Source organism: Nocardioides sp. (assembly GCF_036493135.1).
Classification (GTDB): Bacteria; Actinomycetota; Actinomycetes; order Propionibacteriales; family Nocardioidaceae; genus Nocardioides.
Window position 1 is genome coordinate 54,566 of the sequence record NZ_DASXQG010000046.1, and the last position, 45,928, is coordinate 100,493.

Annotated in this window: 60 protein-coding genes and 1 other RNA gene (1 of these 61 only partly in view); 21 read left to right on the top strand and 40 right to left on the bottom strand. The window is 69.6% G+C overall.

Annotated features, from left to right (window positions below; genetic code table 11):
- A protein-coding gene (locus VGJ24_RS07680; RefSeq protein WP_331499932.1) for an ABC transporter ATP-binding protein crosses the window boundary here: on the bottom strand, positions 1 to 267 show its 5' portion. It extends 669 nt beyond the left edge of the window; 267 of the gene's 936 nt are visible here — the first part of the coding sequence; the start codon lies at positions 265 to 267; the stop codon falls past the left edge of the window.
- A 129-nt stretch (positions 268 to 396) separates the two neighbouring features.
- Here VGJ24_RS07680 and VGJ24_RS07685 point away from each other — a divergent pair, with 129 nt between their 5' ends.
- Both VGJ24_RS07685 and VGJ24_RS07690 read left to right on the top strand, forming a co-directional pair.
- A complete protein-coding gene (locus tag VGJ24_RS07685; protein WP_331499933.1) occupies positions 397 to 1,563 on the top strand; it encodes a sensor histidine kinase in 1,167 nt (388 codons plus the stop codon).
- Positions 1,564 to 1,570: 7 nt separating this feature from the next.
- Positions 1,571 to 2,218: a response regulator transcription factor gene (locus VGJ24_RS07690; RefSeq protein ID WP_331499934.1), complete on the top strand. Its 648-nt coding sequence runs from the start codon at positions 1,571 to 1,573 to the stop codon at positions 2,216 to 2,218.
- 4 nt (positions 2,219 to 2,222) lie between these two features.
- On the opposite strand, the gene VGJ24_RS07695 is transcribed toward VGJ24_RS07690, so the two are convergent.
- The 11 genes from VGJ24_RS07695 to clpS form a co-directional block, all read right to left on the bottom strand.
- Positions 2,223 to 2,978 (bottom strand): MBL fold metallo-hydrolase, encoded by a 756-nt coding sequence (locus VGJ24_RS07695; RefSeq protein WP_331499991.1) that lies wholly within the window; start codon positions 2,976 to 2,978, stop codon positions 2,223 to 2,225.
- A 5-nt stretch (positions 2,979 to 2,983) separates the two neighbouring features.
- A complete protein-coding gene (murI, locus tag VGJ24_RS07700) occupies positions 2,984 to 3,796 on the bottom strand; it encodes a glutamate racemase (protein WP_331499935.1) in 813 nt (270 codons plus the stop codon).
- A 63-nt stretch (positions 3,797 to 3,859) separates the two neighbouring features.
- Positions 3,860 to 4,843, bottom strand: coding sequence for a ribose-phosphate diphosphokinase (locus tag VGJ24_RS07705; protein ID WP_331499936.1), 984 nt, complete (start codon positions 4,841 to 4,843; stop codon positions 3,860 to 3,862).
- 80 nt (positions 4,844 to 4,923) lie between these two features.
- The gene (locus tag VGJ24_RS07710) at positions 4,924 to 5,871 is read right to left on the bottom strand and encodes a PLP-dependent cysteine synthase family protein (protein WP_331499937.1); all 948 of its coding nucleotides are present in this window, start codon (positions 5,869 to 5,871) and stop codon (positions 4,924 to 4,926) included.
- An 11-nt stretch (positions 5,872 to 5,882) separates the two neighbouring features.
- Positions 5,883 to 6,167, bottom strand: coding sequence for a MoaD/ThiS family protein (locus tag VGJ24_RS07715; RefSeq protein ID WP_331499938.1), 285 nt, complete (start codon positions 6,165 to 6,167; stop codon positions 5,883 to 5,885).
- Positions 6,157 to 6,621 (bottom strand): M67 family metallopeptidase, encoded by a 465-nt coding sequence (locus VGJ24_RS07720; protein ID WP_331499939.1) that lies wholly within the window; start codon positions 6,619 to 6,621, stop codon positions 6,157 to 6,159. The genes VGJ24_RS07715 and VGJ24_RS07720 overlap by 11 nt, the downstream gene beginning before the upstream one ends.
- A 19-nt stretch (positions 6,622 to 6,640) precedes the next feature.
- Entirely contained in the window at positions 6,641 to 7,021 is a 381-nt protein-coding gene (locus VGJ24_RS07725; RefSeq protein ID WP_331499940.1) for a hypothetical protein, read from the bottom strand.
- Between the two features lie 179 nt (positions 7,022 to 7,200).
- Entirely contained in the window at positions 7,201 to 7,674 is a 474-nt protein-coding gene (locus VGJ24_RS07730; protein ID WP_331499941.1) for an NUDIX hydrolase, read from the bottom strand.
- Between the two features lie 67 nt (positions 7,675 to 7,741).
- Positions 7,742 to 8,659, bottom strand: a complete 918-nt coding sequence (locus tag VGJ24_RS07735; RefSeq protein ID WP_331499942.1) for an HAD family acid phosphatase — start codon at positions 8,657 to 8,659, stop codon at positions 7,742 to 7,744.
- A 112-nt stretch (positions 8,660 to 8,771) separates the two neighbouring features.
- Complete coding sequence (locus VGJ24_RS07740; RefSeq protein ID WP_331499943.1) at positions 8,772 to 9,353, bottom strand: DUF2017 domain-containing protein; 582 nt, start codon at positions 9,351 to 9,353, stop codon at positions 8,772 to 8,774.
- Positions 9,354 to 9,647, bottom strand: coding sequence for an ATP-dependent Clp protease adapter ClpS (gene clpS, locus VGJ24_RS07745; protein ID WP_331499944.1), 294 nt, complete (start codon positions 9,645 to 9,647; stop codon positions 9,354 to 9,356).
- Positions 9,648 to 9,653: 6 nt separating this feature from the next.
- Between clpS and VGJ24_RS07750 the strand changes: the two genes are divergently transcribed.
- Together VGJ24_RS07750 and VGJ24_RS07755 are read left to right on the top strand one after the other, a co-directional pair.
- Positions 9,654 to 11,006: a nicotinate phosphoribosyltransferase gene (locus tag VGJ24_RS07750; protein ID WP_414691049.1), complete on the top strand. Its 1,353-nt coding sequence runs from the start codon at positions 9,654 to 9,656 to the stop codon at positions 11,004 to 11,006.
- A 108-nt stretch (positions 11,007 to 11,114) separates the two neighbouring features.
- A complete protein-coding gene (locus tag VGJ24_RS07755) occupies positions 11,115 to 11,690 on the top strand; it encodes an isochorismatase family protein (RefSeq protein ID WP_331499946.1) in 576 nt (191 codons plus the stop codon).
- Positions 11,691 to 11,704: 14 nt separating this feature from the next.
- Here the strand turns inward: VGJ24_RS07755 and VGJ24_RS07760 are convergent, their stop codons facing one another.
- Positions 11,705 to 12,238, bottom strand: coding sequence for a DUF1697 domain-containing protein (locus tag VGJ24_RS07760; protein WP_331499947.1), 534 nt, complete (start codon positions 12,236 to 12,238; stop codon positions 11,705 to 11,707).
- Between the two features lie 73 nt (positions 12,239 to 12,311).
- Between VGJ24_RS07760 and VGJ24_RS07765 the strand changes: the two genes are divergently transcribed.
- Positions 12,312 to 12,728, top strand: coding sequence for a MarR family winged helix-turn-helix transcriptional regulator (locus tag VGJ24_RS07765; RefSeq protein ID WP_331499948.1), 417 nt, complete (start codon positions 12,312 to 12,314; stop codon positions 12,726 to 12,728).
- Between the two features lie 3 nt (positions 12,729 to 12,731).
- On the opposite strand, the gene VGJ24_RS07770 is transcribed toward VGJ24_RS07765, so the two are convergent.
- Positions 12,732 to 14,558: a bifunctional metallophosphatase/5'-nucleotidase gene (locus VGJ24_RS07770; protein WP_331499949.1), complete on the bottom strand. Its 1,827-nt coding sequence runs from the start codon at positions 14,556 to 14,558 to the stop codon at positions 12,732 to 12,734.
- A gap of 138 nt (positions 14,559 to 14,696) precedes the next feature.
- On the opposite strand from VGJ24_RS07770, the gene VGJ24_RS07775 reads away from it, so the two are divergent.
- Positions 14,697 to 15,965, top strand: a complete 1,269-nt coding sequence (locus VGJ24_RS07775) for an MFS transporter (RefSeq protein ID WP_331499950.1) — start codon at positions 14,697 to 14,699, stop codon at positions 15,963 to 15,965.
- Positions 15,966 to 15,969: 4 nt separating this feature from the next.
- On the opposite strand, the gene VGJ24_RS07780 is transcribed toward VGJ24_RS07775, so the two are convergent.
- Complete coding sequence (locus VGJ24_RS07780) at positions 15,970 to 16,269, bottom strand: DUF3303 domain-containing protein (protein ID WP_331499951.1); 300 nt, start codon at positions 16,267 to 16,269, stop codon at positions 15,970 to 15,972.
- A 277-nt stretch (positions 16,270 to 16,546) separates the two neighbouring features.
- Between VGJ24_RS07780 and VGJ24_RS07785 the strand changes: the two genes are divergently transcribed.
- On the top strand, positions 16,547 to 17,794 hold the full coding sequence (locus VGJ24_RS07785) for an amidohydrolase family protein (protein ID WP_331499952.1): 1,248 nt from the start codon (positions 16,547 to 16,549) through the stop codon (positions 17,792 to 17,794).
- A 70-nt stretch (positions 17,795 to 17,864) separates the two neighbouring features.
- Here VGJ24_RS07785 and hppD read toward each other — a convergent pair whose 3' ends face one another.
- A complete protein-coding gene (hppD, locus tag VGJ24_RS07790) occupies positions 17,865 to 19,091 on the bottom strand; it encodes a 4-hydroxyphenylpyruvate dioxygenase (RefSeq protein ID WP_331499953.1) in 1,227 nt (408 codons plus the stop codon).
- An 81-nt stretch (positions 19,092 to 19,172) separates the two neighbouring features.
- Between hppD and VGJ24_RS07795 the strand changes: the two genes are divergently transcribed.
- Positions 19,173 to 19,649 carry an Lrp/AsnC family transcriptional regulator gene (locus tag VGJ24_RS07795; RefSeq protein WP_331499954.1) on the top strand — a complete coding sequence of 159 codons (477 nt, stop codon included), beginning with the start codon at positions 19,173 to 19,175 and terminating at the stop codon, positions 19,647 to 19,649.
- A gap of 48 nt (positions 19,650 to 19,697) precedes the next feature.
- Here the strand turns inward: VGJ24_RS07795 and VGJ24_RS07800 are convergent, their stop codons facing one another.
- Positions 19,698 to 20,156 carry a PaaI family thioesterase gene (locus VGJ24_RS07800; RefSeq protein ID WP_331499955.1) on the bottom strand — a complete coding sequence of 153 codons (459 nt, stop codon included), beginning with the start codon at positions 20,154 to 20,156 and terminating at the stop codon, positions 19,698 to 19,700.
- A 55-nt stretch (positions 20,157 to 20,211) separates the two neighbouring features.
- On the opposite strand from VGJ24_RS07800, the gene VGJ24_RS07805 reads away from it, so the two are divergent.
- Entirely contained in the window at positions 20,212 to 20,706 is a 495-nt protein-coding gene (locus VGJ24_RS07805; RefSeq protein ID WP_331499956.1) for a helix-turn-helix domain-containing protein, read from the top strand.
- On the opposite strand, the gene VGJ24_RS07810 is transcribed toward VGJ24_RS07805, so the two are convergent.
- From VGJ24_RS07810 to modA, 7 genes are all read right to left on the bottom strand, one after another.
- Entirely contained in the window at positions 20,690 to 21,577 is an 888-nt protein-coding gene (locus VGJ24_RS07810; protein WP_331499957.1) for a helix-turn-helix domain-containing GNAT family N-acetyltransferase, read from the bottom strand. The genes VGJ24_RS07805 and VGJ24_RS07810 overlap by 17 nt on opposite strands.
- A 113-nt stretch (positions 21,578 to 21,690) precedes the next feature.
- A complete protein-coding gene (locus VGJ24_RS07815) occupies positions 21,691 to 23,481 on the bottom strand; it encodes a DEAD/DEAH box helicase (protein WP_414691050.1) in 1,791 nt (596 codons plus the stop codon).
- A complete protein-coding gene (locus VGJ24_RS07820) occupies positions 23,478 to 23,759 on the bottom strand; it encodes a DUF3039 domain-containing protein (protein WP_331499958.1) in 282 nt (93 codons plus the stop codon). Before VGJ24_RS07820 ends, VGJ24_RS07815 begins: the two co-directional genes overlap by 4 nt.
- A 14-nt stretch (positions 23,760 to 23,773) precedes the next feature.
- Complete coding sequence (locus VGJ24_RS07825; protein WP_331499959.1) at positions 23,774 to 24,331, bottom strand: YqgE/AlgH family protein; 558 nt, start codon at positions 24,329 to 24,331, stop codon at positions 23,774 to 23,776.
- 46 nt (positions 24,332 to 24,377) lie between these two features.
- Positions 24,378 to 24,836, bottom strand: a complete 459-nt coding sequence (locus tag VGJ24_RS07830) for a hypothetical protein (protein WP_331499960.1) — start codon at positions 24,834 to 24,836, stop codon at positions 24,378 to 24,380.
- 178 nt (positions 24,837 to 25,014) lie between these two features.
- Entirely contained in the window at positions 25,015 to 25,395 is a 381-nt protein-coding gene (locus VGJ24_RS07835; protein WP_331499961.1) for a TOBE domain-containing protein, read from the bottom strand.
- A 27-nt stretch (positions 25,396 to 25,422) separates the two neighbouring features.
- Positions 25,423 to 26,178: a molybdate ABC transporter substrate-binding protein gene (modA, locus tag VGJ24_RS07840; RefSeq protein WP_331499962.1), complete on the bottom strand. Its 756-nt coding sequence runs from the start codon at positions 26,176 to 26,178 to the stop codon at positions 25,423 to 25,425.
- A gap of 102 nt (positions 26,179 to 26,280) precedes the next feature.
- Between modA and VGJ24_RS07845 the strand changes: the two genes are divergently transcribed.
- Complete coding sequence (locus VGJ24_RS07845; RefSeq protein WP_331499963.1) at positions 26,281 to 26,964, top strand: TetR/AcrR family transcriptional regulator; 684 nt, start codon at positions 26,281 to 26,283, stop codon at positions 26,962 to 26,964.
- On the opposite strand, the gene VGJ24_RS07850 is transcribed toward VGJ24_RS07845, so the two are convergent.
- The 6 genes from VGJ24_RS07850 to VGJ24_RS07875 all read right to left on the bottom strand — a co-directional run bounded on the left by VGJ24_RS07850 (position 26,954) and on the right by VGJ24_RS07875 (position 30,761).
- Positions 26,954 to 27,964, bottom strand: coding sequence for a DUF3048 domain-containing protein (locus tag VGJ24_RS07850; RefSeq protein WP_331499964.1), 1,011 nt, complete (start codon positions 27,962 to 27,964; stop codon positions 26,954 to 26,956). The two genes, VGJ24_RS07845 and VGJ24_RS07850, sit on opposite strands and share 11 nt — an antisense overlap.
- Before the next feature lie 103 nt (positions 27,965 to 28,067).
- Positions 28,068 to 28,550: a hypothetical protein gene (locus tag VGJ24_RS07855; RefSeq protein WP_331499965.1), complete on the bottom strand. Its 483-nt coding sequence runs from the start codon at positions 28,548 to 28,550 to the stop codon at positions 28,068 to 28,070.
- Complete coding sequence (gene fabG, locus VGJ24_RS07860) at positions 28,540 to 29,310, bottom strand: 3-oxoacyl-ACP reductase FabG (RefSeq protein ID WP_331499966.1); 771 nt, start codon at positions 29,308 to 29,310, stop codon at positions 28,540 to 28,542. The genes VGJ24_RS07855 and fabG overlap by 11 nt, the downstream gene beginning before the upstream one ends.
- Before the next feature lie 149 nt (positions 29,311 to 29,459).
- Positions 29,460 to 29,723, bottom strand: coding sequence for a hypothetical protein (locus tag VGJ24_RS07865; RefSeq protein WP_331499967.1), 264 nt, complete (start codon positions 29,721 to 29,723; stop codon positions 29,460 to 29,462).
- A 50-nt stretch (positions 29,724 to 29,773) separates the two neighbouring features.
- On the bottom strand, positions 29,774 to 30,514 hold the full coding sequence (locus VGJ24_RS07870) for a Clp protease N-terminal domain-containing protein (protein WP_331499968.1): 741 nt from the start codon (positions 30,512 to 30,514) through the stop codon (positions 29,774 to 29,776).
- 37 nt (positions 30,515 to 30,551) lie between these two features.
- On the bottom strand, positions 30,552 to 30,761 hold the full coding sequence (locus VGJ24_RS07875) for an RNA polymerase subunit sigma-70 (RefSeq protein WP_331499969.1): 210 nt from the start codon (positions 30,759 to 30,761) through the stop codon (positions 30,552 to 30,554).
- A gap of 112 nt (positions 30,762 to 30,873) precedes the next feature.
- On the opposite strand from VGJ24_RS07875, the gene VGJ24_RS07880 reads away from it, so the two are divergent.
- From VGJ24_RS07880 to VGJ24_RS07895, 4 genes are read left to right on the top strand one after another with little or no spacing between them, the layout of a single operon-like run.
- The gene (locus VGJ24_RS07880) at positions 30,874 to 31,395 is read left to right on the top strand and encodes a sigma-70 family RNA polymerase sigma factor (RefSeq protein WP_331499970.1); all 522 of its coding nucleotides are present in this window, start codon (positions 30,874 to 30,876) and stop codon (positions 31,393 to 31,395) included.
- Positions 31,396 to 31,403: 8 nt separating this feature from the next.
- Complete coding sequence (locus VGJ24_RS07885) at positions 31,404 to 32,018, top strand: zf-HC2 domain-containing protein (RefSeq protein ID WP_331499971.1); 615 nt, start codon at positions 31,404 to 31,406, stop codon at positions 32,016 to 32,018.
- A 29-nt stretch (positions 32,019 to 32,047) separates the two neighbouring features.
- Positions 32,048 to 32,620 carry a hypothetical protein gene (locus tag VGJ24_RS07890; RefSeq protein ID WP_331499972.1) on the top strand — a complete coding sequence of 191 codons (573 nt, stop codon included), beginning with the start codon at positions 32,048 to 32,050 and terminating at the stop codon, positions 32,618 to 32,620.
- A 6-nt stretch (positions 32,621 to 32,626) separates the two neighbouring features.
- On the top strand, positions 32,627 to 33,094 hold the full coding sequence (locus VGJ24_RS07895; RefSeq protein WP_331499973.1) for a hypothetical protein: 468 nt from the start codon (positions 32,627 to 32,629) through the stop codon (positions 33,092 to 33,094).
- 12 nt (positions 33,095 to 33,106) lie between these two features.
- Here the strand turns inward: VGJ24_RS07895 and VGJ24_RS07900 are convergent, their stop codons facing one another.
- The 3 genes from VGJ24_RS07900 to VGJ24_RS07910 form a co-directional block, all read right to left on the bottom strand.
- Complete coding sequence (locus VGJ24_RS07900; RefSeq protein ID WP_331499974.1) at positions 33,107 to 33,523, bottom strand: HIT family protein; 417 nt, start codon at positions 33,521 to 33,523, stop codon at positions 33,107 to 33,109.
- A gap of 30 nt (positions 33,524 to 33,553) precedes the next feature.
- Entirely contained in the window at positions 33,554 to 33,739 is a 186-nt protein-coding gene (locus VGJ24_RS07905) for a hypothetical protein (RefSeq protein ID WP_331499975.1), read from the bottom strand.
- 90 nt (positions 33,740 to 33,829) lie between these two features.
- Positions 33,830 to 34,591: an AfsR/SARP family transcriptional regulator gene (locus VGJ24_RS07910; RefSeq protein ID WP_331499976.1), complete on the bottom strand. Its 762-nt coding sequence runs from the start codon at positions 34,589 to 34,591 to the stop codon at positions 33,830 to 33,832.
- A 613-nt stretch (positions 34,592 to 35,204) separates the two neighbouring features.
- On the opposite strand from VGJ24_RS07910, the gene VGJ24_RS07915 reads away from it, so the two are divergent.
- The 6 genes from VGJ24_RS07915 to VGJ24_RS07940 all read left to right on the top strand — a co-directional run bounded on the left by VGJ24_RS07915 (position 35,205) and on the right by VGJ24_RS07940 (position 40,352).
- Complete coding sequence (locus VGJ24_RS07915) at positions 35,205 to 35,402, top strand: hypothetical protein (protein ID WP_331499977.1); 198 nt, start codon at positions 35,205 to 35,207, stop codon at positions 35,400 to 35,402.
- A 91-nt stretch (positions 35,403 to 35,493) separates the two neighbouring features.
- Positions 35,494 to 35,682, top strand: a complete 189-nt coding sequence (locus VGJ24_RS07920) for a hypothetical protein (RefSeq protein ID WP_331499978.1) — start codon at positions 35,494 to 35,496, stop codon at positions 35,680 to 35,682.
- A gap of 132 nt (positions 35,683 to 35,814) precedes the next feature.
- Positions 35,815 to 38,190 (top strand): MinD/ParA family protein, encoded by a 2,376-nt coding sequence (locus tag VGJ24_RS07925; RefSeq protein ID WP_331499979.1) that lies wholly within the window; start codon positions 35,815 to 35,817, stop codon positions 38,188 to 38,190.
- Positions 38,187 to 38,879: a hypothetical protein gene (locus tag VGJ24_RS07930; RefSeq protein WP_331499980.1), complete on the top strand. Its 693-nt coding sequence runs from the start codon at positions 38,187 to 38,189 to the stop codon at positions 38,877 to 38,879. Before VGJ24_RS07925 ends, VGJ24_RS07930 begins: the two co-directional genes overlap by 4 nt.
- A gap of 85 nt (positions 38,880 to 38,964) precedes the next feature.
- Complete coding sequence (locus VGJ24_RS07935; protein WP_331499981.1) at positions 38,965 to 39,816, top strand: DUF389 domain-containing protein; 852 nt, start codon at positions 38,965 to 38,967, stop codon at positions 39,814 to 39,816.
- 122 nt (positions 39,817 to 39,938) lie between these two features.
- Positions 39,939 to 40,352 carry an SHOCT domain-containing protein gene (locus VGJ24_RS07940; protein WP_331499982.1) on the top strand — a complete coding sequence of 138 codons (414 nt, stop codon included), beginning with the start codon at positions 39,939 to 39,941 and terminating at the stop codon, positions 40,350 to 40,352.
- Positions 40,353 to 40,378: 26 nt separating this feature from the next.
- On the opposite strand, the gene ssrA is transcribed toward VGJ24_RS07940, so the two are convergent.
- The 7 genes from ssrA to ftsE all read right to left on the bottom strand — a co-directional run bounded on the left by ssrA (position 40,379) and on the right by ftsE (position 45,492).
- Positions 40,379 to 40,748, bottom strand: a transfer-messenger RNA (tmRNA) gene (gene ssrA / locus VGJ24_RS07945).
- 23 nt (positions 40,749 to 40,771) lie between these two features.
- Complete coding sequence (locus tag VGJ24_RS07950; RefSeq protein WP_331499983.1) at positions 40,772 to 41,671, bottom strand: amidohydrolase family protein; 900 nt, start codon at positions 41,669 to 41,671, stop codon at positions 40,772 to 40,774.
- Entirely contained in the window at positions 41,668 to 41,922 is a 255-nt protein-coding gene (locus tag VGJ24_RS07955) for a hypothetical protein (RefSeq protein WP_331499984.1), read from the bottom strand. The genes VGJ24_RS07950 and VGJ24_RS07955 overlap by 4 nt, the downstream gene beginning before the upstream one ends.
- Positions 41,922 to 42,401, bottom strand: coding sequence for an SsrA-binding protein SmpB (smpB, locus tag VGJ24_RS07960; RefSeq protein ID WP_331499985.1), 480 nt, complete (start codon positions 42,399 to 42,401; stop codon positions 41,922 to 41,924). The genes VGJ24_RS07955 and smpB overlap by 1 nt, the downstream gene beginning before the upstream one ends.
- 92 nt (positions 42,402 to 42,493) lie before the next feature.
- Positions 42,494 to 43,774: a peptidoglycan DD-metalloendopeptidase family protein gene (locus VGJ24_RS07965; RefSeq protein WP_331499986.1), complete on the bottom strand. Its 1,281-nt coding sequence runs from the start codon at positions 43,772 to 43,774 to the stop codon at positions 42,494 to 42,496.
- A 54-nt stretch (positions 43,775 to 43,828) separates the two neighbouring features.
- Positions 43,829 to 44,737: a permease-like cell division protein FtsX gene (gene ftsX / locus VGJ24_RS07970; protein WP_331499987.1), complete on the bottom strand. Its 909-nt coding sequence runs from the start codon at positions 44,735 to 44,737 to the stop codon at positions 43,829 to 43,831.
- Positions 44,738 to 44,802: 65 nt separating this feature from the next.
- A complete protein-coding gene (gene ftsE / locus VGJ24_RS07975) occupies positions 44,803 to 45,492 on the bottom strand; it encodes a cell division ATP-binding protein FtsE (protein WP_331499988.1) in 690 nt (229 codons plus the stop codon).
- 144 nt (positions 45,493 to 45,636) lie between these two features.
- Between ftsE and VGJ24_RS07980 the strand changes: the two genes are divergently transcribed.
- The coding region (locus tag VGJ24_RS07980; RefSeq protein ID WP_331499989.1) for a sigma factor at positions 45,637 to 45,928 on the top strand (292 nt) is incomplete at its 3' end.

The window sequence follows — 45,928 nt, forward strand, 5'->3', positions numbered from 1 at the left end:
GGTGCGACCCGCGTGCTGGGCGGACGCGTCGAGCAGGACGCCGACGTGCCGGCCGGGGTTGGGGATGTTCTTGTAATGAAGCCCTCCGATCGTCACGTCACCGTGGGTCGGAGGGGTGAGCCCGACCATGACCCGCATGGTCGTGGTCTTGCCCGCCCCGTTCGGGCCGAGGAAGCCGGTGACCGTACCCGGCCTGCACTCGAAGCTGATGTCGTCGACGGCGATGAAACTCCCGTAGGCCCGAGTGAGCCCTTCCACCTTGATCATGGGCACCACCCTGCCACCTCGCACCACCCGTGACATGCATCGGCAGGCTGGCTCCGGGAAACCAAAGTAGGGGTCGGCCGCCTCCCGACGGCCGCTGCCCGGACCGACCGCGGCTCCTACGATCATCTCGTGGAGCACGCCTCGCCCGACCTCTACCAGCCGCCTCTGACGCGGTGGGGTCATGTCTGGCGTACGGCGGTCATGCTCCTGGTCTCGATCATCACCTCCATCAGCCCGCTGCCGGTCGCCTGGCGGAAGGACCACTGGCTGGTGGTCGCGGACCTCCTGCTGGGGCTGACCGGGTTCGTCCTGGTCTGGTTCCGTCGTCGCTACCCGATGCCCGTCGCGACCGTGATCACGGTCTTCGGGTTCATCAGCTCGACCGCCTCTGGGCCAGGCGTGCTGGCCGCGGTCTCACTCGCGACGAGACGCGTCTGGTGGCAGCTGGTCGTGATCGCCGCGATCAACATGGCCGCGTCGTACACCTACAACATGATTGTGCCCACGCCGGACAACGGCCCGTGGTGGGTGAACCTGCTGGTGGTCGTCGTGGTCTCGGTCGCGATCCTCGGCTGGGGCGCCTACATCGGCTCGCGGCGGGAGCTGCTCTGGACACTGAAGAACCGCGCCGAGCGTGCCGAGGCGGAGCAGGAGCTCCGCACGTCGCAGGCGCGGGCGAACGAGAGGGCGAGCATCGCTCGGGAGATGCACGACGTACTGGCCCACCGGATCTCCCAGGTCTCGATGCACGCCAGCGCCCTGGCGTTCCGCACGGACCTCGATGCCGACGAGATGCGCGCGAGCGCGACGATCATCCAGGACACCGCCCACGAGGCTCTGGCGGACCTGCGCAGCGTGCTCGGCGTACTGCGTGACCCGGAGACCGGCAAGCCGCTCGAGCCGCCCCAACCGACGTACCGCGACCTCGAGCCACTGATCGAGGCGGTGCGGTCGGCGGGACTCAAGGTCAGCTACGACGACCGACTCGGCGGCGCGGCTTCCGAGCTGCCGGACGTGATCGGCCGTACCGTCTATCGGATCGTCCAGGAGGGCATGACGAACGCCGCGAAGCATGCCCCGGGCACGTCCCTCCTGATCGTCGTCAGCGGGTCGCCCGACGAAGGTGTGACCGTCGAGCTCCGCAACCCGCTGGGGCTCCGCGCCGGGTCGACGCCGGGGGCCGGCCTCGGTCTGGTCGGGTTGACCGAGCGGGCCGAGCTCAGAGGCGGACGGCTCGAGGGGCGCCGCGAGGACGGCGCCTGGGTGCTGCGCGGCTGGATCCCGTGGGCGGCGTGACCGGCTCATGATCGATGTCCTCGTCGTAGACGACGACCCGTTGGTGCGGTCCGCGCTCGGGCTGATGCTCGGCGGGCAGCCCGACGTCCGCGTGGTCGGTGAGGCGGCCGACGGACGAGCGGGCATCGACGCCGCGCAGGAGCTGCGTCCCGACGTTGTCCTGATGGACATCCGGATGCCGGTGCTCGACGGCCTGGCCGCGACCATCGAGCTGCGCACGCACCCCGACCCACCGCACGTGATCGTGCTGACCACGTTCGACGCCGACGACTACGTCCTTCGGGCGCTCGCCGCCGGCGCGGACGGCTTCCTGCTCAAGGACACGCCGCCCACGGAGATCCTGCAGGCCATCCGGCGGGTCGCGGACGGCGATCCGATGCTGTCCCCCTCGGTCACCCGCAGCCTGATCAAGCAGGTGGCGCCCCCGGACAGCTCACGCGCGAACCGGGCGCAGGAGCGGCTGTCGTGCCTGACCGAGCGAGAGCGCGACGTGGCCCTCGCGGTCGGGCGCGGGCTCAGCAACGCCGAGATCGCCGCCGAGCTCTACCTGTCGGTCCCGACCGTGAAGGCGCACGTGTCCCGGCTGTTCGAGAAGCTCGACGTGACCAACCGGGTGCAGATCGCGATCGTGGTCCACGACGCCGGGATGATCTGACGCCTCAGACGTCGAAGACCGCGCCGGGCTCGGCTGCGAGGAGCTCGCCGTGGTACGCCGCGGCCGCCTCGGCGACCATGTCGGCGATCCGGTACCACGGGGGCACGTGTGTCAGCACCAACCGGGGTACGCCGTTGCGGGCGCCGATCTCACCCGCCTCACGCCCGGTCAGGTGCAGGTCGTCCGGGTTGGTCTCGCCGTGCCGGAACGACGCCTCGACCAGCAGCAGGTCGGCCCCGGTGGCGAGCTCGTCCAGGGCAGCGCACATCCCGGTGTCTCCGGAGTAGGCCAGCGTGCGACCGTGCGCGGTCACCCGCAAGGCGTAGGCGGGCACCGGGTGGGCCACGCGTAAGGGCTCGACCAGGAACGGGCCGAGCTCGACCGGTCCGGCGTACTCACGGAAGTCGAACTCCCTGCTCATGCCGGGATCGGGCAGGTCGTAGGCGTCGGCCATCCGCTGGGCGACGCCGACCGGGCCCCAGACCGGGATGCGCGACAGGGCGCCGCCGGGGTGGTACTTGCGCAGCACGTAGTAGCCGCACAGGTCCAGGCAGTGGTCGGGGTGCAGGTGGCTGAAGAACACACCGCGCACGTCCTCGGCTGCGGCGTACTTCTGCAGGGGGCCGAGCGAGCCGCTGCCCATGTCCAGGAGGATCCGCCAGGTCGCGCCGTCGGCGTCCTCGGCCTCCAGCAGGTAGCAGCTGGCAGCTGAGTCCGGGCCGGCGAACGAGCCGGAGCAGCCGATCACGACGAGCCGCATCCCGGTCACGCCAGGCCCCCGGCGAACTGGGCGGCCATCGCGAGCTCGGGGCCAAGGAAGCGTCGCCCGATGTGCTCGAACTCGTCGGGCGTCCCCGTCGTGAGGAAGCGGTACGACGCGTCGCCGCCGGCCCGCATCAGGTCGCTCGACGCGAGGAGCTTGTAGACGTCCTTCGCGCACTCCTCGGCACTGCTCACGAGGGTGACCGCGTCGCCCATCACGAAGGAGATGATCCCGGTCAGCAGCGGGTAGTGGGTGCAGCCCAGGATCAACGTGTCCACGTCGGCCTCGACCAGCGGGTCGAGGTACTCGTGGGCCACGGCGCGGAGCTCCTCGCCACCGGTCACTCCGGCCTCGACGAACTCGACGAACCGTGGGCAGGCCCGCGTGGAGAGCTCGACGTGCGGGGCGGCGGCGAACGCGTCGTCGTACGCCAGCGACTCGGCGGTCGCGCGGGTGCAGATGACGCCGATCCGGCCGTTGTGGGTCGCGGCGACCGCGCGGCGGGTGGCCGGCAGGATCACCTCGACGACGGGTACGTCGTACCGCTCGCGCGCGTCGCGGAGCATGGCCGCGCTCGCGGAGTTGCAGGCGATCACCAGCGCCTTCACGCCCTCGGCGACAAGGTGGTCGAGGCACTCCAGTGCGTACTCGCGCACCTCGCCGATGGGTTTGGGGCCGTACGGCTGGCGCGCGGTGTCGCCGAGGTAGACCAGGGACTCGTGTGGCAGCTGGTCGATCACGGACCGGGCCACGGTGAGCCCGCCGAAACCGGAGTCGAAGATGCCGATCGGCGCATCGAGCGGCGGGCGGGGCACAGTCGCACAGGTTAGGTGGTCAGCACCCGTGCGCGCAGTAGGACGCGACTCACGTCACGCGGCTCAGCCGAAGAGCTTGCCCTGCGGCGGGCCGAACTGCGGGTCGACCCCGTCGAACAGGCTGCTCACGGACTCGCCCGCGTGGACCCGGGCGATCGCCTCGGCGAACAGGCCGGCCACGCTGCGGACCTCGAGCTCCGGCCAGTCGATGGGAGCCGGGACGGTGTTGGTCGCGACGACCTCGGTGATCATCGGGTGGTGGCGGAGCCGGTCGACGGCCTTGCCGACGAACAACCCGTGCGTGCACGCGACGGCGGCGCCGGTGCACCCCTCCTCGGCCAGCCGGTCGAGGAGCTCGACGATCGAGCCACCGGTGGCGATCTCGTCGTCGAGCACGATCGCGCGCTTGCCCGCCACGTCGCCGACGATGGAGTCGATCACGACGCGGTCGTCGGCGAGGCGCTGCTTCGAGCCCGCCGCGACACCGACGCCGAGGAGCCGCGAGAACTGCGTGGCGGTCTTGGCATTGCCGAAGTCCGGGGACACGACGATCGCGTCGCTGAGGTCCTGGGCCAAGAAGTGCTCGGCGAGGATGCCGATGGCGGTCAGCTGGTCGACGGGGACGGAGAAGAAGCCGTGCACCTGCGGGGCGTGGAGCGTCATCGTCATGACCCGGTGGACACCGGCGGTCGCCAGCATGTCGGCGACGAGCCGGCCACCGATGGAGATGCGCGATGCGTCCTTCTTGTCCGACCGGGCGTAGGAGTAGAAGGGGATCACTGCGGTGATCGAGGCCGCGCTGGCGCCTCGGGCCGCGTCGATCATCAGCAGCAGCTCCATCAGGTGCTCCTGCGTCGGCGGCACGAGCGGCTGGACGATGTAGACGTCGCGCTGCCGGCAGTTCGCCTGGAGCTGGGCCTGGAGGCAGTCGTTGCTGAAGCGGGTCATCTCGACCGAGGACAGCGGGACCTCGAGGTCGTCGCAGATGGCCTGGGCCAGCGGGCGGTGGGCGGAACCACTGAAGACGACGACGGGGGTGTCGGGCACGGGCACTCCAGAGCTGGGCCGGTCAGTCGGGGCCAGCGTAGCCCGGCACACGCGGCCAGGGACAGGGTGGACTCTCGAGCTCACGCCCAGAGCTGACCCTCGAGCCGCGCCTCGGCCTCGTCGATGGTGCCCTCGTAGGCACCGGTCGACAGGTACTTCCACCCACCGTCGGCCACCACGAACGCGATGTCGGCGCGCTCACCGGCCCGGACCGACTTCGCGGCCTGGGCGAGGGCGGCGTGCAGGATCGCCCCGGTGGAGATGCCGGCGAAGATCCCCTCGCCGTCGAGCAGCTCGCGCACCCGGCGCACGGCGTCGCGCGGACCGACCGAGAACCGCGCGTCGATGAGGGTCTCGTCGTACAGCTCCGGCACGAAGCCCTCGTCGAGGTTCCGCAGCCCGTAGACCAGCTCGCCGTACCGGGGCTCGGCCGCGATGATGCGGACCTCCGGCTTGTGCTCGCGGAAGAACCGGCCGACGCCCATCAGGGTCCCGGTCGTGCCGAGGCCGCCGACGAAGTGGGTGACAGTCGGCAGGTCGGCGAGGACCTCGGGGCCGGTGGCCTCGTAGTGCGCGAGCGCGTTGGCGGGGTTGCCGTACTGATAGAGCATCACCCAGTCGGGGTGCTCGGCGGCGATGCCCTTGGCAACCCGGACGGCCTCGTTCGAGCCGCCGGCCGCCGGCGAGGAGACGACCTCGGCACCCCACATCCGCAGGAGCAGGCGGCGCTCCTCGGAGGTGTTCTCGGGCATCACGCAGACGAGCCGGTAGCCGCGCAGCCTCGCGACCATGGCCAGCGAGATCCCGGTGTTGCCGCTGGTCGGCTCGAGGATCGTGCAGCCGGGGCGGAGCCGACCGTCCTTCTCGGCGTGCTCGACCATCGCAAGAGCCGCCCGGTCCTTGATCGAACCCGTCGGGTTGCGGTCCTCGAGCTTGGCCCACAGACGAACGTCGGGGCTCGGCGACAACGTCGGCAGGCCGATCAGCGGGGTCCCGCCGACGGTGCTGAGGAGGTCGTCGTACCGCATGACGAGCGCGGTCAGCCGCCGGCGACGGCCGGGAGTACGACGACCTGGTCGCCGTCGGTGACCGGGGCGTCGAGGCCGCCGATGAACCGGACGTCCTCGTCGTTGACGTAGACGTTGACGAAGCGGCGCAGGTCCACCGATCCGTCCTTGGCCTCGACCAGGCGATCCTTGATGCCGGGGTGGTTCGACTCGAGGTCGTCGATGAGGGCGCTCAGGCTGGCGCCGTTCGCCTCGACCGCCTTCTGGTCGCCGGTGTATGTGCGCAGGATGGTGGGGATCCGGACCTCAACGGCCATCGGGGACTCCTTGACTGGTGGGTGCTGGGGGCAGTGCGTCCACGACCGAGACCTCTTCCTCGCTCACCTCGCCGTCGACGATCCGATACGACCTGAACTCCACCGGACCCTCGTTATTCCCGTGCTCGCGGGTGCCGACCAGCACGTAGTGGGCACCGGGCTCGTTGGCCAGACCGATGTCGGTGCGACTGGGGTAGGCCTCGGTGGCGGTGTGTGAGTGGTAGACCACGACCGGCTCCTCGTCGCGGGCCCAGAGGTCCTTGTAGAGCGCGAGCAGCGCGGTCGAGTCGAACTCGTAGAACGTGGGGCTGCCGGCCGCGTTCACCATCTCGACGAGGCGCTCGGGGCGCTCGCTTCCCTCTGGGCCGGCGACGATGCCGCAGGCCTCGTCGGGGTGGTCGCGCTTGGCGTGCGCGACGATCCCGTCGTACGTCGCGCGGTCGATGGTGAGCACGTGGCCAGGGTACGGGCGGCTAGAGCTCCGCCCGGCGCCGGACCAGCTCCTTGGGAACGCCACCGAGGCCGAGCCGGTAGCAGGTGTGGTCGGCGTGCTCGGCGAGCGTGTCCCACAACGACTTGTGCGCGGCCCACGGCAACGGATCGGCACCGCGGTACCAGCTGTCGCCGAAGGAGATCCACACCGCTGCCCAGTCCGCAGCACAGTCCCACGCTCCCCGACTGGCCTCGACCAGGCGCCGACGGATCTGGAACGCCATCCGCGGCCCGTCGGGGCAGTTCGGCGTGGTGGCGATCGGCCAGACCCACAGGTCGAGCCCGGCCAGCTCGAGCTCGAGCTCACGCAGGATCCGCGGATCGACCAGGACGGTCGCCACGTTCACGTGTGGCCGGCGCATCCCCACACGCTAGCGACGGACCCCCATAGAGGGCAGCGGTGTCGCTGGATGGGCGGGGGCCCGATCGCGGCACATCGGTGGGGTCGGTCGCGTCGGAGTCGACCGCACCCACGAAGCGACCTCCTCGACCGACGGCACACCTGTATTGACGGCATCCGCCACGGACGGGCCAGCCTCTCTCAGCGGAGGAACCGGGCGGCCAGCTCGTCGGAGAGCGCTGCGTCGATCCGGCGCCACATCTCCGCGCCCACCCCGTGGGCGGCCAGGTCGTCGCGGCGTACCCAGGCGACAGCGCTCGACTCGTCGTCCGCGACGTAGGGCTCACCAGCCACCCAGGTGCAGGCGAAGGTGAGGTCGAGGTACGTCGCGAGGTCGCCGTTGGCGTGCGTGATCGGGCCATGGGCCCAGGACGAGGCGAGCCGGTCGACCCGGGCCGTCACCCCGGTCTCCTCGAGCACCTCGCGCTCGGCCGCTGCCGCGGGCTCCTCGCCCGGATCGGGGATTCCTGTGACCGGCGTCCAGGCACCGTTGTCCGCACGCTGCACGAGCAGGATCTCCTCGCCGCGCCGCACGACCGCGGTCACGCCGGGCAGCCACAGGTGTCGATGCCCGACGATCTCGCGCAGCTCGACGATGAAGTCAGGTATCGGCATGCACCGAACCCTAGAAGCACGGCGCCCCGGGACCGTGGGTCCCGGGGCGTCGTGAGGTTGCAGTGGATCAGGGCAGGAAGTACATCGGGTTCGGGATCTTGTACGTCGTGTCCGCGAACCCACCCTTCAGGTCGCTGAACTGGTCGCCGAAGTTGGCCACGATGTTGTAGCCGAGCGACTCGATGTGCTGCCGGGTCATCGACTTGTACTGGATGGTCGTGCAAATGAACTTGGTCGCGTTCGGGTCGGTAGGCGTCGGGGCGGGCACCACGCAGCTGCTCAGCCACGGCTCGGTCTGGGCCGTCGCGTCCTTGAGGTACACGTGGGTGGGGTCGATCGTGTAGCCGGCGTCGGTCAGGTTGTCGAGCGTGCCCTGGACCTGCGAGATCGGACGACCGGTCAGGAAGAACACCGAGTAGCCGTGCGCGATCGCCTTCTTCTCGAGTGCCACCATGCCCGGGACCGCCGGGAAGATGCTGGCCAAGCCGGCGTTGACGAAGTAGGCGTTCGTGCCGGGGTTGTAGACGAAGTTGCTGTAGATCTCGTAGCTGTAGGTGTTCAGCGTCGTGTCGTCGATGTCGAACAGGATCGCCTTGTGCGCGTCCTTCTTGTGGTGGTGGACCAGGGCCTTGCCGGCGCGGTTCGCGATCCGCTCGACCTCGTGCGCGTAGGCGCTGTCCGGGCTGAACTGGTGGAGCTGCGTGGTCGCCTTGTCTCCCAGGACGGCGGCATCCTGGCCGTCGGGGACCGGGTCGTTCACGGTCGTGAGCGTGTCGCCGTAGTAGGCCTTGATCGCGGTCTTGACCTGGTCGATGTTCTGGATCTGGTTCGCGCTGGTCGGGTTGGCCGGCGGCGCAGGCACGGAATGGTGTCCGTGGTCGGCGATGGCGAGACCCGGCACGGCGAGGGCCATGCCGGCTGCGGCAGACGCGATCGCGATGGTGGCGGTTCGCGCCGGCCGAGAATGACGCAGGGAGAGCTTCACGGGTGTGTCCTCCGATGTGTGAATGGTCGGAGGTCATCGGAACATGGAGGGGTGGCCCTCGACAAGAGTGTCGACCGGGTCAATGCCGCTCAAATGCCCGCTCAATACCCGCTCAATGCAGGGCGTCGACCAGGGTCTCCTGGAGCGCGCCGATCCACTCGTAGATGTCGTGCGCCTGGGAGCGCGGGTCGTCGTCCGGGAGAGCCCGCCAGAACGCCTCGTCGTCCTGCTCGACCTCGAGGCGCGTCGCCAGCGCGAGCCGCAGGTCGGTGAGGGACTTCAGCCAGAGCAACGCGGCCGGCTCGTCGAGCTCGACGTCGATGACGACCTTCTGGTCACCGAGCTCCGGTGGCAGGCCGGCCTCCTCCAAGGTGTCGATGATCGTCGCCGCTCCGGCCGCCTTGCCGTCGCGCAGGCTCCCCTCGGTGAAGCGCCGGAACTCCGCTGCCGCCTCCGCGTTCTCGACGTACGCCGTGGGGAAGAGGCGGGCGAGCACCGGGTCCTCGGGCTCCGTGGTCGGTCCGTCGAAGCTCAGCATCGCCTCCAAGGGGTCGGCATGCTCGCGCGGGACGGCGGCCTCGTTGCGCAGCAGCTCGACCAGCTGCGAGGCCAGCGAGCGCAGCAGGTCGGCCTCGAACCCGGAGAAGGTCGCGATGATCCGCCCGCTGCGCCGGTGTCGGGTGAAGCCGCTCATCTACTGCTTCTCCAAGGTGGCCCAGAGCCCGTACTCGTGCATCGCCTGGACGTCGCGCTCCATCTCCTCGCGCGTGCCGTTGCTGACGGCGGACTTCCCGTCGTGGTGCACCTCGAGCATCAGCTTCTCGGCCTTCTTCTGGTCATACCCGAAGTACGTGCGGAAGACGTAGGTCACGTAGCTCATCAGGTTGACCGGGTCGTTCCACACGATGGTGACCCAAGGCTTCGCGGTGAGCGTGATCTCGTCCGGCGTGAGGTCCGGCTCGACCTCGACCGGGCTCGTGGTCGCCATTCGCCCATGGTGGCACAGCGCGGGGGTCCGACCGGGTCCTACGCTGGCCTCGTGCGCGCGTCGACGGCCCTGCTGACCGACCACTACGAGCTCACCATGCTGCAGGCCGCGCTGGGGTCGGGCACCGCGCACCGACGCTCGGTCTTCGAGCTGTTCCCGCGGCGCCTCCCGGAAGGGCGGCGGTACGGCGTGGTCGCCGGCGTCGGCCGGGCACTGGACGCGCTCGAGGACTTCCGGTTCGACGACGAGGTGCTCGCGGTGCTCGAGAATGTCGTCGACGAGCCCACGCGCAGCTGGCTCTCGACGTACCGCTTCACAGGCGACGTCTGGGGGTACGCCGAGGGCGAGACGTACTTCCCCTACTCGCCCCTCCTGATCGTCGAGGGCAGCTTCGCCGAGGCGGTGCTCCTCGAGACGCTGCTGCTGTCGGTCTACAACCACGACTCGGCGATCGCATCGGCCGCCTCGCGGATGACCCAGGTCGCCGGTGACCGGCCGTGCATCGAGATGGGGTCACGACGTACGCACGAGGAAGCAGCGGTCGCCAGTGCCCGCGCGGCGTACGTCGCGGGGTTCGCGACCACCTCGAACCTGGCCGCCCGCGAGCGGTACGGCGTCCCGTCGGCCGGCACGAGTGCGCACAGCTTCACGCTGCTGCACGACACCGAGGCCGACGCGTTCCGGGCACAGGTGACCTCCCTCGGCACCGGGACGACTCTCCTGGTCGACACCTACGACATCCGCGAAGCGGTCGCGTTGGGAGTCGAGATCGCCGGCACCGGGCTCGGCGCCGTACGCATCGACTCCGGCGACCTCGGCGTGCTCGCCGGCGAGGTGCGCGCCCAGCTCGACTCGCTGGGCGCGACCGGGACCCGGATCGTCGTGACCAGCGACCTCGACGAGTTCGCGATCGCCGCGCTCGCGAACGCGCCCGTCGACGCGTACGGCGTCGGCACCCAGCTGGTCATCGGGTCCGGGCATCCGACCTGCGGCTTCGTGTACAAGCTCGTCGCGCGCGAGGCCGACGACGGCGACCTGGTGTCGGTGGCGAAGAAGAGCACCGACAAGATCTCGATCGGGGGCCGCAAGTACGCGTTGCGCCGCCGGTCGCCCGGGGGCGTGGCCGAGGCCGAGGTGATCGGCATCGGGGAGGCGCCGACCGACGACGGGGACGACCGAGCTCTGCTGGTGCCGCTGGTGCGCAACGGGGAGGTCGTGGGCCGGGAGGCGCTCGACGAGGCTCGCACCCGGCACCAGGCATCGCGTGCCGAGCTGCCGCGGGCCGCCCAGCAGATGTCGCGCGGCGAGCCCGTCATCCCGACGATCCACGAGGGGCCACGTGGCACACCTGACCTGTGACTTCTTCTCCGAGGTTCTCGAGGCGGGGCCTCTGGGACGCCATGATCGCCGACGTGATCGCCTGGCTCCCGCTGCCGCGTGACTGACGTGCCTCGATAGCCTGAGCACATGACCCGGGCGCTGATCGTGGTGGACGTCCAGAACGACTTCTGTGAGGGCGGTTCGCTGGCGGTCGAGGGTGGGGCCCGGGTTGCCAGCGACATCGGTGAGCTGCTGCACCACTGGGCCCGCGGCGACGACCAGGCTCCGGCGTACGACGTCGTGGTGGCGAGCAAGGACCACCACATCGACCCCGGTCACCACTGGTCCGCCGACCCCGACTTCGTCGACTCCTGGCCGGTCCACTGCAGGGTCGGTACCGACGGCGAGGCGTTCCATCCCAACCTCGACCCGCAGCCGTTCGACGCGATCTTCCTCAAGGGCACCCACGAGGCGGCGTACTCCGCGTTCGAGGGCAGGACCGTGGACGGCGCCGTGCTGGCGGACTGGCTACGGGCCAAGCACGTCGACGAGCTCGACGTCTGCGGCATCGCCACCGACTACTGCGTGCGCTCCACCGCGCTGGATGCGCGCCACGAGGGCTTCGCGACCCGCGTCCTCGGCTTCCTCTGCGCGGGCGTGGCTCCCGAGTCGACGGAGAAGGCGCTGGTGGAGATGGAGCGGGCCGGCGTCACCCTCGCCTGAGCCCCGGCGAGCGCTCAGCCACCCCACTTCTCGGCCAGCGTCCGGATCACGTTGAGGTTGCGGTTGGTCGCGACCCCCAGGTGCTTCTCGACGACGGCGTTGCCGAGCGTGGCCGTGTGGTACTCCTGCCCGAGCAACAGGTGGGCACCGCGACCACGGATGACCGCCCGCTCCCCGGCCTTCCCGGCCTCGTCGAGCCTCGTCGCCGCCGCTGCGCTCGGCGCCTTCTTCAGCAGCGAGACGTAGTACCGCCCGTCGTGCCCCTCTCCCAGCTCGACGGCGTCGGCGGCGATGTCGCGAAGCTCCTTCTGGGTCAGGGCGATCGTCGGCACCTCGAAGCCGGCCTCCTCGACGAACGCCTTCTCGAGAGCCGCCTCCACCTTCGTGGGGCTCCGCATCGACGTGGTCACGCGGACGTTGCCGCTGTTGATGTAGGTCTCGACGTCGGTGAAACCGGCCGACTCGCACGCCCGGACGATGGCCGCCCTGGAGAACTTGCGCGTCGCGCCCAGGTTGATCGCCCTCAGGAACGCGATGTACGTCGGCATCCCGTCATCCTGCCCGAGCCGCGCCGCACGAGGAACGCGCCCGAGCAACGCGGCCTCTGGGTATCCTGCGCCAATGCCGACCGACCTCGAGGTGCAGAGCAGTGAGCTCGTCGTGCAGGCCGCCCGCCTCGTGCGCGCCGTACGCCGTCGGGTCGGCCACCCCGCGGGCATCCGGATCCTGGCCCTGCTCGAGGAGCTCGGACCGCTCGGGGTGACCGCGCTGGCCGAGGCCGACCGCTCGTCACAGCCGACCGTGTCCGGTGCCGTGAGCCAGCTGGTCGACGAGGGGTGGGTGGCCAAGGACTCGGACTCCAGCGACGCCCGGCGATCCGTCGTCCGGCTCACCCCGCGGGGAAGCCAGCGGCTGGCCGACGCGCGCCGCGAGAACGGCGCCGCCGTCGCCGAGCGGCTGGCCCGGACCGGGCACTCCGTCGACGACGTGGCGCACGCCGTGGCGGTCCTCCGCGACGTGATGGACGAACAGCTCTGACTGCTAGGTGACGGTGATCGGCATCCCGTTCGACACCAACCTCCAGTCGACCGAGGCGAACTGCGACGGGTCGATCGTCTGGTGGGCGGTCACCCAGTCGATGAGCAGCTGCCGGATGTCGATCTGCCGGTTGTAGACGACCGGCGCGGTGCTCACCGCGGGGAACCCGCCACCTCCCGACTGGCGGTAGTTGTTGACCGCCAGGGCGAACTGGGCGTCCGGAGCGACCGGCGCTCCGTCGTACGCGAGGTTCTTGACCCGTGAGCCCACCGCCTGCGCGATGTCGACGTCGTAGGTCAGCCGCGCGTCGAGGCCGGCGATGCTGTCGAAGTTGTAGTCCGGGGTGCCGTTCGGGGCGTTCGGGGTCACCGCGTTGGTGACCTGGTCCATGGTGAACGGCCCGGTCCCGCTGACCTGCTGGAAGTACTGCATGGAGTACTCCAGGTAGTCCTGGACCTGCTGGCCGGTGACCTTCACCCCGAGCAGTGTGTTGTCGTAGATGTACAGACCCGCCACGTCGCGCACGGTCACCTGCCCCGAGGGGAAGGACGCCTGCCGGTTGAACGGCGCCGCGATCGACAGCACGGGCAGCGACGCGTCGGGGCCGGTGAGCCCCTGCTTGACGGCGTCGGCCTGCACGTAGTTGATGAAGTCGATGATCGGGACGTCCTCGACCGGCGCCCGCGCGGCCAACATCTCCTGGGTCGAGGACCCGATCACCGAGTTGACGTAGCCGATCACCTCGTGGTGCTGCTTGCGCACCGCCCTCTCGACCTGGTGATCCATGTCGACCGTGTTGGAGTTCAGCGTCTGCGAGTGTGCACGCAGCACCCGCCAGCCACCGCGGTGACGTTCGAGGTGGAGATCCATCACCGCCAGGCGCATGCCCCAGTAGTCGGGCTCGCACAGCAGCACACCCTGCCCGGTCTTCTGGTTCGCCACGAACCTCTCCGGGATGTCGACGTGCGCGTGCCCGACCAGGATCGCGTCGATGTGGGGGACCCGCTCGGCGACGAGCGACGAGGCGTTCTCCGGGTACGGCAGCGCGTCGCCGTACGACGAGGAGGTGTCGGCCCCGGAGTGGGCCGACACGATCACGAGGTCGCAGCCCTTCTTCTTCAGCCGGGGCACCCACTTCTCGGCCTGCTCGACGAGGCCGGGGAACTCCATCCTCCCGGACACGTTGGCCTTGTCCCAGATCGCGATGCCGGGGTTGGTGAGCCCGAGGACACCGACCTTGAGGTGGGGGCCGTGCGGCACCCGGAACTTCTTGATGATGTACGGCGGGAACACCGGCATCCCGGTCGCCGGGTCGACGGCGTTGGCGCCGAGCAGCGGGAAGTCCAGCTGGGACTCGAACGTCCGCAGCAGCGGGATGCCGTAGTTGAACTCGTGGTTGCCCAGGGTGGCCGCGTCGTACCCGATCAGGTTCATGGCGTTGGCCATCGGATGCTTGCCGCCGTCGGTGATCGGCTTGACCTTGGCGAAGTAGTACGCCAGCGGTGTGCCCTGGATGATGTCGCCGGCGTCGAGCATCAGCAGCGGTTCGCCCTTGCGCTCGGCCCGCATCGCCTTGATCAGGGTCTGCACCTTGGCGATCCCGATGTCGTTGTGTGCGGCGTCGTCGTACTCGGCGTTCTTGTAGTAGTCCCAGTTGAAGACATTGCCGTGCAGGTCGGTGGTGCCGAGCACGGTGAGCCGCAGGTGACCGGACCGGTGGCGATCGTGATGACCGCCCTCCGCGGCGGCGGGGTCGGCGACGTAACCGGCGGCGGTGAGGGCGGCGGCGCCGGTGAGGACACCGCGACGCGAGGGGGTGGCTGTTGACATGACCGAGAACCCTTCCGAGACGTGGGAACGCCAGTTCTACCCGATGGCCGCCGCCCGGAGTGACACGGGTCACCGGAATCAATCCGGTAATCCATAGGTTGCCTATGTAGAATCGTGCCGCCGTCCGAGAGGAAGTCCGTGTCCAGCCACGTCCACGAGTCCCATGAAGCGCCGGTCGAGTCCGGCTCGTTCTTCTCCCAGCCACGCGCGGTCTGGGCGGTCGCCTTCGCCTGCGTCATCGCATTCATGGGCATCGGCCTGGTCGACCCGATCCTGAAGGACATCGCGGTCAAGCTGAACGCGACACCGAGCCAGGTCTCGCTGATGTTCACCAGCTACATGGCGATCATGGGCGTCGCGATGCTGGTGACCGGCGTCGTGTCGAGCCGGATCGGGCCGAAGCGCACGCTGCTGTCGGGCCTGGTCCTGATCATTCTCTTCGCCGCCCTGGCCGGCTCGTCGAACAGCGTCGGCGCCGTGGTCGGCTTCCGTGCGGGCTGGGGGCTCGGCAACGCGCTCTTCGTGGCCACGGCGCTCGCCACCATCGTGATGTCGGCGACGGGTGGCACCGCCCAGGCGATCATCCTGTTCGAGGCCGCGCTCGGGATCGGGATCGCATCGGGGCCGCTGGTCGGCGGCCTGCTCGGCGAGCACTCGTGGCGCGCGCCGTTCTACGGCGTCTCCACGCTGATGGTGATCGCACTGGTGGCCACCGCGTTCTTCCTGCCCAGCACTCCCCCGACCGGACGGCGTACGTCGCTCGCCGACCCGTTCCGTGCCCTGAGCCACAAGCCTCTGCTGCTGACCGCCCTCACGGCGGTCTTCTACAACATCGGCTTCTTCACGATCCTCGCCGCCGGGCCGTTCGCACTCCCGGACTCGGGGATCATCCAGATCGGCTGGATCTACTTCGGCTGGGGCGTGCTCGTCGCCCTCACGTCGGTGTTCGTGGCGCCCCGCATCCAGCGCTGGGTGGGCACCATCCCGGCCGTGATCGGCACCCTGGTCCTGTTCATGCTCGACCTGCTGATGATGGCGGTCTTCGCCGACCACCAGGCGGTCGTGATCGTGGGGATCGTGCTGTCAGGCGCCTTCATCGGCACCAACAACACCCTGATCACCGAGGCGGTGATGGGTGTGGCGCCGGTCGAGCGCCCGGTGGCCTCCGCGGCATACTCCTTCGTCCGCTTCTGCGGCGGCGCGATCGGCCCCTACGTCGCGCTCAAGCTGTTCGGTCTGCCGCCGGACGTGCACGTGCACGCGCCGTTCGTCTTCGGCGCGGTGATGGTGGCGGTCGGCGTCGTGATCATGGCCGCCGGCTCGGGGGTACTGACCCGGGCGCTGGAGGGCACCCACGCGTCGCGCGCCGAAGAGGCCGAGGCCGTGCTGGTCGGCGACTTCGACTGATCGATCAGCTCACGGACTCCGCGAACGCCAGCGCCTCGCCGTTGATCGCGGCCGAGTCGGCGATCTCCAGGCACGGGTAGACGTGGAACTCGAACCACGGCGTGAACGGCGCGGTGTCTCGGGCGATCTCGGTGGCGTCGTCGGTCTCGACGACGGCGAAGCCGCCGTGGCCGTCGATCCTGCCGAGGAAGGCCTGGAAGTGCTCGGGGTGCGACGGGGACCACTTGCCGAACACCTGGAGCGACCGTTTGGCCGACTCTTCGGTGAGGTTGGGGAGGTTCTCCCAGGTGATGACGTACTTCATGCCGCGCTCCTTCCGGTGCGTGTGGAAGCAATCGACGCTAGACCTCTGGACCCGCGAGCGCATGACGTGTCTGGGCCACGTCGGCGTGTGGCGGCGCTCGCGTCGCGGGCGCGCCGTACCGTGCGCTGGTGCCCTGCGACTACTGCGGTGTCGAGTTCGACCCCATCGCGACGCGGTGGCTGTGCCCCCACTGCCACATGAAGGCCAACTGCTGCGACGGCGCGCCACTCGCCGTCTGCGGGACCACCCGCGTCCCGGAGACGGGTAACCTCCCGCCGTGACGCGTGGCCATGCGATTCGCCCGGGGCGGGTGCTCGACGTCGCCACCGGTGCACTGCTCACGGACCGTGCAGTGGTCGTCGAGGACGACCGCATCGCAGGACTCGTCGCCGCACACGAGGTGCCCAGCGACGTCGCGGTCCGCGATCTGCCCGGCCTCACCGTGCTCCCGGGGCTCGTGGACTGCCACGCCCATCTGGTCGGCGAGGAGGACAACGGGCACGGCTACACCGAGCTGCTGACCCGCACCGGTGCGCAGGAGGCGATGACCGGCGTCCGCAACGCCCGCGCCACCCTGCGTGCCGGCTTCACGTCGGTGCGCGACGTCGGGACGTACCGCGCCTTCGTCGACGTCGCCCTCCGCGATGCGATCGACGCCGGCTGGACGCCCGGCCCCCGGATGATGGTCGCCGGCGCGTACGTCTCGTGCCGGGGCGGCGGCGGTGACATCAGCGGACTCGCCCCCGACGCCGAGGAGCACGTGCCCGCCGAGTTCCGCGTCGGCATCGTGGACACCGTCGACGACGTACGGCGTGCGGTCCGGCGGATCCTGTACGGCGGTGCGGACCTGATCAAGCTGATCGGCACCGGCGCGGTGATGTCCGACAACGGCAACCCCGGCGTACCCGAGCTGACCGAGGACCAGATCCGCGCCGCCGTCGAGGAGGCGACCTTGCACGGCGCCCACGTCGCCGCCCACGCACACGGCGCCGAGGGCATCAAGCGTGCCGTCCGCGGCGGTGTCCGGTCCATCGAGCACGGCTCCCTGATGGACGACGAGGGTGTCGCGTTGATGGCCGAGCACGGGACCTGGCTGGTCGCCGACATCTACGGAGGCGACTACATCGCCGAGATCGGGCGACGTGACGGCTGGAAGGCCGCCGTCCTGCGCAAGAACGACGAGACCACCCTGACCCAGCGCGCGGCGTTCGAGAAGTGCGTCGCCGCCGGCGTCCGCATCGCCTATGGCACCGACAGCGGGATCTACCCGCACGGCCTCAACGCCCGCCAGCTCGCCTACCACGTGCGGCACGGGCAGACGCCGCTCGAGGCGATCCGGTCCGCGACTCTCCACGCGGCCACATTGATGGGCTGGGAGGGCCGGATCGGCCGCCTCGAGCCGGGTCTGTACGCCGACCTGGTCGCGGTCGCGGGCAATCCCCTGGACGACGTCCGGCTGCTGGAGGACGTGCGCTTCGTGATGAAGAGCGGCGAGGTCGTCCGCGACGACGTCCCGAGTAGCTGACGACGGCCGATGCTCGGCGACAGCGGATCGGTCCTCGTTCTCGAAACTCCTGGCTGTGAACCTGCTCGTCCTACAGATTCCCTCGGAGCTCCTGCTCGCGCTCGATGGACTCGAAGAGGGCCTTGAAGTTGCCCTTGCCGAAGCCCAGGGAGCCGTGGCGCTCGATGAACTCGAAGAACACGGTCGGGCGGTCGCCGACCGGCTTGGTGAAGATCTGGAGCAGGTAGCCGTCCTCGTCGCGGTCGACCAGGATCTTGCGCCTCTTCAGCTCCTCGATCGGCACCCGGACCTCACCGATCCGGGCGCGGAGCTCCGGGTCGTCGTAGTAGGCGTCGGGGGTCTCGAGGAACTCCACGCCGTTGTCGCGGAGCAGGTCGACGGTGCGCAGGATGTCGCCGGTGGCGAGCGCGATGTGCTGGCAGCCGGCGCCGTCGTAGAACTCGAGGTACTCGTCGATCTGCGACTTCTTCTTGGCGATCGCGGGCTCGTTGAGCGGGAACTTGACCCGGTGGTTGCCGCTCGCGACGACCTTGGACATCAGCGCGGAGTAGTCCGTGGCGATGTCGTCGCCGATGAACTCGGCCATGTTCGTGAAGCCGAGCACCCGGTTGTAGAACTCGACCCACTCGTCCATCCGGCCGAGCTCGACGTTGCCGACGCAGTGGTCGATGGCCTGGAACAGCCGCTTCGGATGACCCTCGCGGCGGGTCACCCTGGTCGTGGCTGCGACGTACCCGGGCAGGAACGGGCCGTCGTAGCGCGAGCGGTCGATCAGCGTGTGGCGGGTCTCGCCGTACGTCGCGATCGCAGCCACCCGGACGGTGCCGTGCTCGTCGGAGACGTCGTGCGGCTCGTCCAGGATCGTCGCCCCCTGCGAGCGCGCGTGCGCGATGCACTTGTCGACGTCGGGCACCTCCATGGCCAGGTCGACGACGCCGTCGCCGTGCTTGCGGTGGTGGTCGAGGACCGGGCTGTCAGGGGCGACTCCACCGGTGAAGACGAAGCGGGCGCTGCCGGAGCGCAGCACATAGGACTTGGCGTCGCGGTTGCCCGTCTCGGGGCCGGAGTAGGCCTCGAGGTCCATGCCGAGGGCGAGCTGGTAGAACTGCGCGGTCTGGGTCGCGTTGCCGACCACGAAGCCGACGTAGTCCTGGGCCGTGACCGGGAACGGGTCACTGCTCGGGTCGTACTCGACCAGGCCGACGAGCTGCTTGAGCTGGTCGAGAGTGAGGTCGGCCTTGAGCTCGTCGGCGGTGAGGGCACCGCCGGTGGACGGGGTCTCGTGCGTCGTCGTCATGGCGCTCACCTTGCCGGGCGGCGACAACCTGCGCAACAGTACGGCGAATCGCTGCGCAAACTGTTCACCTCAGGAGCCGTCATGGACGATCTCGACCGCAGATTGCTCGCCCTGTTCGCAGATGACCCGCGGATCGGCGTGCTCCAGGCGTCGCGCGAGCTCGGGGTCGCCCGGGGCACGGTGCAGGCCCGGCTCGACAAGCTGACCTCCTCGGGCGTGGTCACCGGATGGGGACCCGAGCTCTCTCCGCAGGCGCTCGGCTTCCCGGTGACGGCGTTCCTGACCCTGGAGATCCGGCAGGACAACGTCGAGCTCGGCGGCCACGACGGGGTGGCGCGCCACCTCGCGACGATCCCCGAGGTCCTCGAGGCGCACACGATCACCGGCGCCGGCGACCTCTTCGCCCGCGTCGTCGCCCGCTCCAACTCCGACCTCCAGCGGGTCATCGACCTGGTGCTCAAGGACCCCGCGATCGTCCGCTCCTCCACGGTGATCGCCCTCGCCACCCAGATCCCCTACCGGGTCCTCCCCCTGGCCCACTCGATGGATACTCCCTGACGATTCCGTCGAGACCTCCCGCGTGAGCAGGCACGGAATCGTCAGGGACTATCGCTCCGCCGGGAAGATCATGCAGGTGGAGGTGGCGTGGGCGACCAGGCGGCCGTGGACGTCGTACAGCTGGGCCTGGGCGAGCGCGGTACGACGACCCCGCTGGATGATCGAGCCCTCACAGCGGAGTCGGCCGGAGTCGGTCGTGACCGGCCGCAGGAACTTCACGGTGAGATCGAGCGAGGTGTACCGCTCTCCCGGCGCCAGCGTCGAGTGCACCGAACAGGCGGCCGCGGTGTCGAGCAGTGTGGCCATCACCCCACCGTGGACGGAGCCGATCGGGTTGTAGTGGCGGTGCTCGGGCACCAGCTCGACGTGGATCGCACCGGGCTCGCCGCCGAAGTTCTCCAACCCGAGCGTGTCCGCGATCGGGGCACCGGGAAGCCGACCGTCGAAGAACGCCTGGAGCTGCTCGAACCCGTCGAGCGTCGAGAGGTCGATCTGGGTCTCGGTCACGGACCCAGACTCGCCGATCCTTGCTGAGTCTGTCAACGAGACTTAGGCTCGTCACATGAGTACCGGTCCCCCGGCCCTGGCCTGGTCCGCGGAGAACTGCACGGTCGGCCGCACGATGGCGATCCTCGGCGAGCGTTGGACCTTCGTGGTGTTGCGCGAGGTGTTCAACGGCGTACGCCGGTTCGACGACATCCGCCGGCACAGCAACATCCCGCGCCAGGTGCTCAGCAATCGGCTCGCACTGCTGGTCGAGCAGGACATCCTCCGCAGGCAGCCCTACCAGGATCCCGGCGAGCGGGCGCGGCACGAGTACCGGCTGACCGAGAAGGGCTTCGACCTCTACCCCGTGCTGGTCGCGATCGCCGACTGGGGCGATCGCTATCTGGCCGACCCCGGGGGGCCACCCGTCGAGTTCGAGCACCGCGACTGTGGCTCGCCCGTCCACTCCATCCTCGAGTGCGCGAAGGGTCACCGAGTCGATCGGCCGCGCGACGTCGTGACCCGGGTCGGTCCGGGCGCACGCCCGTTCGCGGTCAGCGCCGCCGGCTGAGCCGCTTGGCGAACCAGGCCTGGGCGTACGGGTTGTCGTTGTAGCGCTCGATCGGGCGGTACCCGGCGCCGCCGTACATCGCGATCGCCTCGGTCAGCGAGCCGTTGGTGTCGAGGCAGACCTCGCGGTAGCCGAGCCTGTGGGCCTCCTCCTCCAGCGCCCCGAGCAGTCGTACGCCGAGCCCGCAGCCGCGCCACGAGGGGTCGACCCACATCCGCTTCACCTCGCCGACGGTGCGCGAGTGGCCCTGCAACCCACCGCACGCGATGACCACACCCTCCACCCGCGCGACCAGGAAGGAGCCGCCGGGCTGCCTCATCCCCTCGAGGTCGGTGCTCGTCGCCTCTCCGGGGTCGAAACCGCCGGGGAACCTGACGTCCAGCTCGGCGAAGTACCGGGCGACGGCGGCCACCGCCTCGTCCGACGCGACGTCGACGGCCTCGATGGTGCAGGTTGCGGACCGGATCAGGCGGTCGGCCGTCGCCAGCGCCTCCTCCAACCGCTGCCGCTGCGACGTACCCAACGGCTCGACCAGCGCGAGCGCACGCTCCTCCGACCGCTCGTCCAGCCGGTCGATCGCCCGTCGCCCCTTCGCGGTCGGTACGGCGACGCGCCGTCGCTGGTCGGCCGGATCGGACCGGACGGTGACCAGCCCCTCCTCCTCGAGCCCCCGCAGCAACCGGCTCACGTAGCCCGAGTCCAGCCCCAACCGACGGCGCAGGTCGAGCACGCTCGCGCCCTCGCGGCCCATCTCGAACAGCAGGCGGGAGGCACCGAGGCTGCGCCCCTGTCCGAGGTACGACTCCTCCAACAGCCCCACGCGCTGGCTCCACGCCCGGTTGAACCGGCGCAGCACCTCCGTCTCGGTCATTGCCTGACTTTAGTCAGAGAATCCCGCACGGTCGATAGTACGTATCAAACGGCCGGTGACACCGCGAGATTTCCGGTGAGATTTTCCGGCGGATTGATACGTACTATCGAGACTCACGACGGCTTTGCCGCCCACTCGCGCAGGCGGGTGATGCGCGCGTGGAGCTGCTCGGCGTTGGCGATCGCCGCAGCCGGGCCGCCGAGCTCCCTACGCAAGGTGGCATGCGTGACGCCGTGTGCCTGGCCGGTGCGGCGGTGCCAGGCGGCGACGAGGCCGTTCAGCTCGCGTCGGAGCAGGGCAAGGCGCTCGTGGGTCGAGGCCTCGCGCTCGGGAGCCGCCCCGTGGACAGCGGCTGCACCGGTACGTCGCGAGCGCTGCCGGTGGTGGAGCAGCTCGCGCACCTGATCGGGCTCGAGCAGGCCCGGGATGCCGAGGAAGTCCATCTCCTCCTCCGACCCGACGTGGACCTCGCCCGCATGGCCGAAGGCGTCTCCGTCGTACACGACCTGGTCGAAGCGTGCCTGCGAGCCGAGCGCCTGATAGGACCCGAGCGGCTCGTCGGCGGCGCCGACGTCGGCATTCGCCCGCGCCAGCAGGTCCTGCTCCGCGGCGGAGATGTCGTCCTCGTCGGTGATCGTCCGGCCGAGGACGTGATCACGCTCGACCTCCATCTCCGCGGCGTACCCGAGCAGCGTCGGCACCGACGGCACGAACACCGACGCCATCTCGCCCCGCGCCCGCGCGCGCACGAAGCGGCCGACGGCCTGGGCGAAGAACAGCGGTGTCGAGGTGCTGGTGGCATAGACGCCGACCGCCAGTCGGGGGATGTCGACGCCCTCCGACACCATGCGCACCGCGACCATCCACCGCTTCTCGGACTCGGCGAACTCCGCGATGCGCCTCGACGCCGCCTTCTCGTCCGACAGCACCACGACGGGCGGCTCACCACCGATCTTCTTCAACAACGCGGCGTACGCACGCGCGGCGTCCCGGTCGGTCGCGATCACGAGACCGCCGGCGTCGGGCACGTGGCGGCGTACCTCGGTCAGCCGGCGATCCGCCGCGGCCAGTACCGACGGGATCCACTCCCCCGAGGGGTCGAGCGCCGTGCGCAGCGCCTGGGCGGCCAGATCCGTGGTCAGGGGCTCGCCGAGACGGGCCGCGATCTCGTCGCCGGCGCGGGTCCGCCAGGCGAGCTCGCCGGAGTATGCCAGGAACAGCACCGGGCGAACGACGTGGTCGGCAAGCGCGTGGCCGTAGCCGTAGGTGAAGTCGGCGACCGAGCGCGGGACGCCGTCGGCACCCGGCGCGTACGTCACGAACGGGATCGGGTTCACGTCTGAGCGGAACGGCGTGCCGGTCAGCGCCAACCGCCGCGTCGCCGGCTCGAACGCCTCACGCACGCCCTCGCCCCACGACATCGCGTCGCCGGCGTGGTGGATCTCGTCGAGGACCACCAGCGTCTTGAAGCGCTCGGTGCGGATCCGCATCGCCAGCGGGTTGACCGCCACGCCGGCGTAGGTCACGGCCACGCCGACGTAGTCGGCCGAGGTCTTCCCCGATCCCGCGGAGTACGTCGGGTCGATCGGGATGCCGGCCCGGGCGGCGGCCTCGGCCCACTGCAGCTTCAGGTGCTCGGTCGGCGCGACCACGATGATCCGGTCGACGATCCGGCGACCGAGCAGCTCCGCGGCGGCCGAGAGCGCGAACGTCGTCTTGCCGGCGCCGGGCGTCGCGACCGCGAGATAGTCGCGCGGGGAGCGCGAGAAGTAGTCGGTGAGGGCGGCGGTCTGCCATGCGCGCAGCGACGTGGCCGTGCCCCACGCCGCCCGTTCCGGCCAGGCCGGGGTGAGGGCGGAAGAGGGTGGGACGGCCTTGCTATCGGTGGAGGGCCGCCAGGTCACTCCCCCGGGTCTCCGTCGTCCCCGCCCGGCTTGAACGTCTCCCAGAGCTCCTTGCACTCCGGACACACGGGGAACTTCTCCGGCGCGCGACTCGGCACCCAGACCTTGCCGCACAACGCCACGACGGGCGTCCCCATCACCATCGCCTCGGTGAGCTTGTGCTTGTCGACGTAGTGGCTGAAGCGCTCGTGGTCACCCTCGTCGGTGGGGACCGTGCGCTCCTCGACCCGCTCGTCGACTGCGGTGTCGGTCAGGGGTGAGAAACCGGTGGGAACCACCGGACCAGCCTACGTCAGTTGAGCTCCGGGTCGACCGGCCGGTTGACGTGCCAGGCCAGCTCGCCCGGCTGACGCCGCATCACCTCGCGCCACAGGTCGGTCGGGTCGGCCTGGAACGCGTCCGGCGGCAGTGACGGTACGACGTACCAGTCGCCGCCGTCGATCTCGCCCTCGAGCTGACCCGCGCCCCAACCGGCGTACCCGGCGAAGATCCGGACCCCGTCCACGGCCGCGTCGATGTCGTCCGCCTCGCCTTCGAGGTCGACGATCGCGAGGCGGTCGGTCACCGGCCGGAGGCCGGGCGGGGCGATGGTGCCGTCGCGCACGAGCGCGACGGCGAGCGCCCCCTCCGGCGAGACCGGCCCGCCCCGGAACAGCACCTCGGGCTCGGCGACGATGTCGCCCCAGCCGGCGAGCACCGCGATCACCGGGACCGGCGAAGGGCGGTTGATCACCACGCCCATCGCGCCACCCTCGTCGGCGTCGAGCAGGAGGACCACCGCGTCGGCGAAGTTCGGGTCGAGCAGCTCGGGCGACGCCAACAGCAGCATCCCCGCCCGGATCTCCGCCATGGCTCCATCATGCCAACTCCAGCGATCCGCCAGTAGGCAGACGACGTCAGGCGGCGACGCGTGCCTTGGCCCGCTCCTCCAGCACTCGACCGGCGGACGCGGTGGCCTCGGTGGTGGCGCCGGCGCGGCCGGCCATCGCGGCCAGCATGACGCGCTCCTTGCCTTCGGACGTGGCCAAGGCCGCGGCCATCCGGTCGTCGAGGGGCTCGGCCCGGTAGTGCTCGAGCACCATCCGGAGGCCCGGCAGTTCGTCGGCGGTGGCCCGCCATGCGGCGACGGCGGCCTCGTCGGTGTCGAGGGGCTGATGCATCAGCGCGCGCTCGAGCTGACCCGACAGACGGGTGTACCAGCGCAGCTGGAGGGCGCCGAGCAGAGTCAGCTCGTCGCCGAAGGTCTCGGGAACGCCGGGCAGGTCCATGGGCAGCAGTCCGTCGCGGCGTGCGTCGGCGGCGTCGATCACGGTGCGGAGGACCTCCCCGCGGCGGTGGAAGGTGGTCCAGGTCATGGCCATCTCCTCTCGTGGGTGTTCTTCACATACTGTTGGTACGTACTGAGAGTATGTGAGTGACCGGCGGTATGCAAACAGCCCACGGGCGATTCGCCTGGCTGAAGCACGAGCCGCCCGGCGAGCAAGTTCGCTGCGGCGCTCGCTGCGGTCGCCGGCTCCCGACTTCGTCGGGGAGCTAGCGTGCTCGCTCGACCATCACACTGGTCGACTTCACGACGGCCGTGGCGGCGACGCCCGGCGCCAGCTCCATCTCATCGGCCGCCTCGCGGCTCATCAGCGAGACGATCCGGTAGTCGCCACAGGCCAGCTCGACCTTGGCCATCACACCGTCGCGCTCGACGGCGACGACGACGCCGGTCAGCCGGTTGCGGGCGCTCGACGTACGGTCGCTGCCCGCCAAAGAGGTGAGAAGTCCGGCCAGATCCGTGGCCGGCAGGACGCGTTGGTTGCCACGGCGCTCGAAGGTGATCCGTCCCTCGGCCTCCCAGCGGCGCAGGGTGTCGACGCTGACGCCCACGCGCTGGGCCACCTCGCCGATGCGCAGGTAGTCGACCACGGAGTCAGCGTAGTGGCGACGTTCAGGTCAGGGCTTGCCGAACCCGGCCTTGGCGAGGACCTGCTGGCCGGTCGATCCGGTGACCAGGTCGACGAAGTCCTGCGCAACATCGGAGTGCTCGGACTGCTGAAGCGTCACGATCGGGTACGACGTGATCTGCTTGGCGCTGCCCGGGATGGGCAGCACCTTCACCTGATCCTCCGCCGCGACCGCGTCGGTGGTGTAGACCAGCCCGGCGTCCGCCTCCCCCTCGGTCAGCTTCGCGAGAACCGACTTCACGTCGACCTCCTGGCTGACCGGCTTGCCGGTGACGTGGTCCTGGTCGAGCAGGGCCTGGCCGACGGCGCCGCACGGCGCGGTCGGCACGCACATCACGTACTTCACCGACGACTTGTCGAGGTCGGAGAACGACTGGACGTTCGCGGGGTTGTCGGCCGGCGTCGCCAGCACCATGACGTTGGTCGCGAAGATCGTGGGCGTGGAGGCCTGGGCCGACTTGGCGCTGTCCATCGTCGTGGTGTCGGCGGTGGCCAGCACGTCCGCGGGGGCTCCCTGCGTTGCCTGCTGGGCCAACGTCGCCGAGGAGTCGAACGCGAACTTCACGGTCACCCCGTCGTGCTCCCGCTCGAACTCCTTGCCCAGCTCCGTGAAGGTGCCGGTCAGCGACGACGCCGCGAGCACGGTGATGGTCGTGTTGTCGTTCCCGCCTCCACAGCCGGTCAACGGGAGGACGGTCAGGAGGGCCGCCAGCGAGACGCCTCGGCGCACGGTCAGTCGGAGCACGGAGTCGTTTCTAGCACATCCTAGGTATTACCTAGATATTACTCCCAGGCATGCGCACTCCTGCCGCGCGGGTTCGTCGCGTGCGGACCCTAGACTGCGCCGGTGACCAAGAGCGCCCGTGTCCGGCTGCCCACGGTCGCGCACGTGCCGGGTACGAGTCGCCGGGCGCAGTACTCCGCGTCCACCCGACGCGCGCTGGTCGACGTGGCCGAGACCCTGTTCACCGAGCACGGGTACGCCGCCACCTCGCTCGACGCGATCGTCGCCGGGGCCGACGTCACCAAGGGCGCGCTCTACCACCACTACTCCGGCAAGCAGGCGCTGTTCGAGGCCGTCTTCGAGAAGGTCGAGGCGGCCGGTGCCGAGCAGATCCAGGCAGCGCTCAAGGGCCACCGCGACCCGTGGGAGAAGGCGATCGCCGGGCTTCGAGCGTTCCTCGAGGTGGTGCGCCAGCCGTCGTACAGCCGGATCGTGGTGCAGGACGGCCCGTCCGTGCTGGGGTACGAGCGATTCCGCGAGCAGGAGGAGCGGTCGACGTTCGCGTACGTGCTGGACATCGTCCGCGCCGTGCTCGGTGCGGGCGACTGGACGGTGGACGCGGAGATGGAGCGCACGTTCGCCCGCATCTTCTTCGGTGCGATGTCATCGGCCGGGTCGACCGTCTCGACCGCGGACGACGCCGACACCGAGGCGGATCGGGTCGAGGTCGCGATCGGGTTCATCCTGTCCGGCCTGCGCGCCCTGTCCGAGCAGGGCGCCGAGCTGCCCGACGGCCCTACTTCTTGAAGACGACGTTCCCGCCGTCGGCCGGCACCAGCTCGATCCAGGTGTGACCGGCCGGCACCTCCAGCTTCTGACCCTTCTTGGTGGTCAGCGTGATCTGCGCGGTGGGCTTGTGCCCCTTGTGCCAGTTGGCGGCGATCATCCGGCCGTCGTGGAACAGCAGCGCGTTGCCCTTGCCCTTGAGCAGCGTCTCCGGGACGGGGTTACCGGCCGGGTCGAGGTAGCCCGCATTCCCCTCACGGACGCGCAGCACGAGCACGTTGGTGGCCGGGAACTGGTCGCCGGCGGGCGCGTTGCTGTTGAGGTTGTGGTAGCTGCCGTTCTCGAACTTCCACTGGGTCGTGTGCCCGCCGGAGAACTGGGCGCCGATCGTGGTGACCTTGATCCCCTTGGGCAGGCCCTTGTCGCCCCACTGTAGGTAGGCGGGGGGCGTCGCGGCCTTGGCCTTGGCGGCCTTCGCGATCTCGTTCAGGTGCACGAGCAGGTTGTACGGCGCGCCGCGTTGGGAGGAGCGGTACATGCCGGGCGAGCCCTCGCCGTAGAACGGGATGTGTGCGCCCCTGATCCGGGCAATGGTCCGGCCGGCCGCGCCGCTGGTCACCATGGTGGCGTGCACGGGCGAGACGACGTCGATATCACTGGCCCGCATCGAGCGGATCGGCCCGACATTGCCCGGGATGCCGGAGTAGTAGAAGGCCGCCAGGCGGGTCAGCCCGCCCTCGACGAGCTCCTCCACCACCATGTCGGCCTTCGACAGACCCACCTGCGGCTGGCTGGAGACGGTGTTGTCCATCTTCGCGACCAGGACCGGGTGGTCGAGCGCGGCGGTCTTGGTCGAGGCGACCTTGAGGCCGGTCAGCGGCCAGAACTGCGGGATCGACTGCCCGCCCTCGACCTGCTGGGGGCTCTCGGACTGGGGGCTCGAGCTGGACGACCCGCCGCACGCGGTCAGCATCAGGCCGCTCGCGGTGAGGGCGGACAGGGTCAGGGCAAGGCGTCGCACGTGAATCTCCATCGGGGGTGTTGACTTAACGATCCGGACCAGTGTGAAGGATCCGGTTGAGAGGATCGTGAAGGGCACGCCGGGGGTGTGACTCGGGTCACCGTCACGGCGTGGACGACGGGCCGGTCCCGCCATACTCCACGGTCTTCAGCGGCTGGTAGCTGGTGGGGTCGACGAAGTCGACGTGGACGTCGGTTCCTCGGGGATCCGGGACGACGACCATCAGCGCGGGCGTGGCCGTGCCGGGCTGGCCCGACCCTTTGGCCACGGTGAACGACGTACGGAAGACCAGAGGCTGACCACCGTTGTCGTTGCCCACGGCCGGCACGCGGGCCAGCGCCTGCTGCTGGGTCGCGGCGTCGACCGGCGAGAGCCCTTCGTAGGTCACACCCTTGGTCTCGAGGGCGCCGGTGAAGCCGGGTGGGAGCTCGGAGTAGACGTCGACGGAGGACGCCTCGTTGCGGCCGTGGCTGAGCACGAAGGCGAGCACGCCGAACCAGCAGATGAAGACGACCACGGCGATGACGAGGTGCACCGGCTTGTAGCCCGGAGGGGCTCCGGTGCGGTGGACGTAGTCAGGAGACAAGCTTGGCGCCTCCGTCGACGTACAGCGTCTGGCCGGTGATGTACGACGCCTCGTCGCTGCACAGGAACGCCGCGGCGGCGGCGATGTCCTCGGGATAGCCGACGCGGCGGACCGGGTTGCGCTCCGCTGCGGCCTTCCGGAACTCCTCGACGGGCATCCCCACGCGGGCCGCCGTCGCGTCGGTCATGTCGGTGGCGATGAACCCCGGAGCGATCGCATTGGCAGTGACGCCGAAGGGACCGAGCTCGATGCCGAGGGTGCGGACGAAGCCCTGGATGCCCATCTTCGCGGCCGCGTAGTTGGCCTGGCCGCGGTTGCCGAGCGCCGAGACGCTGGAGAGGCAGACGAGCCTTCCGTACTTCTGCTCCACGAAGTGCTTCTGGGCAGCGCGGGTCATCAGGAAGGCGCCGCGGAGGTGGACTCCGATCACGGCGTCCCAGTCGTCGTCGCTCATCTTGAACAGCAGGTTGTCGCGGGTCACGCCGGCGTTGTTGACCAGGATGTGCAGCCCGCCCAGCTCGCCGACGACCCGGTCGACAGCGGCCTGGACCGAGTCGCTGTCGCTGACGTCGCAGCCGACGCCGAGGTGACGTTGTCCCTCACCCGTCGCCAGGCCGCCGGCCGCTTCGGTGGCCTGGCCCTCGTCGAGGTCGAGGACCGCGACCGAGGCACCCTCCTCGGCGAACCGGGTGGCGATCCCGAGCCCGATCCCGCGTGCGGCTCCCGTCACCACGGCGATGCGCCCGTCGAAGCGACCCATGTGCTGACTCCTCGCGGCCTTGCTGACAGATGGCTGGCAGATCGCTGGCAGATCGCTGGCAGATCGCTGGCAGATGATCGTGACCCGCGGCTCGACCATCACCACTGTAGAGGCCGCCTGGGGACGGCTCGGGGCCGGGCTTCCTCTGCTCAGACGAACGGCACCCGACGCTCGGCGAAGCCGAGGATCGTCCCGTACTCCTCGTTCTCGGTGGCCCTGGGCACGCGGATCTTCGTGGCGGCGCCGTTGTCGTGCTGGCGGGCCGGGAACACGACGCCGCACGGACCGGCGGCCTCGAGGTACGCCGTGCCGTTGAGGCAGCGGGCGTCGAGGTCGCCGAGGTCGGCGCTGTTCTTGCCGTGCTTCGCCGAGACCCAGTGTCCGGCACTGCCGTCGACCGGCGCGGCGTACAACCGTGGGGAGTTGCCCAGATTCGTCCGACGAGCCCCTGGCTGCGCCTCGGTCAGTGGACGTCTTCGCCGACCACCTGCTGGGCCTGCGCCTTCAGCCCGTCGAGACTGTCGGCCGTGGCGAGCACGGCCTGTACGGCCGGGTCGTCCGATCGAGTGAGCGCGACGAGCAGGCGGCCACCGGTCATGCCGGGCACGCGACGTGCTTCGTCGCGACCCTCGGTCTCGAGCCGTTCGCGCAGCACCGAGCGTCGTACGTCGCGCAGCACCGAGCGGAGCTCGCGCGAGAACGGCAGGCCGTCGCGCCGGCTGCGGGGGCCGCGCCGGCCACGCCCGCGGCCTTCGTGGTGGTGATCATGGTGCCCGTGCCGGCCGGTACGGCGACCGCGCCGGCCGCGCGCCCTGCCGCGTTCGCGGTCGGGCCGGTCGGCCCAGCCGTCGGCGAGGTCGGCGCCCAGGTTGGCGCGCACGGCCTCACGGACCCGGTCGAGGTCGATGCCGATGGACTGGAGGGCCTCACGGTCCTCGGCGTAGCCACCGGTCGGCCCGTCGTGCTCAGGCTGGTCGGGGTCGGGCTCGGGCTCGGGGTCGACGTGGTTCGTCGCGACGAGGTCGCGGGTCGTGTCGAGGTCGAGCCCGTGGTCGCGGAGGGCGGCGTACGCCTTACCCCGCGGGTTGGCGAGAAGGCCGGCCAGCAGGTGGCCGGGGCCGACCTGGCGGTGGCCCATCTCGCGGGCGATGTCGGCCGCCTGGGCGACGGCGATCCTGGATTCGGTGTCGAATCGGTGGGACATGGGTGTGCTCCTTGGTCTGTGGGTCAAGCCCTCCGCGTCAGTCGCGGGAGTGCTTCTGGTGAACCGCCTGACGGCTGATCTGCAGCACGTCGGCGATCGCCTGCCAGCTCCATCCCTGCTCGCGCGCGTTGCGGACCTGCACCGCCTCGAGGCGGTCGGCCAGCGCGCGGAGGGCACGGACGGCGGCCAGCCCTTGTTCCGGGTCGTGGCTCGCGGCGCTCTCGGAGAGGTCTGCGGCGTCGTTCACTGCGTCAAGTAAACCTGACAGGCGAACGTTTGTCAACTTTTCCTGACGCCGGTGTGAACCACGCGATGGCTCACGATTGAGCACTCTCGGGCTCCCGTACGTCGTCCTAGGTATGAGCGGATCACAACTCGGGCGGGACCAGGAGCTGTCCCGTGCGCTCTACGAAGAGCATGCGAGCGCCCTTCTGGCCTACGTCCAACGGCTCGTGCACGGCGATCGGCAGCTGGCCGAGGACATCGTGCAGGAGACGCTGCTGCGGGCCTGGAGGCACGCGGGTCAGGTGCCCGTCCGGGCACGTCGCCCGTGGCTGTTCATCACCGCGCGCCACCTGGTCATCGATGCCTACCGGGCACGGAAGTCCCGACCGGTGGAGGTGTCTCCGGAGCTGATCGACGTCGCGGGCGAGGACGACGGTCTCGACGCGGCCTTGGACGCCGTCCTGTTGACCGACGCGCTCCGCGCTCTGAGCTCCGAGCACCGTGCGGTGCTCTTCGACAGCTACTACCGGGGCTGGACAGCGGCCCAGATCGCTGCCGCGCGCGGACTTCCGTCGGGCACGGTGCGGTCCCGGATCCACTACGCACTCCGGGCCCTACGCCTGGCGTTGCAGGAGCGGGGGGTGGACGGACCATGACCTGCAGCATGGAGATCGAGCTCGGCGCATACGTGCTCCACGCCCTGGAGCCGGATGAGACCGACGCCGTTCAAGAGCACCTCGGCGACTGCGACACGTGTCGCGACGAGGTGCGCAGCCTTGCCTTCACCGCCTCGTTGCTGGCGCTGTTGACGCCGCAGGATCTCGACGAGTTCGACGAGATACGGCGTACGCCCGTCAGCACGCGACGTCGTACCCGCCCGCGCGTGGCGATGGTCGTCGTGGCAGCCGTACTCGGCATCGGTGTCGTCTTCGGGGGCGCGCGGATGCTGAACCACCAGCAGCCGCCAGCCGCGACGGTCGTGCAGGCAGTCGATCCGGCCACTCACGTGAAGGCCTCGGTGGCGATGGCCCCCGGCGACTCCGGCACTCGGCTCCAGCTGTCACTCGCCGGCGCCTACCCGCGCGGTTGGTGCGCCCTGGTTGCGCGGTCGCGCGACGGGACCAGCGACACCGCCGCCACGTGGGTGGCCGACGCAGACGGAACCGCATCGGTTTCCGGCATGACCGCGATCCACGCGAGCCGCCTCAGTGAGCTCGATGTCGTCACCGACACCGGACGCGTGCTGGTGCGCATCCCCGTTCACGACAAGGCCACCTGACCGCAGGAACACCCATGAGGAGAGGAACCATGATCACCACCCACCTGAAGCGGGCGACCCTGCCCGCGCTCACGATCGGCGTGCTCGCCCTGGCCGGGTGCGGCTCGAACGGCGACTCTCAGTCGTCCGGGGCGGGCGACACCGGGCGGGGCTCCGGCACCGTCGTCACCGTCAGCGACGCGAGTGGACGCAGCGTGCTCGTCGACTCCGACGGCCGGGCGCTCTACGTCAGCGACCAGGAGAAGAGCGGCAAGGTGTTGTGCACCAGCGGCGCCTGTGGCGCGATCTGGACGCCGTTGACGGTGCCGGACCAGAACAGCCTCACCGTCCCACCGCCGCTCGCCCCCAAGCTCGGCACCGTGGCTCGCCCGGACGGCACCACCCAGGTCACGATGGCCGGCCGCCCCCTGTACACGTTCTCCTTCGACCACTCAGCCGGTCAGGTCAACGGGGATGGGACGAAGGACAGCTTCGACGGCACTGACTTCACGTGGCACGTGGCCACCCCGTCCGGAAACGTGGCCGCGGCAGAGACGTCGCCATCGGCACCGTCGTCGTCGACCCCCTCGACGCCGTCCGACAACGGCGGCTACTCCTACTAGGCCGCCATGTACGACGTCATCGAACACGCACCGCCACCCACCCGAACCCGACCGCGGCTCGCGGCGTGGACCCTGCGCATCGTCACCGCCGCCGCACTGTCGGTCGACGCCTTCGTGCACAACGACCTGGCCTCCCGCTACGACGCGAACCAGGGGACCGGTCCGGTCAGCCAGGGTGACCTGTTCCGGATCGAGGCCGTCGCCTCCGTCGTGGTCGCGCTGGCGCTCCTGATCAGCGGCCGGTGGTTCGTGTGGGTTGTCGCGTTGTTGGTTGCGGCCTCGGCGGTCGGGGCGGTCCTGCTCTACCGCTACCACGACCCTGGTGAGCTGGGCCCGATGCCGGACATGTACGAACCCCTGTGGTTCCGCGAGAAGACCGTTGCCGCGATCGCCGAAGGCATCGCGGTGGTCACAGCCACCCTCGGGCTGTGGGAACGCTGGTGGAGGTCGCGCGGCGTCTCGACGTTGTCCTGATCCGGGTCGGAGTCACGCGAGGAGCGCCTCGCGGAGCCGGGCGGCGTACTCCCCCGCCTCGCGCTCGGCGTACTTCGTGCGTGGCCAGAAGAACCCGCGCAGGCCGTCACCCTTGGTACGGGGTACGACGTGCAGGTGCAGGTGGGGCACCGACTGGCTGACGACGTTGTTCATCGCCACGAAGCTGCCTTGGGCGCCGAGCCCGTCGACGACGGCACGGGCCAGGCGCTGCGCGGCCTCGAGGAACGGGTCTCGCAGACGAGCCGGCAGGTCGGGCAGCGTCACCACGTGCTCGCGCGGCGCGAGCAGCACGTGCCCCTTGAACACCGGGCGGGCATCGAGGAAGCCGACCAGGTCGGGCTCGTCCAGGACGAAATCTGCGGGCGTGTCACCCGCGATGATCGAGCAGAACACACATCCGTCGGCCACGGGTTCACCGTAGGCCGCACCCTTCGGCGCTCACGTACCGGCGCCGGCACCGCCTCCGCCGATCGTGAACGACTGCTGGGCCTGGAAGACACTGTCGTCGTCCTTCGCCACCGGCTCGAACTCGGCTCGCGACGACCGGAAGGTCGGCAGGAGGAACCACACTCCCGCGCCGATCACGAGCAGCACCACCACGACGACACCCGCGATGATCAGCATGAGGGCTCCCTCTCTGAGGTTGGTGACCGAAGCGTACGCCGCGGTCCGCGAACCGCACGCCTCAACGGCGCAGGTCACCGGGTCGGCCCGTCACGCGCGTCGATGCATGCGAGCCCTGAACGCCCGGGAGTCCTTCGCGCTCAGTCCGACCCGCACCTCCTGCACCATCTCGGGAGACGGCTCGACGCCCAGGTCTCGCGCAAGGTCACGGCGGTACTCGGTGAGGACGCTCGCGGCCATCGCGCGGTTGCCCAGGGCCATGTGCGCGCGGATCAGCAGCCGACGGGCACTCTCGCGCAGAGGCTCCAGTGAGACTGCGTCATGGGCGGCCGCGAGGGCGAGATCGGCGTGCCCGTCGTCGAGCTCGTGCACGGCCAGGACCTCCAACGCACGAATGCGTAGGTGGTGAAGTCGCTCGCGCTCGAACATCACCCAGTCGTCGTACCAACCCGGTAACAGCTCTCCGGTCCCGAGGAGATACTCGGCGCGTTCCGTGTCGCAGTTGTCGTGCTGCACGACCCGTTCCGCACAGTCGACGAGATCCAGGAGATCGACGGACACCGACGGTCGCAACATCAGCGTGGATCCTTCGACGTCGAGCAGGTTCGGCTCCGCACGACGCACGCGCAGCAGGGCGGCTCGCAAGCTGTTGAGGGCGCGGGACTCATCGCTGTTCGGCCACAGTGACCCGGCGACGTACGGACGATGACAGGGACCGCGCATGGCCAGGAAGGCGAGCAATCGCTCCTCGCGCCGGCCGAGATGAACACGGGCTCCGTCGACCCGAAGGGAGAAGGCGCCGATCAGGCGGAGGTTCTTCGGCCGGGCACGCGCGATCGCCGTCCCCCGCATGTCCCCCACCCCCGCTCAAACCGGGGAGTACTCGCGTGCCGGAGGAGAGGCCCCCGTCACGCGTTCGAATCAAATCAGGGTTAACGGTCGTGACGTGCTATGTCAAGGGTGAAGGGGTACGCCCGCGCCGATCACCATCGAGTTCGTCGAGCACGCGCAAGCCCTGGGACCTGGGTCAGGAGTCCAGTGCGGCTAGCCACTCCTCGACACGTGCGAGAGCCTCGGCAGTGGTCGACACGGTGAAGACGGTGTCGCCCCCGCCCCCTGGCCGAGTCATCGTGATGCGCACCAGAGGTAGGCCGCCGGCGCCCGTTCGCCACACGCTCGCCACGAGCACGCCATCGGCGTCGGACGATGCTGGTGCGTCTCTCATTGCGCCCTCATCTTCGCGTGGGGGGCTCCCCCGGAACCATCACGATTCTCTCATCGTTCCCGAGTTCTATCACCCGGATCAAGGTTCCTGCGGGGACGAGGACGGGCGCGCGCTTCGGGTCACGCCACGATCACGTCCGGGTCACGCGCGAGTCACGCCGGGGTCACGCCCGGGTCACGCCCCAGGCCTTGTGCTGGGGTCGACCATCCATTCTCCAGAGCGCAGAGGGGGTGAATCAACATGCGAAAGGAACTCACCATCAGCGAGCTCGACGCCGAGTTCATGGAACTCGTCCCGGCACGGGAGACCCTGAGCTTCGGCAACACGAACTGGGCCGCGGTCTACGCCTCCAACTCGTCGCTGGCTCTGAACGCCGCCAGCGTGAACGCCAGTGCCGTGAGCACGGCAACCCAGAACATCCAGGTCATCCAGGGCTGAGAGCCAAGGGGCGTGGTGGGGGGCCCGCCCGTTCGAGCGTCTCGTCACGAGCTGGGAAGGAGGTGAACACGCCATGCGCACACTTCCCGAAATGCGTCAGGAGGACCTCGACGCAGCAACTGCCCAGCTGCTCCCGGAACGCGAGACTCTCAGCTGTTACGTGGGCTGCGTCAACGTCACGAACGTCGTAGGGGTCAACCTGGCCATCGCCGTCAATGCGGCGAGCATCAACGCCAGCGCCAACGCCATGGCGGCCCAGTACCTGTCGGGCATCTCGTAGCCCACCCGACATGGCGGCGGGTGTGCACGCTCTGGGCGCGCCCGCCGTCATCTCTCCGGAGCCGCGATCCCGGGGTCACCACCAGAGCGAACCGACCAGAGCACGAACCACCAGAGCAAGACCACCAGAGCAATGGACACGACAGCGAAGCATCCTGCGCACGCGCCGGGCGACGTTCCCCTCGCGGCGTCGAGACCTGACCAGATCGACGACGAGCGCGATCCGGCCGTCGGCTGGCAGGTCGCCGCCGGGGTCACCACGATGGGGCTGGCCCACGGTTCCGGCCTCCAGGCGCGGAGCTACCTGGTACGCCGCGAGGACGGACAGGTCATCCAGCTGTCCGAGCTGCTGTACGTCGTTCTGTGTCGCCTGGACCCGGAAGCGTCGGCAGCCGACATCGCCGACGACGTCAGCCTCGACTTCGGCAGGCGACTCTCCTCCGACGGACTCCGCCACCTGATGGACACGAGGCTGATCCCTCTCGGACTGGTCACTCACGATGACGCCCGAGCGACGCCGGCCCCGCGTGCGAAGCCGCTGTTCTCGCTGACCTTCAGGGGCACGCTGATCCCCGCCGATCTGGTGGGCGCGTTGGCCCGGGGCCTGGCCTGGTGCTACCAGCCACCGGTCGTCGTCGCACTTTCCGTCACCTTCGTTGCCATGGACGTCACTCTGGTGCGTCGGGGTGATCTCCTGGATGCCTTCTCGCAGCTCGTCGGGACACCCGTGATGTTCCTGGCCATCCTGCTGTTGCTGAACTCTGCCGCCGTGGTGCACGAGCTCGGTCATGCCGCGGCCTGCTGCTACGGCGGTGCTGCCCCTGGGCGGATCGGAGTGGGCGTCTACATCGTGTATCCGGCGTACTTCACCGACGTCACCGACTCGTACCGACTCGACCGTGCCGGACGGGTGAGGACCGACCTGGGCGGGCTCTACTTCAACGCCTGGACGGCGCTCGCGATGGGGGTCGGCTTCGTGATCAGCGGCAGTCCACTGCTCCTGCTGACCGTGGCCATGCTCCAGGTCCAGATGGTGCAGCAGCTGATCCCGGCGGTGCGCTTCGACGGGTACTACGTGCTGGCCGACCTGGCCGGCATACCGGACCTGTTCAGCCGGGTCGGTCCGGTGCTGCGCAGCCTGCTGCCGGGGCGTCCTCCCGACCCCCGGGTGCTCGAACTGCGGCCCTACGCCCGGCGAACGGTGGTGCTCTGGGTCGTGCTCGTCGTCCCGCTGCTGACGTTCTGCTTCGCGTGGCTGCTGTGGCGGCTGCCGTTCTTCATCGACCAGCTCGTCTTCGGCATGCAACAGCAGTGGTCTCTCGCGACGCAGGCCTGGTCTGCGGGGGACATCGCCCTTGTCGTGGTCGCCCTGATCTCGATGGTGCTGCTCGTGCTGCCGGCGATCGGGCTCATCGTCCTGCTGTGGCGCCTGTGCACGCTGCTCCTACCCCTGTTGGTGCGGTCTGCCAGGCGCCTTCGAACCGAAGAGGAGCACTCCATGGCCATCGAACCGACTCCGACCGTCGAGGCCGAAGCATTCGCCCGACCACAGCTCGGCCGGGTCCTCAGTGGGCCCTCACTGACGGCCGGCGAGTTCACCGACGCGATCATGCTGCCTGCCCGGAAGCTGGTCCCGGACTCCGGCTGGCGGCGTGCGGTCCACACGAGTACCGGCGGCAAGGTCAACCCCGGCCCGGGGCAGGCGCAGCTGCGCAGACAGGAGACCGAGGACCGGCTACGTGCTCCGATCGACGGATCCCGGCACGTCGTGGTCATGAGTCGCAAGGGCGGTGTCGGGAAGACGACGATGACCCTGGCGCTGGGGAGCACCTTCGCCTCGTTGCGCGGAGACCGGGTCATCGCCGTGGACGGCAATCCCGACGCGGGCAACCTGGCCCATCGAGTGGCACCGTGCAACGGCCGCACGATCACCGACGTACTCGCGGACCTGGACACCATCACGAGCTACGCCCAGCTGCGGCAGTACTCCATCCAGGCGCCACGCTCTCGACTCGAGGTTCTCGCCTCCGATGACGACCCCTCGATCGGGATGGCGCTGCATCGCAACGACTACCACCGGCTCATCGAGCTGCTGGACCGGTTCTACAACCTGCTGCTGCTGGATACCGGCACCGGGATCCTGGACAGTGCCAACCAGGGACTCATCTCGGAGGCCGATCAGCTGGTGCTCGTGCTTCGGGCCGGTCTCGACGGAGGGCGGGCAGCCGCTCTCACCCTGGACTGGCTGGACCAGCACGATCATCAGGACCTGGTGAGTCGTGCGGTGGTCGTGATCAACGGCGTACGCCCCGGCACGGGAGCGCCGATCGAACCGATGCAGGACCACTTCGAGCAACGCTGTCGCCACGTCCTGCGCGTGCCGTGGGACAGGGCTCTGGAGACCGGGGCCCAGACCGAGATCGACGGCCTCCAACGCGCCACGCGCGACTCGCTCGTCGCGGTAGCGGCAGCCGTCGCCGACAACTTCCGGGAAGGGCCGTACTCATGATGTCGAGCCGCTTCAAGATCGCGGTCGCGACGATCGCCGGCCTCGTGATCCTGTCGGCCTCGGGCGCGGAGGCTCGGGGGCCCAGGCCGGCCGGGCCGGTCCGGGTCGACCTGTCCGCATCGGCGCACCCGATCGGCGCGGGGAACCGGTACGCCGACACGGCCCATCGCGTGAACACCGTGCGTGGAGTGACGACTCATGCGGCGACGACGGCCACCGCCTCGGCGATCTGCCGGGGTTGTTCCGCCGAGGCGATCAGTGTGCAGGTGCTCTACCTCGACCGGTCGCCCACGATGAGGCTGGACAACGTCGCGATCGCCTGGACGCAGGGATGCGCATCGTGCAACGCGACCGCGGTGTCCCTCCAGGTTGTGGTGGTGAGCCGTCCCGGGTCCCTCATCACCGCCAACCGCGCCGCCGCGCTCAATGCGGCGTGCAACGCCTGCCACGCGACGTCTGGTGCCTTTCAGCTCGTCGTGTCGGGCAAGGCCCAGAGCCGTTTCTCTGCCACGACCCTTCGCTCACTCACGTCATGGGCGTCCACCCAGGCGCTGTTGCTGCGCACCCCGGACCTGCTCGGTCTCTCGCACCTGCAGCAGAGGCTGGCCCTCAAGCGGCTCGCGCACCTCGTGAACGCGGACCTGGGGACCCGTACCCTCGGGGCACGCGCACGCGTGTCAGGTCAGTAGGCGCGAAGGTGGTCTTCAGCAGAGTCGAGGGAGGGTCGTGCTGGCTCTTCGGGTCTATGCACCCGCCCCCGCACTCACTGAGGTGATGTCCCTGCTCGCCCGCGAGCCAGGGATCGAGCATGTGATCCAGGTCGGCGTCACCGCGCCCAGCAACCTCACGCTCGTGACCGCGGACGTCGACCCCGGCATCGTGGACCACCTGTTGCACTCCCTGGCCGCGTGCGGCGTCTCGGGTGAGGAGATCGAGATCGTCCACACGACCAGCACCCGGCCGATGGGTGTCGGACGTGCAGGAGACCTGCCCGCGTGGAGCGGCGGCGGCCTCGCCTGGACCGAGCTGACCATCACGTCGCGGCAGTACGCCCGGGCCGTCCCTCAGTACCTCGTCTTCATGGCCTGCGCCGGGGTCATCGCCGTCTTCGGGGTCCTCACCAAGAACCCGATCCTGGTCGTGGGTGCCATGGCCATCAGCCCGGACCTGTTGCCGATGTGCGCAACCTGTGTAGGGATCGTGGACCGGCATCCGAGACTGGCCGTCCGCGCTCTTGCCGCGCTCGTCGTAGGTCTGGCGGTCGCGTGCCTGAGCGCCTACCTCACCACCGTCCTCCTCCGCCTCGGTGACTACCCGCCGGCCAACGGCAGCCTGGGTGACGGGGGCTTGGGACTGCTACCCACCGTGAACGTCTCGACCGTCGTCGTCGCGTTCGCTGCCGGGGTAGCGGGGATCCTCGCCTTCGAGACCCGTTCCAGCTCGGCTGTCGGCGTCGCGATCTCCATCACCACGATCCCCGCCGCCGCGTTCTTCGGAGCCGCCGCGGCAGTACACGACGGCGAGGGCGCCGTTGGTGCCCTCGCCGTGTTGCTCGTCAACGTCGCCGTGCTCGTGCTGGCCGGAACGCTCACGATGCACGCACAAAGGCGCTATCGCAGCCGCTAGGGGCCCTTCTGGCCCTTGCGGCACGACCGGGAGACCAGCAGAGTGTCCCCCGGCGGGCCGCCCCGGGCCCGTCAGCAGCTGGCCGCCGAGGCCCGGCAGCGCGTCATAGTCGGAGGAATCCCATGTCACCGTTGATCACAGTGCTCGAGTTCGGCACCGGCCAGGTCTTCTGGTCCATGCTCTGGTTCTTCTGCTTCTTCATCTGGATCTTCTTGCTGATCCGAGTATTCGCCGACATCTTCCGCAGCCACGAGATGTCCGGTATGGCCAAGGCACTGTGGATCATCTTCGTGATCGTCCTTCCCTACCTCGGCGTCCTCGTCTACCTCATCGCCCGAGGCAAGGAGATGACCCAGCACTCGATCGAGGACGGGCAGGCCCGGGACGCGGCCCAGCGCCAGTACATCCAGTCCGTGGCCGGATCGGGCACCGGCGCGGCTGACGAGATCGCCCGACTCGCCGACCTGAGGGACAAGGGCGTGATCGACGAGGCCGAGTTCCAGGCCGGCAAGGCCAAGGCCCTGGCCGGCTCCTGAAGTCGGTGGTGGTGTGGTTGGTTGGTTGGTGGAGCTGGCGGGAATCGAACCCGCGTCCTCGAGCGTCGAACCAGGTCTTCTCCGGGTGGAGTCAGCGATGTCGTCTTCTCAGTCCCGGTGCTCGCGCTGACGCGTCACCGACGGACTCAGTCAGGATGAAGTCCCGACCGCCCCTCCTGACAGAGAGCGGCCAGCGAGCCTTCTAGATGAGGCCTGGATCCGGGACGAAGGCAGATGCCCGGTCAGACCCTTCGGTCACTGCTCAGGCAGCGAGAGCGAAGTTACTGCGCGTGTTGTTGGCAGTTGTAGGTTCCCGACGAACGTTTACGAGATGACGTCGGCTTCTCGACCCGCTTCCCCTGGAACTAACGTCCCAAGTCGAAACCGATCAGCCCCCTGTTGAGTTGTCACATGTCAGTCTACGGGGAGGAACGGCCAGGCGACGATTCTGATTCCCCGAACAGGCGTACGGCGTTCCGCCAACAGACGTCGCGGAGCCAGTCGTCGCCCAGATCGAGCCGGACCAGACCGGCGAGCTGCTCGGCGTACGGATAGGGGATGTTCGGGTAGTCCGAGCCGAGCAGGACCTTCGGTTGCAGCTCACGCAGCCGGGGCAGGAGTGCCGCTGGATACGCTGCGCCGAGCCCGTCGAAGAAGGGCGTGAACACCATCGTCGTGTCGACGAGGACCCGTTCGTAGACCTCGGCCAGCGCCAGGAACTCGGCGTACTCCGGGGCACCGAGATGCGCGATCACCAGCGCGAGACGCGGGTGTGCCTGGAGCAGATCGGCGACCGGACCCGGACCGGTGTACGGCGTGCCGACCGGCCCGGAGCCGGCGTGGATGACGACCGGGACGCCGGCGTCCTCGAGCACTCCCCAAACCTCGCTCAGCAGCGGGTCGCGGACGTCGAACCCGCCCACCTGCACGTGCACCTTGAAGATCTCGGCGCCCGCCTCGAGCCGCTGGGCGACGTACGACGCAGCGCCCGGCTCCGGGTAGAACGTCGCGCTGCGCAGGCAGCCCGGCGTCCGGTCTGCGAAGCCGACGGACCAGTGGTTGAGGAACTCGGCCATCCCCGGCTTGTGGGCGTATGGCAGCGAGGAGAACCGGCGGACGCCGAGGCCGCGCAGCGTCGCGACGAGCTCCTCGTCGGGGCCTCGGTACTCGAGCGGCCAGGTGCTGCCGATCAGCGGCCCGGCCGTGTCGAACTGCTGACGCACCTTGGCCATGACCCGCGGAGGCAGGAAGTGCGTGTGCACGTCGAACAGGCCCGGCAGCCCGAGATCCGTCGCGAACGCCGCCGGCTCGAGGCTCACACCGGCTTCACGAGGATCAGGGTCGGGCCGTTCCAGTCGATGCGCTGGAGTTCGTTCATTGGCTCGTGGAGCAGGCCGACCCCGACGACAGCGCCGTCGTCGTCCCCGTCAGCCGCCAGGTACGACGCGAGGCGGCCGGCGTCCTCGACGTAGGTCTCGTTGACCTCGGGTATCCCGAACCACTCCGGGACGGACGCCAGGATCTTCCGCACGGCGTCCGGGTCGCGGCGCCGTACCACGTCGAGCGGCATCAGTCGGGAAGGCCCTTGAGGCGACGGCCGACGGCCTGCTCCTTCTCGCGGTCGGCCTGGCGCTCGGCGAGGGCATGGCGCTTGTCGTAGGACTTCTTGCCCTTGGCCAGCCCGATCTCGACCTTGGCGCGGCCGTCCTTGAAGTACAGCGAGAGCGGCACCAGCGTGTAGCCCTTGTCGCCGACCTTGCGCTCGATCTTGTCGATCTCGGAGCGGTTGAGCAGGAGCTTGCGGCGGCGGCGGGCTGAGTGGTTCGTCCAGGTGCCTTGGGTGTACTCGGGGATGTGGACGCCGTGCAGCCACACCTCGTGGCCGTCGACCTCGGCGAACCCGTCGACCAGCGTGGCCCGGCCCTGCCGAAGCGACTTCACCTCGGTGCCCATGAGCACGAGTCCGGCCTCCCACGTGTCCTCCACGTGGTAGTCGTGTCGCGCCCTGCGGTTCTGCGCGATCAGCTTGCGCCCCTGCTCCCTGGCCATGACGCCATCCTCCCAGCAAGGGTCAACCGTAAAACTCCCACCTCGGCGGCGGAGAGGCCCCACTTCGGCGGCGGAGAGGGCCCACCTCGGCGTCAGCCGAACCATGGGGTCGGGTTGACCGGCCTGCCGTTGACCATGACGGTGAAGTGTGTGTGGCACCCGGTCGACCAGCCCGTCGTACCGACCAGCCCGACGACCTGGCCCCGCGTGACGCGCTGCCCGACGTGGCTGCGGTAGGCCGACAGGTGGTTGTAGATGACCGTGACGTTGTTGCCGTTGATCTGGCCGAGGTTGATGTAGAGGCGGTTGCCCCAGACGGAGGAGTAGTACTCCGACATCACGGTGCCGTTGGCGACGGCGAACAGCGGGGCACCGCACGGGGCGCCGAAGTCATCGCCGTCGTGAAGGCCCCAGTAGTGGTAGATCGGGTGGATGCGCCAGCCGTACGGCGAGGTGATCGGGCCGTTGACCGGGCGCATCAGCAGGCCGCCGGTGTCGCCGTGGTACCCGCCACCGCGACGCTGCTCGCGGGCGATCGCGGCTTGGATCAGGCGTTGGATGCGGGCGTCGTGCCGCTTGGCACGGGCCAGCAGGGCCCGGTCGTGTGCCCGCGCCTTGCGGGCCAGTGCCCACGCGTGCTTCTTGGCCCTCACGTTCTTCTCGACGCGCTTCTTGGCGTCGAGCGCCTGCTGCTTGTATTGGCGCTTGAGCTCGAGGTTGGCCGCAGCTTGCGCCTTCGTCCGGGCGACCTGGGCGGCCGCGCTGGCCCGCTCGTCGGTCTGCACCTGCAGCAGCACCTGCGACGCCTTGAGGCTGTCGAGGATCTGGTCCTGCGAGTCGAGGACCAGGCTGTTGTTGGCCTGCTTGGAGGTCAGGTCGTCCGGCGTGCTCGAGCCGAGCAGCGAGATGAAGCCCGTCAGCTGGGGATCGCCGTCCTCGTAGAACGAGGTGACGGTGTTGACCAACCGGGCGTGCTGCTGGGCCACGGAGCGGCGTTGGCGCTCGAGATTGATCCGCGCGCGTTCGAGGCGGGCCCGGGCGAGGTCGAGCTGGTGCCGGATCTTGGTCAGCCGGTCACGGGCCGCCTGCACGTGTGCGCGCGCGACCTGGAGATCGTGGCGCGCCGCCCGGAGGTCGGCCTTGGACCGGGTCAGCGCCGAGAACGCATGCCGGGTCTCCTTGCTGGACTCGTCGAGGTCCGCCTGAGCGTGCTTCACGGAGTGCTGCGCCTGCGAATGCTGGTGGCGCAGATGCTTGATGTCCGCCCAGGCGTGGGAGGAGCCGAGCTGGGTCGACATCACACCGACGGCCAGGGCGCCCGCCGTGACGGCGACGACCAGGCGCTGGCGTGCGGTGACGGGGAAGAGTCGCACCGTGGAGCCTTCGCTTTTCGGGGAAGCGGCCACCAGGACGCTAACCGACGCGACTCACACTTTGAGGTATTTGCGTGTCAGTACGAGTGTCGGGATCAGGGTCAGCAGCGGACCCATGATCGCGATCACGATCAGCGCGAGCAGGTAGTCGTGAGTGCCGACCCAGGGAATGAAGCTCAGGTCGTTGGCCAGCTGCTTCTTGACCGCGAACTCCATGAAGGCCCACAACGCCACCGCCGCGAGCGCCACACCGAGGATCGCGGTGACCACGCCCTCGAGCAGGAACGGCAGCGCGATATAGAGCGTCGACGCGCCCACGAGTCGCATGATCCCGATCTCTCGCCGTCGCGCGAACGCCGCGAGTCGGATGGTGTTGGCGACCAGCAGCAGGGCGGCGATCACCAGCACCAAGGCGGTGCCTGCCGAGCCCCACTTCAGCCGGGAGATCGTGCTGAAGATCGGTTTCAGCACCTTGTGCACGTCCTGGACCCGGGAGACGCCGTCGAGACCCACCACGGCGCTCTCGACGTCGCGGTACTGGTTGGGGTCGTTGAGGGTGATCCAGATCGACTCCGGCATGTCGTTCGCGGTGATCGGCGAGTTCGGCCCGTCGTACTTGCCGGGGAACTGCTCCTTGAGCTTCTCGAACGCCTGCTCCTTGGACTGGGTGTAGGAGCTGTCGACCTGGCTGTTGGCGTCGACGACCTGCTGGATGGCGGCCTTCTGCGCACCGGTGACCTCGCCGGTGCACGCCGGGTTGCCATCGTGGGCGCTGCACAGGAAGACGGTGACGGTCAGCTGGCTGCCCCACCGGTCAGCGACCTTGGCGGCCTCCTGGTTGAGCAGGACGCCGAGACCGACAAGGGTCAGCGAGACGAACAGGGTGAGGATCACCGCGATGTGCATCGAGAGGTTGCGACGTAGGCCGTTGCCCAGCTCGGTGAAGACGTAACGCAGCTGCATGGAAGGTTCTCTCCGGAGTCGTGCTACTCATCGGGGGTCGGGTGGGCGACTCGGTCGTCGGCGGGTCAGTGCTGGAAGCCGTACACGCCCTGCGCCTGGTCTCGGATCACACTTCCTTCGGACAGCTCGATGACGCGCTTGCGCATCTGGTCGACCACGCCGGCGTCGTGCGTCGCCATCACCACGGTGGTGCCGGTGCGGTTGATCCGGTCGAGCAGCTTCATGATGCCGACGGACGTGGTCGGGTCGAGGTTTCCGGTCGGCTCGTCTGCGATCAGGATCATCGGCCGGTTGACGAACGCGCGGGCGATCGCGACGCGCTGCTGCTCGCCACCGGAGAGCTCGTCGGGCATCCGGTCACCCTTTCCGTCGAGACCGACCATCTCCAGCGTCTCGGGAACCGTACGGCGGATGTCCCCGCGCGACTTGCCGATCACCTGCAGGGCGAAGGCGACGTTCTCCGACACGGTCTTGTTGGGGAGCAGCCGGAAGTCCTGGAAGACGGTGCCGATCTGGCGACGCAGCCTCGGCACCTTCCACCCCGCCAGCCGGTTGATCTCCTTGCCGGCGACGTAGACCCGCCCCTTGGTGGACCGGGTCTCGCGCAGCACCAGCCGGAGCGCGGTCGACTTTCCGGATCCCGAGGTCCCGACCAGGAAGACGAACTCGCCCTTCTCGATGTCGATCGAGACGTTGTCGAGCGCCGGGTGGGTCCCACCGGGGTAGGTCTTGGTGACCTTTTCGAAGCGAATCACTGAAGGGAGGTTAGCCGAGTCGACCAACGGTGCCGGCATCGGCGCGGCGCGCCCGTCGCCCAACCCGTGCAACCGAGCCCGACGCCGGTGCGTGTCTGTTGCAATGGGCCGGAACGGGCCGGCCCGGTCCGGGACGGGGAGACGATGGCCACAGCCGAGGACAACTTCACGGTGTTCTACGACGCCACGTGGTCGCGGACCGTCGCCTGCGCGTACGCCGTGACCGGGGACCTCGGCGCTGCCGAGGAGGCGGCCCAGGAGGCTTACACGCGCGCCTGGCCACGCTGGGCGACGCTCGCGGCGTACGACGACCCGGGCGCGTGGGTGCGCCGGGTCGCGTGGAACCTCGCCACCAGCCGGTGGCGGCGGCTGCGTCGCGCCCAGGCCTACGCGCGGACGCTCCGCGAGCCGCAGGTGGACGGGCCCGGCCCGGACC

What these genes read in the sequence shown, in the direction of transcription:
- VGJ24_RS07690 (WP_331499934.1), top strand. Translation starts at nt 1,571, where the DNA reads ATGATCGATGTCCTCGTCGTAGACGACGACCCGTTGGTGCGGTCCGCG.
- VGJ24_RS07695 (WP_331499991.1), bottom strand. Translation starts at nt 2,978, where the DNA reads ATGCGGCTCGTCGTGATCGGCTGCTCCGGCTCGTTCGCCGGCCCGGAC.
- VGJ24_RS07710 (WP_331499937.1), bottom strand. Translation starts at nt 5,871, where the DNA reads ATGCGGTACGACGACCTCCTCAGCACCGTCGGCGGGACCCCGCTGATC.
- VGJ24_RS07715 (WP_331499938.1), bottom strand. Translation starts at nt 6,167, where the DNA reads ATGGCCGTTGAGGTCCGGATCCCCACCATCCTGCGCACATACACCGGC.
- VGJ24_RS07725 (WP_331499940.1), bottom strand. Translation starts at nt 7,021, where the DNA reads ATGCGCCGGCCACACGTGAACGTGGCGACCGTCCTGGTCGATCCGCGG.
- VGJ24_RS07730 (WP_331499941.1), bottom strand. Translation starts at nt 7,674, where the DNA reads ATGCCGATACCTGACTTCATCGTCGAGCTGCGCGAGATCGTCGGGCAT.
- VGJ24_RS07740 (WP_331499943.1), bottom strand. Translation starts at nt 9,353, where the DNA reads ATGAGCGGCTTCACCCGACACCGGCGCAGCGGGCGGATCATCGCGACC.
- clpS (WP_331499944.1), bottom strand. Translation starts at nt 9,647, where the DNA reads ATGGCGACCACGAGCCCGGTCGAGGTCGAGCCGGACCTCACGCCGGAC.
- VGJ24_RS07750 (WP_414691049.1), top strand. Translation starts at nt 9,654, where the DNA reads ATGGTGGCACAGCGCGGGGGTCCGACCGGGTCCTACGCTGGCCTCGTG.
- VGJ24_RS07755 (WP_331499946.1), top strand. Translation starts at nt 11,115, where the DNA reads ATGACCCGGGCGCTGATCGTGGTGGACGTCCAGAACGACTTCTGTGAG.
- VGJ24_RS07760 (WP_331499947.1), bottom strand. Translation starts at nt 12,238, where the DNA reads ATGCCGACGTACATCGCGTTCCTGAGGGCGATCAACCTGGGCGCGACG.
- VGJ24_RS07765 (WP_331499948.1), top strand. Translation starts at nt 12,312, where the DNA reads ATGCCGACCGACCTCGAGGTGCAGAGCAGTGAGCTCGTCGTGCAGGCC.
- VGJ24_RS07770 (WP_331499949.1), bottom strand. Translation starts at nt 14,558, where the DNA reads ATGTCAACAGCCACCCCCTCGCGTCGCGGTGTCCTCACCGGCGCCGCC.
- VGJ24_RS07780 (WP_331499951.1), bottom strand. Translation starts at nt 16,269, where the DNA reads ATGAAGTACGTCATCACCTGGGAGAACCTCCCCAACCTCACCGAAGAG.
- hppD (WP_331499953.1), bottom strand. Translation starts at nt 19,091, where the DNA reads ATGACGACGACGCACGAGACCCCGTCCACCGGCGGTGCCCTCACCGCC.
- VGJ24_RS07795 (WP_331499954.1), top strand. Translation starts at nt 19,173, where the DNA reads ATGGACGATCTCGACCGCAGATTGCTCGCCCTGTTCGCAGATGACCCG.
- VGJ24_RS07805 (WP_331499956.1), top strand. Translation starts at nt 20,212, where the DNA reads ATGAGTACCGGTCCCCCGGCCCTGGCCTGGTCCGCGGAGAACTGCACG.
- VGJ24_RS07810 (WP_331499957.1), bottom strand. Translation starts at nt 21,577, where the DNA reads ATGACCGAGACGGAGGTGCTGCGCCGGTTCAACCGGGCGTGGAGCCAG.
- VGJ24_RS07825 (WP_331499959.1), bottom strand. Translation starts at nt 24,331, where the DNA reads ATGGCGGAGATCCGGGCGGGGATGCTGCTGTTGGCGTCGCCCGAGCTG.
- VGJ24_RS07830 (WP_331499960.1), bottom strand. Translation starts at nt 24,836, where the DNA reads ATGACCTGGACCACCTTCCACCGCCGCGGGGAGGTCCTCCGCACCGTG.
- fabG (WP_331499966.1), bottom strand. Translation starts at nt 29,310, where the DNA reads ATGGGTCGCTTCGACGGGCGCATCGCCGTGGTGACGGGAGCCGCACGC.
- VGJ24_RS07870 (WP_331499968.1), bottom strand. Translation starts at nt 30,514, where the DNA reads ATGTCCCACCGATTCGACACCGAATCCAGGATCGCCGTCGCCCAGGCG.
- VGJ24_RS07880 (WP_331499970.1), top strand. Translation starts at nt 30,874, where the DNA reads ATGAGCGGATCACAACTCGGGCGGGACCAGGAGCTGTCCCGTGCGCTC.
- VGJ24_RS07885 (WP_331499971.1), top strand. Translation starts at nt 31,404, where the DNA reads ATGGAGATCGAGCTCGGCGCATACGTGCTCCACGCCCTGGAGCCGGAT.
- VGJ24_RS07890 (WP_331499972.1), top strand. Translation starts at nt 32,048, where the DNA reads ATGATCACCACCCACCTGAAGCGGGCGACCCTGCCCGCGCTCACGATC.
- VGJ24_RS07895 (WP_331499973.1), top strand. Translation starts at nt 32,627, where the DNA reads ATGTACGACGTCATCGAACACGCACCGCCACCCACCCGAACCCGACCG.
- VGJ24_RS07905 (WP_331499975.1), bottom strand. Translation starts at nt 33,739, where the DNA reads ATGCTGATCATCGCGGGTGTCGTCGTGGTGGTGCTGCTCGTGATCGGC.
- VGJ24_RS07910 (WP_331499976.1), bottom strand. Translation starts at nt 34,591, where the DNA reads ATGCGGGGGACGGCGATCGCGCGTGCCCGGCCGAAGAACCTCCGCCTG.
- VGJ24_RS07915 (WP_331499977.1), top strand. Translation starts at nt 35,205, where the DNA reads ATGCGAAAGGAACTCACCATCAGCGAGCTCGACGCCGAGTTCATGGAA.
- VGJ24_RS07920 (WP_331499978.1), top strand. Translation starts at nt 35,494, where the DNA reads ATGCGTCAGGAGGACCTCGACGCAGCAACTGCCCAGCTGCTCCCGGAA.
- VGJ24_RS07925 (WP_331499979.1), top strand. Translation starts at nt 35,815, where the DNA reads ATGGACACGACAGCGAAGCATCCTGCGCACGCGCCGGGCGACGTTCCC.
- VGJ24_RS07930 (WP_331499980.1), top strand. Translation starts at nt 38,187, where the DNA reads ATGATGTCGAGCCGCTTCAAGATCGCGGTCGCGACGATCGCCGGCCTC.
- VGJ24_RS07935 (WP_331499981.1), top strand. Translation starts at nt 38,965, where the DNA reads ATGTCCCTGCTCGCCCGCGAGCCAGGGATCGAGCATGTGATCCAGGTC.
- VGJ24_RS07940 (WP_331499982.1), top strand. Translation starts at nt 39,939, where the DNA reads ATGTCACCGTTGATCACAGTGCTCGAGTTCGGCACCGGCCAGGTCTTC.
- VGJ24_RS07955 (WP_331499984.1), bottom strand. Translation starts at nt 41,922, where the DNA reads ATGCCGCTCGACGTGGTACGGCGCCGCGACCCGGACGCCGTGCGGAAG.
- smpB (WP_331499985.1), bottom strand. Translation starts at nt 42,401, where the DNA reads ATGGCCAGGGAGCAGGGGCGCAAGCTGATCGCGCAGAACCGCAGGGCG.
- ftsX (WP_331499987.1), bottom strand. Translation starts at nt 44,737, where the DNA reads ATGCAGCTGCGTTACGTCTTCACCGAGCTGGGCAACGGCCTACGTCGC.